The organism is Bradyrhizobium sp. USDA 4369 (assembly GCF_054056435.1).
The window spans coordinates 4144880-4201231 of record NZ_JBSRYH010000001.1 but is presented as its reverse complement, the minus strand read 5'-3'; the positions used below and the strand labels follow the sequence as shown (position 1 = coordinate 4201231).

Below are 56352 nucleotides of genomic sequence, written 5' to 3'. Positions count from 1 at the left end.
TCATTCTGTTCACTTTCGTGCTGTTGTCGTGGAACTCGCTGGCCCATGCGGTCCCCGATGCCTCGACCGGCGGAGGACAAGCTTCGGATTCGCAGGCCTCAAGCTCGAATGATCCGGCGCTGAGCCAGGAAGCCATCGACCGCGAGCTCGACCGGTTCCGCCGCACGGAGGTGTCGCTGCACCAGGCGCTGAGGATCGCCGAGAAAATTCATCCCGGCTCGAAAACCGCAGACATCAGCTTCGAAGGCGGCCTCGACGTGCCCGTCTACAAGGTCCGGACTCTGCAAAGCGGACAGATCTGGGAGTCCGACATCGACTGCTCCACCGCCAAGGTGCTGAACAGCGTGCTGTTCTCGACGGTCCAGGGGCTGAATGAAAGCGACCGCAACAGCCTGACCGCGCTCGATACGGTGTCGCTGAAGATGTCGGATGCGATCCGGATCGCCGAGCGATCCGCGGCAGGCAAGGCGATCAGCGGTGGCCTGATGACCAAGGACGGCAAGCTCGCCTTTGTCGTGGTGGTGGTCAGCGGCAAGGATCTGAAGCAGGTCACGCTCGAGCCTACGGCGACGCGGCGACGCTGATCGCGCGCCTCAATCCTTGCCTTGCAGAGCGAGGAAGATCTTGACCCGCTCGCGAATAAAGACGGGCATCTGCTTGCGAATGGTCTTCTCGTCCAATCCCATCAGCGCGCGCATGATCAACGGCGAAACGGTCAGATCGATGAAGATCTCCGCAGAGGCCTCCCAGGCCTTTGCCGGCAGGCGTTGCGCCCTGCTGCCGGGAGAGCGGAGCGTATCGGCCAGCAGCACGGCCACCGCATGCGCCGCACGCTTGCGCGTGACCTCGTGAACCTCGCAGCTGAGATCGGGAAAGCGATAGGCCTCTCCAATCGCGACGCGCAACAGGCCGAGCGTCTCCTTCAGCCCGCGGTTGACGATGGTCATCGCCAGCCCGATCAGCTTCTCCTGAACAGTTCCGGCGGGCGCCGTGTAGGAGCCGAAATTCATCAGTTCATTGACGGAGCGCTCGATGATGGCCGCAAACAAGGCCGGCTTGCCGGAGTATCGCGCATAGATGGTCGGTTTGGATGCCGGTGCCCGTTCGGCGATTTCATCGATGCTGGTGCCGTCGAATCCGCGCTCCAGAAAGACCTCGCGCGCGGCATCCAGGATCCGCGCTTCGATGTCGCCGGCCAATGCCTTCGGAGGCCGGCCCACCCGACCGCGCACGGCCCCCCGCGCTACGGCACTCCGCTTAACCTTGGCCTGCGTGCGGGCCATACTCCCGGACCTCGAGTCGACATGTGAACATGTCGATAACGCATTACACGGTCTGGGCGCCGCCGCGATAGAACGCGATTGTGGGAGCAGCTATGCGCACGCATAGTGGCGTACAACATCGGAAGCCCTTGAAGACGCTCACTTCATCGAAAAACCTCAGACGCCGAGTTCGCTGAGGTCGTCGAGCACTGCGAGCGCGCCGTCGAAGATATCGTCGTGAAAGTAAAGGCTCCGCGTGATGAGCACCGGCACGCCGGCGCGGGTCGCCGCCATCAGCCCATTGCCTGAATCCTCGATCGCGAGGCAGCTTGCACCAGGCAGATCAAGTTGTGACAGCACCTCGATATAGACGTCCGGCGCCGGCTTCTTCCGCGCGACGTCGTCGGCAGCAACGACCGCTGCGAACATCGTCTCCCAATCCTGACCCAATACGGGGGCCAGCAGCGAATCAATATTGACCCGCGTGGTGGTGGTCGCAATTGCCATCCGCTGCCCGCGACCGATTGCCGCGTCGAGCAGCCCCCTCACTCCGGGGCGCAATGGACAGCCCTTGTCGGCCATCAGCGCGGCAAAACGCTCCGTCTTGACCCGATGCAGCCGGGCAATGATGGCATCGCTCAGTGGCGGCCCCGTCCGTCGCATCTGGTCGAAGGCGCGAATACGTTCCTTGCCGCCAGCCACCCGCAACAATTCCTTGTAGACACGGCGTCCCCAGTGCCAATCGATGCCGGTCGCCACGAAGGCTTCATTGAAGGCCTCGCGATGCAGTTCCTCGGTTTCCGCCAACGTGCCGTCAACATCGAAGATCAGCGCACCGGCATCGGCGATCCGGCGCTTGAGGTCGTCGAGCGCGGCGTTTTTCACCAGCGCGAGACTCATGGCTGCGCCTCCGTCTTGCCCTGCCCGTTCGCGAACACGCGGCTCGCCAGCACGTCGCTGGCCTCGATCGACATCACTTCATCGGACGTCAGCACACGGTCGAGCCGCGACACCAGGCGGTTGGCCTGACGCAGGCGGACGCGATCCAGCGCATTACGGATGGAGCGCGCATTGGAGAACAGCGGCTGCGTGCGGCGCACGGCGATATATTTTTCGAATGCTGCACGCGCCTCCGGCGAGAAGCGGTAGTTCTGCCCTTCCAGCATCATCTCGGCAATCGTCAACAGCTCGCCCTCAGAATAGTCCGGGAAGTCGATATGATGGGCGATACGGGAGCGGAAGCCGGGATTGCTCTGAAAGAACTTCTCCATGCGATCGGCATAACCGGCGAGGATCACCACGAGGTCCTCACGCTGCGACTCCATGATCTGCAGCAGGATCTCGATCGATTCCTGTCCGTAGTCCCGTTCGTTCTCGGGCCGATAGAGATAATAGGCCTCGTCGATGAACAGCACGCCACCCATCGCCTTCTTCAGTACCTCCTTGGTCTTCGGTGCAGTATGGCCGATATATTGACCGACGAGATCGTCGCGGGTGACGCTGATCACGTGGCCGCGGCGGACGAAGCCGAGCCGGTGCAGGATGCCGGCCATGCGCAGCGCGACCGTGGTCTTGCCGGTGCCGGGATTGCCGGTGAATGACATGTGCAAGGTCGGAAAGGTCGTCGCCAGCCCCATCTTCCGCCGGATACGCTCCATCAGCAGCAGCGAGGCGATCTCGCGGATCCGCGTCTTGACCGGCGCGAGACCGACCAGCTCACGGTCGAGCTGTTCCAGGACGGGTGCGATCTCGACGCTTTCGAACTCGCGGCGCAAGTCGATGGTATCGACCGGGGTCGCCTGACTGGCGTCCGCCTGCGTGGCCTGCATCATGGATTCGTGCTCCGCTTGCCGAAGTTCGCACGCGCTGGCGGCAGCTCCTCCCGCGAACTCCGGCAAACAGGGGACGCCGTCAAATCGAATTCATCGTCACCGCAGAGCCGGCGCTGAAGTCTCGTTCTACCCGTGGGACTTCAGCGCCGCTGACGTTAGGAGTAGCGCTCGCCTTCCGGGCGCTCGGCCGCGTAGGACCGCGTCGAGTAACGCACATTGCGGCCGACAGTTTCCTGACGATCGAGCCGGAAGCCTGGCTCATGCTTCGGACGATTGACGATGAAGGACAGCCGGGTCGATTCCCAGCCATGGCTGGAATCGAATGCCGAAATTCGGATGTAGCGCTCGCCATAGATCTTCCGGCATTCGGTCAGCTCGTGCATGATGCCGGCCGCATCGCGCAGATCGAACATCGGCAGGCCCCACATCTCCCAATAGGTGTTTCGTGGGTGCGGATCGTCGGTGAACTCGATGTTCACGGCCCAGCCCTTGTCGAGGCAGTACTGGACCTGAGCCGTGATCTGATCGTCGGTCAGATCGGGCAGAAAAGAGAAGCAGCCTTGAGTCACGCGCATGTTGATATCTCCTGATGTGGCGCAGCCTGGCGAGCCGGTGTCCGGCCCGCAGCGCGGCGGCGTATCGAACCCGGGTTAAGCGGCGGGAGTGACGGTCGGCACGAAGTCCGGCGAGTCGGTGGATTCGTAGTTGAATGTCACGTCCTTCCAGATCTCCAGCGCTTCGCGCAGCGGTGTGCAGGTCTGCGCCGCCTTGGCCAGGATCTCCGGGCCCTCATGCACGTAGTCGCGGCCCTCGTTGCGGGCGAGGATCATCGCTTCGAGCGCGACGCGGTTGGCGGTGGCGCCGGCGGCGATGCCGCGCGGATGGCCGATGGTGCCGCCGCCGAACTGCAGCACGACATCCTCGCCGAGCAGATCGAGCAGCTGGTGCATCTGGCCGGCGTGAATGCCGCCGGACGCCACCGGCATCAGCTTGTTCAGGCTGGCCCAATGCTGGTCGAAGAACACGCCATGCTCCAGCCGCATCGGATTGAAGTCCTCGCGACAGATGTCGTAATAGCCGCGCGTGGTGTTCGGATCGCCTTCCAGCTTACCGACCACGGTGCCGGCATGAATGTGATCGACACCAGCGAGCCGCATCCACTTGGCGATGACCCGGAACGACACGCCGTGCGCGCGCTGCCGCGTGTAGGTCGAGTGACCGGCGCGATGCAGGTGCAGGATCATGTCGTTGCGGCGCGCCCATTTCGCCATCGACTGGATCGCGGTGTAGCCGATCACGAGGTCGATCATGATGATCGTCGAGCCGAGCTCCTTGGCGAACTCGGCACGCTCATACATGTCCTCCATGGTCGCCGCGGTGACGTTGAGATAGGTGCCCTTGATCTCGCCGGTCGCCGCCTGCGCCTTATTGACTGCCTCCATGCAATACAGGAAGCGCTCGCGCCAATGCATGAAGGGCTGCGAGTTGATGTTCTCGTCGTCCTTGGTGAAGTCGAGACCGCCCTTCAGCGCCTCGTAGACCACGCGGCCGTAGTTGCGGCCGGACAGGCCGAGCTTCGGCTTGACGGTGGCGCCGAGCAGCGGCCGGCCGAACTTGTCGAGCCGCTCACGCTCGACGACGATGCCGGTGGCCGGGCCCTGGAACGTCTTCACAAAGGCGACCGGAAGCCGCATGTCCTCGAGGCGCAGCGCCTTGAGCGGCTTGAAGCCGAACACGTTGCCGATGATCGAGGCGGTGAGGTTGGCGATCGAGCCCGGCTCGAACAGATCGAGATCATAGGCGATGTAGGCGAAGTAGCTGCCCGGCGAGCCCGGCACCGGCTCGACCCGGTAGCACTTGGCGCGATACTTCTCGGCCGCCGTGAGGCGGTCGGTCCAGACCACGGTCCAGGTCGCGGTCGAGGACTCACCGGCGACGGCCGCGCAGGCCTCGATCGGGTCGACACCGTCCTGCGGCGTGACGCGGAACAGCGCTATCACGTCGGTGTCCTTGGGCTGATAGGACGGTTCCCAATAGCCCATCTTCTTGTATTCCATGACGCCGGACTTGTAGCGATCCTTGCCGCGCACGGTGATGGATTGATCGTTCATGTGTTCCTCCTGATTCTCGTTGTGGTGTGGTCTCACGCGGCCTCAGTCATTCCCCCAATTCGCGGATCGAGCGCGCCGGAGCGATAGCGCTTGGCCATCTCCGATAGCGGCAGCACCTTGATCTTCGAGGCATTGCCGGCAGCGCCGAACTGCTCGAAGCGCTCGCGGCACAATTCGCGCATCGAATCCATCGCCGGCTTCAGGAATTTGCGCGGATCGAACTCGACCTTCGACGACGCGCCGACCTTGCGGAAGATCGCGGTCATCGCCAGCCGGCAATCGGTGTCGATATTAACCTTGCGCACGCCGTGACGGATGCCGCGCACGATCTCCTCGACCGGCACGCCCCAGGTCTGCGGCATCTCGCCGCCAAACTGGTTGAACATGTCCTGCAGCGCCTGCGGCACCGAGGACGAGCCGTGCATCACCAGATGCGTGTTCGGCAGCCGGCGGTGGATCTCCTCGATCACGTTCATGGCGAGGATCTCGCCATCCGGCTTGCGCGAGAATTTATAGGCACCATGCGAGGTCCCCATGGCGATCGCCAGCGCGTCGACCTTGGTGGCGCGGACGAAATCGACCGCCTGGTCGGGATCGGTCAGCAGCTGCTCGCGGCTGACCTTGCCCTCGAGGCCGTGGCCGTCCTCCTGCTCGCCGCCGCCATGCTCCAACGAGCCAAGCACACCGAGCTCGCCCTCGACGGAGGCACCGACCCAATGCGCCATCTCGACGACCCGCCGTGTGATGTCGACATTATACTCATAGTCCGCGGCGGTCTTGGCATCGGCCTTGAGCGAGCCGTCCATCATGACCGAGGTGAAGCCATATTTGATCGCGGTCGCGCAGGTGGCCTCGTCATTGCCGTGGTCCTGGTGCAGGCACAGCGGGATCTGCGGATACATCTCCTCCAGCGCGTCGATCATCTTCGACAGCATGATGTCGCCGGCATAAGAGCGCGCGCCGCGCGAGGCCTGGATGATCACCGGCGCGTCGACGGCAGCGGCCGCCTCCATGATCGCAAGCCCCTGCTCCATGTTGTTGATGTTGAAAGCCGGCACGCCGTAGCCGCGCTCGGCGGCATGGTCCAGCAATTGTCTGAGCGTGATCCGCGCCATGATTCGTCTCCGTCCCTGTTCGTGTGTTGTGTCGTGTGGCTCTCGGGCGGCCGCTCAGGACGCCCGCGCCCGGATGATGTTGCGCATGGCGGCATCGGCCACTGCCGCGGGCGTGATGCCGAACTCGCGGTACAGCACCTCGGCGGGCGCCGAGGCGCCAAAGCCCTGCATGCCCACGAACTCGCCGCTGTCGCCGAGCCAGCGCGCCCAGTCGCCCTCGATGGCAGCCTCGACGCCGATGCGCGGCGCGCTGCCCAGCACTTGAGCGCGATACTCCGCGGACTGGTTGCGGAACAGTTCGAAACAGGGCGCCGATACCACCGCGGCATGCACACCTTCGGCCGCCAGCAGCTTTGCCGCCTCCAGCGCGATCGCCACCTCCGAGCCGGTCGCGATCAAAGTGACGTCGCGGCCACCTTCGGGCTCGACCACCACATAGGCGCCAAGCGCCACCTTGTTGTGGTCGGACGCGTCGGTACGGAAGGCCGGCAGCGCCTGGCGCGACAGGCACAGCACGGAAGGTGAGGTCTCGGCGCGCAGCGCGCAGTCCCAGGCTTCCGCCGTCTCGACCGCATCGGCCGGACGGAACACCAGGAGATTGGGAATGGCGCGCAGGCTGGCGACATGTTCCACCGGCTGATGCGTCGGGCCGTCCTCACCGAGGCCGATGGAATCGTGGGTCATCACATGGATGACGCGGATGCCCATCAGCGCGGCGAGGCGGATCGCCGGCCGGCTGTAGTCGGCAAAGGCCAGGAAGGTGCCGCCATAGGGAATGAAGCCGCCGTGCAGCGCGATGCCGTTCATGGCCGCCGCCATCGCATGCTCACGAACACCGTAATGCACGTAGTTGCCGTCCATGGTCGCCGGCGTCACCGACTTGTGTGTCTTCGCCTTGGTCAGGTTGGAGTGGGTCAGATCCGCGGAGCCGCCGAGCAGATTGGGCAGCACCGTCGCAATCACATCGATGACGTTCTGCGAGGCCTGACGCGTGGCGATCTTCGGCCGCTCGGCCGTGAGCTGCGCGATGAACTGCGCCATGCGCTCGGTATAGGCCGCCGGCAGCTTCTTGTTCAGCGCATCGTGGCATGGCGAGCGGTCCGCAGTGCACAGCTTGCGCGCCCGCTCCTTCCAGGCCTGCCGAACGCTGTGGCCGCGCGCGCCGATCTCGCGCCAGCTCACCAGCACGTCAGCCGGAATCTCGAACGGCCGGTGCGGCCAGTGCAGTGCGGCGCGGGTCTTCTCGACCTCCTCCGGCCCGAGCGGCGCGCCATGCGCCTTCTCCGAACCCTGGCGTCCCGGCGAGCCGAAGCCGATCGTCGTGCGGCAGGCGATCATCGTGGGCCGGTCGCTCTGCTTGGCCGCTGCGATCGCAGCCGCAATCGCTTCGGGGTCATGGCCGTCGATGCGGGACGTCGCCCAGCCCGAGGCGGCGAAGCGGCCGAGCTGATCGTCCGAACAGGCCAGTCCGGTCGAGCCGTCGATCGAGATGCCATTGTCATCGAACAGCACGATCAGGCGGTTCAGCCGCAGATGCCCGGCGAGCGAGATCGCCTCATGGCTGATGCCCTCCATCAGGCAGCCATCGCCGGCGATGACGTAGGTGTAGTGATCGATCAACTCGTCGCCATAGCGCGCGTTCATCAGGCGCTCGGCCAGCGCCATGCCGACGGCCGTGGCGATGCCCTGCCCGAGCGGTCCCGTCGTGGTCTCGACGCCGGGCGTGTGACCATATTCCGGATGCCCGGGCGTCTTGGCGCCCCACTGCCGGAATCTCTTGATCTCGTCGATCGTGACCGCCTCGTAGCCCGTCAGGTGCAGCAGCGCATAGAGCAGCATCGAACCATGACCGGCCGACAGCACGAAGCGGTCGCGATCGGGCCAGGTCGGGTCGGCCGGATCGAACTTCATGAAGCGCGAGAACAGCACGGTGGCGACGTCGGCCATGCCCATTGGCATGCCCGGATGACCCGACTTCGCCTTCTCCACGGCATCGATCGCGAGAAAGCGGATGGCGTTCGCCATCTCGGCGTGAGCCGGATCAGCCTTTACGGCAGGCTTTTGCAGAGCAGTGGCGGTCATAGTGTGCGCCTCTTTCGGTCCATCAGTTGCATGATCATCGGTGTGAGAATGAGCTGCATGGCGAGATCGAGCTTCGAGCCATGGATCACGATCGAATTGGCGCGCGACATGAAGCTGCCCTGGATCATCGAGAGCAGATAGGGGAAGTCGATGCCGCGCGGGTTCTTGAGACGGATCACGACCATCGATTCGTCGGGCGTCGGGATCCAGCGCGCAATGAACGGATTGGACGTATCGACCGTCGGCACACGCTGGAAGTTGATGTCGGTCTCCGAGAATTGCGGGATGATGTAGTTCACATAGTCCGGCATGCGCCGCAGGATGGTGTCGGTCACGGCCTCGGTGGTGTAGCCGCGCGAAGCGCGGTCGCGATGCAGCTTCTGGATCCATTCCAGGTTGATCACCGGGACGACGCCGATCTTCAGATCGGCATGCTGCGCAATGTTGACCTTCTCGGTGACGACGGCGCCATGCAGGCCTTCGTAGAACAGAAGATCGGAATCATCCGGCAGCCGGCTCCACTCGGTGAAATTGCCCGGCCTCGTATCGTAAAGCCGCGCCTCCTCCTCGTCGTGCACATAGTGGCGGGTCATGCCGGTGCCGGTCTCGGAGTAATCGCGAAACGTCTTCTCGAGCTCCTCGAACAGATTGGTATCCGGGCTGAAATGGCTGAAATGCTTGTTGCCGCGTTCAGCCTCCTCGACCATCTTGCGGCGCATCTCTTCGCGGTTGTAGCGATGGAACGCATCGCCCTCGATATAGGCCGCCTTGACGTTCTCGCGGCGGAAGATGTTCTCGAAGGTCTTCTTGACCGAGGTGGTGCCGGCCCCCGACGAGCCGGTGATCGAGATGATGGGATGACGACGTGACATGAACTTTCTCCGGAAGTCTCGCTCGGTAGCCGCTCAGCGGAATAGGCCGCGCCGCGCGAACAAGGGCGCATCGCTGGTCTCGAACAGCGGCTCGACGCCCTCATGCAGCATGTCGACGTCACGAACGAGGCGGACATCGCCCATGATCAGCGGCGCCCGCTGATGCGGCGAGCGCGCCGACAATTCGAGAATCCGCGAGCGGCCACTCGACGCCGAGCCACCGGCCCATTCCATGATCAGCGCCATCGGATGGGCTTCGTAGACCAGCCGCAACCGGCCCTCGCGATAGCCGGGGCGGGAATCGGCCGGATAGAGGAAGACGCCGCCGCGCATCAGAATGCGATAGGCCTCCGCCACCAGCGAGGCGATCCAGCGCATGTTGAAATCGCGGCCGCGCGGGCCGGCTGCGCCCGACAGGCACTCGTCGACATAATTGCGCACCGTGCCGCTCCAATGCCGGCGGTTCGAGGCATTGATCGCAAACTCCGGCGTATCCTGCGGAATGCGCAGGCCGGACCTTGCCAGCACGAACTCGCGCAGTATCGGATGCAACACGTACAGGTCGACGCGATGGTCGATCGCTAGCACCAGGCAGGTCTGCGGTCCGTAGACGAAGAAGCCGGCGGCGCGCTGCGCCGTGCCGGGCTCGAAGAAGCTGGAGAGAACGTCGCGTCCTCTGGGCCGGATCGAGAAGATGGTGCCGACCGAAATGTTGTTCTGCAGGTTGGAGGAGCCGTCGAGCGGATCGATCGCCACGCAAAGTGGGGCAGCAGCATTGACCGTTTCCGGCCGGTCGACCTCTTCGGACAGGATACCTGCCACCGGCGCCTTTCGCAGCGCGTCACGCATCAGATTGTCGGCGACGATATCCAGCGCCTTCTGCACGTCGCCGTCGGCGTTCACCGTCGCAGCGCCCTCGTCGAACCCCGCAAGCGGCGCGATCGCGATCTGTCGGGCGAGCTCCCGCGCGGCATCGGCGAGAGCCACGATGACGGCGGCGCAGTCGGCGTCCGCGTTCTGCAACGCGAGATGAGCCTGCAATGTCGGGTTTTGTTCCATGGGCCACTCCCTTGCCATCAGCTCCTTTATTGGGAGGAGCTTGATGAAGCTGCACGAAGGCGTCGTGCGGCGCTGCTATGAACACTCGAATTGCACGATTAGGGAAATTTCAATATCTTTGGATCGGCCAAAGTTTTCCTTATGTCGAGAGTTCCATGAGCCGGCGCTTCTCCCGCGACCTCACCATTCGCCAGCTTCGCGCGCTCGTCGCGGTGCAAAACTCGGGGTCAGTGACCTCGGCGGCCGGCCGGTTGCATCTCACACAACCGGCGGTCACCCTGCAAATTCGCAACCTGCAGGAGCTCGCCGGCCTGCCGCTGATCCAGCGCACCGCCGATGGCATGATCCTGACCGAAGCCGGGCGCAGCGTGCTGGCCTTGGCCGAGCGCGTCGAGGCGGCGCTGCTGGATTGCGAGCAGGCGCTCGACATCCTGGCGGGCCGCAGCGGCGGCCGCGTCGCGATCGGCGCCGTCAGCACCGCGAAATATTTCGTGCCGTTCGCGATTGCGGAATTTTCGCGGCGTTTTCCCAAGATCGACGTCACCCTGCGGATTGGCAATCGCGACAGCCTCCGGGAGGCGTTGCGCGGCTATGATCTCGATATTGCCATCATGGGACGGCCGCCCGCGGACATTCCGGTCGACATGCGGCCGTTCGGCAAGCATCCGCACATCATCATCGCCCCGGCGGGCCATCGCCTTGCGCGTCGAAAGCGGATTTCCGCCGAGGACCTCACAGACGAGGTGTTCATCACGCGTGAGCCCGGCTCAGGCACGCGGCTGCTGATGGAGACCTTTTTTGAGAAGAAGGGGCTGCATCCGAAGACCAGCATGGAGATGGACAGCAACGAGACCATCAAGCAGGCCGTCATCGCCGGTCTCGGTATCGCCTTCATCTCGCAGCACACCGTGTCGCATGAGCTGAGCGAAGGGCGGCTGGTCACGTTGCGGGTCACCGGCCTGCCGATCATCCGGCAATGGCATGCGGTGCGGCGCGCCGACAAGCTTCTGCTGCCGCCGGCCCAGGCGATGCTGGATTTCTTCGGCAAGGAGGGCGCACGCTTCCTGCCGCGGTGAGAACCATGCCCGAAGTCGCTTCGGGCATGATGTCGCCTCACCAGTCGATCTCGAACCGGCATACGGAGGCCCCGGTCGCCTGGCAACTGATCTCACGGGCGCGCGCATGGGGGTGCACCAGTTCGGCGAACAGCGTCTCGAACGTCGCGGCGTAGAAATCGCAGACGGCATGGTCGGCGCGCTGCCCCCGGCATAGTGGGCAATGGCCGATGTCGTAGATGGTGGGCCGTCCGGGACGGGCGGTGAAACTGCCGGTGCCGGCAAAGGTCCAGGCATGTGCTGAGATGGCGCGCGACAGCGCGTGGCTGGCGAGCCGCGCCGGCAGCAGGCGAAGCAGGCGCTGGGCTCCCGGCGGAATGCGATAAGCGAGCAGATAGGCCGCCGTCAGCTGCCCCGCTTTGACGCTGACCGCGCGGGCCGAATCCTCGTCCAGCGCGGTGCGGAGCGCACGGTGAAGGCGGATCACCTCGGCTTCATCGACCATGCCGGCCGGCGGCGTCGTCAGATACGCCTCGAGCCCCGCCGTTGCGAACACGCTACGCGCGGCCTCATCGCCTCGCAGCAGCCGCAAGGCCTCCGCGGTCTGGATGATGGCATTGGGGCCGATACGCCCGGCCGGGTAAAGGCCGTAGGATTGGTGCTTGAAAGGGGCCGCGGGCTCGCCCCCGTCCGTCGAGAGGCCCGCCTCCGGCGGGCTCCTCAGAACGGCAGCTGATCTTGCGGCACGACCGGGTCGGCTCATGGCGGGACGCTCCGAGTGAAGCGCTCGCCGGACGATGCTTCGCATCGCCGGAAGAACCACACAGCCTGGGAGGGCGCCAGACGCGAAGACCGTGCCGCAGCAAGCGAGCCGCGATTGGGCACGGCGTCAGCACGCGACAGCCAAGTGTGCTGGGCGCGTGTCCCATCCATCTCAGTGCACCCTCGTCTCGGCCTCTTCGCTCATCTGCTCGGTGCCGCCGCCGCAGGCCATGACCTGCGCCTGCTGCGGTCCGGTCAGCTTGCGATTATGGCTGGTCTTCCATTCGACCTTGCCGGGCTCGGCCCGCTTGCGCGAGGTGTCGAAGCCGAAATCGACCTTGCCCTTGGATTGCGGGCCCCAATAATTGACGCGGCCGAGATCGTAGAATTTACGCTCGAAGCCGGACTTCAGGAACGCCTTGAGGCAGCCGAGCAGATAGCGGCGGCGCTCGCCGGAGCCGGCCCAGGGGTAGGAGAACAGCGCCTTGTGCATGTAGAAGCGGCGGTAGTTGTTCATGACGCCGTCGAGCAGCTCGCCGCGGTCCATCGCATCCGGCTTCATGATCGGCGTAACGAAATTGTACTTCTCGTAGTCGAAGATCTCGACCTTGTCGCCGAGGTCGCGGAACAGGTCGGAAAACGGCCACGGCGTGTACATCGCCCAGTTGGCGAGATCCGGCTTCCAGTCGCGCGCCATCTGGTAGGTCTCTTCCAGGGTCTCGCGGGTCTCGTTCTCGAGACCGACGATGAACTGCGCCTCGACGACGATGCCGGCGTCGCGCAACAGCTGGATCGCCTTCTTGTTCTGCGCGACCGTCGTCTCCTTGTTGAAGCGGTCGAGCTTCATCTGCGCGGCGGCTTCCGTACCCAGCGAGACGTGAATCAGGCCGGCCTTGCGGTACAGCGGCAGCAGCGCCTCGTCGCGCAGGATGTCGGTGACGCGGGTATTGATGCCCCAGAGAATCTTGAGGTCGCGACGGATCAGTTCCTCGCAGAAGGCGACGAACTTCTTCTTGTTGATGGTCGGCTCCTCATCGGCCAGGATAAAGAAGCCGACATCGTGCTCGCGCATCAGTGTCTCGATCTCGTCGACCACCTTCTTCGGGTCGCGGATGCGGTAGTCGCGCCAGAACTTCCATTGCGAACAGAAACTGCAGGTGAACGGACAGCCGCGCGCCATGTTCGGAATGGCGACGCGCTTGTTCATGGGGATGTAGATGTATTTGCTCCATTCGAGCACGCTCCAGTCGGGCGTGATCGCATCGAGGTTCTTGACCGTCGGCGCCGCCACCGTGGCCACGACTTCGGTGCCGTCGCGATAGGCTATGCCCTTGATGCTGCGGCGGTCGGTCGCCCAGCGGCCGTCCTCGCGGGCGCGCATCAGGTCGACGATGATCTCCTCGCCCTCGCCGCGCACGATGGCGTCGATCCACGGCGCTTCCGTCAGCACCTGCTGATACATGAAGGTGGCATGGATGCCGCCGAGCACCGTGAGTGCTTCCGGGTGCTCCTCCTTGGCGATCTCCAGGAGACGCTCGGCCTTGTAGATCGAGGGCGTGATCGCGGTGCAGCCGATCACATCAGGCTTCTCGCTGCGCAGGATGGCGCGGACCTGCTCCTCGGAAAGGTCATTGGTCATCGCGTCGATGAAGCGGAGATCGGTGAAGCCCGCGGCCTTCAGCGCGCCGGAGATGTAGGCCGCCCAGGCGGGCGGCCAGTTGCCGGCGATCTCGGCGCCGCCGGAATGATAATTCGGATGAAGCAACAAGATCCGCATGGCGCCCTCCCCGACCGTCAATATGTCTTAACAGCTTAACGTCAAGCTATATTGACAAATTGATCTGGCTCAAACGCCGCGCGAAACTGTCACCTCATGCGGCCTGCGCCAGCCCCATCTCGGCCCAGATCTCGGACAGCGCCGACACGAGATGCTCGATGTCGGCGTCACTGTGATAGGGCGAGGGCGTCATGCGCAGCCGCTCGGTGCCGCGCGGCACGGTCGGGTAGTTGATCGGCTGCACATAGATGCCGTAGCGATCGAGCAGGATGTCGCTGATCCGCTTGCACAGCACGGGATCCCTGACCATCACCGGAACGATGTGGCTGGGATTGTCGAGATGGCTGACGCCGGCCTCATCGAGCCGGCGGCGCAGCCGCGCAACGCGGTCCTGATGCCGGGCGCGCTCGACATTGCTGGCCTTGAGGTGGCGGATGCTGGTCAGCGCGCCTGCGGCCACCGCCGGCGGCAGCGAGCTGGAGAAGATGAAGCCGGAGGCGAAGCTGCGCACGAAGTCGCAGACCGTGTTGGATGCGGTGATGTAGCCGCCGATAACGCCAAACGCCTTCGCCAGCGTGCCCTCGATCACGGTCAGGCGGCCGGCGACGCCGTCGCGCTCCGAAATGCCGCCGCCGCGCGGGCCGTACAGGCCGACGGCATGGACCTCGTCGAGATAGGTCATCGCGTTGAATTCATCGGCGACGTCGCAGATATCCGAGATCGGCGAGATGTCGCCATCCATCGAGTACACGCTCTCGAACGCGATCAGCTTCGGCACCTTCGGATCGAGGTCGGAAAGCTTGTCGCGGAGATCGGCGACGTCGTTGTGGCGCCAGATCCTTGTCTCGCAGCGGCTGTGGCGGATGCCTTCGATCATCGAGGCGTGGTTGAGCTCGTCGGACAGGATCACGCAGCCGGGCATGCGCGCGGCTAGGGTCGACAGCGAGGTCCAGTTCGAGACATAGCCGGAGTTGAACAGCAGCGCCGCCTGCTTGCCATGGAGATCGGCGAGCTCGTCCTCGAGCAGGATGTGATAATGATTGGTGCCGCTGATGTTGCGCGTGCCGCCGGCGCCGGCGCCACAGCGGTCGAGCGCCTCGTGCATGACTTCCAGCACCTTCGGATGCTGGCCCATGCCGAGATAGTCGTTTGAACACCACACCGCGACGTCGCGCTCACCATGGGGGCCGCGGTAGGTCGCGATCGGGAAGGCTCCCGCCTTGCGTTCGAGGTCGGCAAATACGCGGTAACGCCCTTCCCGCCGCAGGCCGTCGAGCTGGCGGCGGAAATAGTCTTCGTAGTTCATGGTACTCCCCCCTGTGCTGTCGTGTTCGGATCGACCGGTGTCGTGATGGATGCGGCGGCCAGTCCGGTGACGGTCTGCGCCTGCGCCTCGGCGCGGGCCTGCCGATAGGCCTGGCGGAACTGCTCCTCCAGCCGTTGGCGGGCCAGAGCTGCGGCGGTCTTCTGCGCCGACACCGGGCGCTCCGCCTGTGGCGTCGGCACCACGGCAAGCACGGGCCGCCCCATCGGCGTCACGGCAACAGGCGCGGGAGCCGCAGCAACGGCAGCCATCGCCGGCATGACCGGCTCGACCGGCGCGCTCCAGCGCCAGAGATTGATGACCGGCATCGGCAGCGCCATGAAGCCGTGTTCGAGCAGGCCGAGCGCGATCAGCGACGCGAGCAGCGACAGCGCCACGCCGTCGAACGAGGATTTCGCGCCGAGCGCGGCGGCAGCGACCAGCACCGTCGCGGCGGCCGCAGCGGCGAGCGAGAACGGAAACAGCAGATTGATCGACTTCTTCGCAAAATAGCTGCGCATGAAGCGCACCTGCTGCGGCAGCAGCTCGTCGTTCAGCGTGCGGACGCCAAGGAACAAATTGATCTTGGCGCTCTGCCTTAGCACCAGCAGTGCGGCGAAGGTCCACCAGCTCAGGCGGTTCGGCGCGCCCGACGTCACCGCGAAGACGAGGCCCGCAGTCGCGATCAGCGCCAGCTCGTGATAGGCGATTGCCTGCAGCGCAAAGCCGATACGCGACGCCGGCGTGCAGTCACCAGGGCACGGCTCCGGCCGCGGCCCGGTGATCCAGCCGGCGAGCAGCGACATCTCCACCGTGCCCCACAGCAGAATCGCGCAGGTGAAGGCGCAATAGGCATTGGCATCCTCGGCGGCCTGGCTGGAGACCGCCACCCCCGACAGGGCCGCGACAAAGGCCGCGGCCGTGCCCCATTTGAACGTGGCCGGATGGCGCGCGGCGAGCCCGACCAGCGCCAGCACGGCGCCGGTCGAGAACCACCAGACGAACACGACATAGGGAATGGCAATCGCGGTCGCGCCCATGGCCGGCTCCTTGTCACCACGCGGGTTGCAGCCTGATCTCCCGTGGCAGCTCGTTGCTCTTGGCCGGCAGCATATACAGCCGGCCAAAGGTCAGCGCCGCCTTGATCGGCAGCACGGCGCGCTTGATCGCACCCATCACGCCGCCCTGCGCCTTCGCATCGGCAATCGCCTCCGACACCTTGCGCAGCTGGTTCAAGCCGGCCCAGAAGCGCGGATTGTCGATGTCGAGCATGACCGGGAAGACCTGGCGCGAGATCTCCGACGTGATGCGGAAGACGCGCATGTCGTACTCGTCCACGGGCATTCCGAGCGCTTCATAGAAGGCCGGCCGCATGTGGTCGCGCACATGCATGGTGGCGAACACCGCGAGCAGGAAGAACTTGATCCAGAGCTTGTTGAGCCCGCTGAGCAGCTTCGGATCGGCGCGCATCAGAAGCGCGAACGCCTCGCCGTGGCGGAACTCGTCGTTGCACCACCTCTCGAACCACTTGAAGATCGGGTGGAACTGGCGCTCGGGGTGGCGCTCCATCTGGCGATAGATCGTGATGTAGCGGGCATAGCCGATCTTCTCGGACAGATAGGTCGCGTAGAAGATGAACTTGGGCTTGAAGTAGGTGTACTTCTTCACTTTGGTGAGGAAGCCAAGGTCGACACCGATGCCGTGATCCTTGAGGATCTCGTTGATGAAGCCGGCATGCCGGGCCTCGTCGCGGCTCATATAGGAGAACAGCTCGCGGATATCGGGATTGGTGATCCGCTTCTTGATCTCGGCATAGAGCACGCAGCCGGAGAACTCGGCGGTCAGCGACGACACCAGGAAGTCCTTGAACTCCAGGCGAAGCGCCTCGGGCAGCTCGTTCAGATCCTTCTCGAATTCCGGCGTGCGCACGAAGTGCTTGCGGTTGTGGTCGGCGCGCAGCTCGGCCATGACCGCATCCCATTCGCGGCGCACCAGATCGACATTGAGCCGGTCCATGGCCGCGAAATCCGTGGTGTAGAAGCGTGGCGTGAGGATCGTGTCCTCCAGCGCCATCTTGGTGGAGATGTTGCCGGCTCCGCCTTCCATCGCGATCATCTGACCCTCCCGTCCGAAAAGCTGACGTCGTACAATTCCGTGAGCTCGAGATAGCCCGCGACATGCATCATTGCGCGCTTCCAGGGCCCAGCCCGCACCACCGTCGCAGTGCGGCGCAAATTGAGCTGCTCGCCGAACTTGACCGTGATCGGCTCGCCATGGATCAAGACCTCGTCGCCGGGACGGATGCCGACGTCATGGTCGAGCGTGACATGCGCATGCAGGGTTTCCGAGGTCTGCTCGACCTCGATGCTGCAGCCGATGTCGAAGCGGCGCGGCTCGCTGGCCCATAATCCTCTCATCGCTTCTCTCCCATCGTCATCAACTCCGCAAAGCGGCGCTTGTTGTCGACCCCGAACGGCGCGAGATCGACGCGCCGCCCGGTCGCCGGATCGTCCAGGCTCAGACGGCCGTCGGACCAGCGATTGATCGTGAACGCCGGCCCCGAGCCGATCGCGTGACGCTGGCGATCGAACGCCATGCTCCGCAACACCGTGCGCAGCAGGCCATCTCCGCCGGCCTCGACAACTCCGACGACCTTGCCGCTGTCAGGCGACACGACGGAGATGCCGCCATCGGGGCGATCCTCGAACCGCAGCGCCACCGTCTGCACGGCAGCGACGTGATCGTTGCGCACGGTGCCCATCCCCGTGAGGCGACCGACGCCGGCCGCGACCAAGGCAAAGGCAACCAGCGCGAAGGCCGCGCGGAGCGCGCCCTTCGGAATGATGATCTCGGCTTCGCCGTGATCCTCGACATGGCCCTCGGCTTGGCTCATGACGCCCTCCTCCTCGTTACGCCGCGCTGACGACCGCGCCCGCAGGCGCACCCTGCGGCTGGCCATCGCCTGCCGGCAGCGGCTGTGCCGCACCGACGCCATCCGACGCCGCGACCAAGGCCTTGGCGAGGATCTCGGCAACGTTGCGCGCGTCAGGCACACCGCGCAGCATCGGCTCGACCTCGTTCAACCGCCACGGCCGCGCATGGGGCCACAGCAGCAGATAAGACAGCCGCTGCTGGGCGGTGACGCCGAGCGGCAGGTCGCCGGAACCATCGGAATGAAGTTTCACATCGGCGCGGGCGACCTGCTTGAACGGCACGTTCAAGGTCATCGGCAGCACGGCGCCGAACTGCAGCAGCACGCGCCGGCTGGTGATGGTGTAGCGCGTGGTGCGGCTGTAGAGCACCGCGAGCCCGGTGAGCAGCAGCGTCGCCAGGGCCACCGGCGTCACCAGCGACGAGGCGCTGGCGACCGAGGCCGCGAGCGGCTGATGGTCGAGCACGCCCGCCACCACGCGCGCGCCGAACAGCGCCGCGAAATAAGCGAGCACCAGGCGCAGGTGGAAAACCCGCAGCAGCAGCGCCTTCACCGTCGGCTGTCCTTGCCAGAGCAGTCGCTCGCCTTGCGGCAGCAACAGCTGGTCTTGCTCCCCACGCGTGCTCACAGCAGCGGCTCCTGACGTGCAGCGGTCGCGTAGAGATGTCCGCCACCGTAATAGCCGACGATCTTGTCCTCCTCGAGCTTGGTCACCTGGTCGGGGTTGGCGAGGCCGGGCACGTTGGCGAATTGCGAGCCGAGGATGGCGTCGACCAGCACCGCCTTGCGCGACTTGTCGACCACCGCCATGGTCATCGGCAGCAGCACGTGGCGGCCGACGGTGCCCTCGACCTCCACTTCGAGATAGCGGATCAGCATCTCGGCGCGATCGACCCAGACTTCGCGGATCTTGCCGCCGAGCTGGCCGTCGCAGCCGAACACCGGCATGCCGCGCGGATCGGGATCCTCCGAGGCGATGAAGATACTGCCGTCGACGCGCAGCGGCACGATCGCCGGAATATTGTCCATGGTCAGCTCCGGCTCGTCCCTGCGGCGCGGCATAGGAGCCCGGGCCGACGCCGTCGAGCATCGGATTGCCGGTCGGCAGATAGGGCGTGCCCGGCCAGGAATACATCGGCGTCACCGGCGCATCGGCGCGGTCATTGTCCCGGTTCGGCAGGGTCGCGGTGCGCCCGCCATGCATGTGATAGGTCTTCGGCGACGGCGGCGTCGGGAAGCCGTGACCGCTCGAAGCGGTCTGCCGGCCGATCCGGCCCTCGAACTGCAGCGGATAGCCTTCGCGCTTATCCTCGGTGCGCAGATAGAAGATCAGAGCCGCGAAGAATATCCAAAACCCATAAAGCACCACCTGGGCGACATCGATGTAGCTGGTGAAAGACGTCTGCATGGTTTCCTCCCCGACTGGGCTAACCTGGAAATTCAGCTATTCCGAATTGCAACTGTTGTGGCGATGACGGCGCGTGGCGCCGCACCAGCGGTCCGATGACCGCGAGCGTGACGAACAGCAGGCCGATCTCGATGTGGTAGACGATGCTGTAGCCGGTCGCCGGCCCCGCCAGCGCCACGCCGAGGCGGCCATCCAGCGCGAGTTGCGACATCACATCGCGAATGGCGCCGCCGCCGGCGATCGCAACGCCGGCGGCCGTCGCCTGCACCGCGCCCCAAGCACCGAGCGCAAGTCCGCTCTCGCCGTTCTGCACCAGCGCCATGGCCGCCGTCAGCGTGCCCACCGCGAACAGACCACCGCCGAAGCCGATAGCCGTCGTGCCGATCCGGAACAGCAAGGGCGACGCCAGCGGCGCCGAGAAGATCACGCAGGAGAAGGCGAACAAGCCGACGAGTCCGCCCAGCGCCGCGATCCGATATGGATCGGCGCCCTTGCCGAGACGGCGCGCCGAAAGGCCGAAGCCGACCAACGTGCCCGCCGCGAACAAGGCGGTCAGCGCCGTGGTCTCACCGACCGTGAGATGCAGGATCTCGGCGCCGTAAGGCTCGAGCAGGATGTCCTGCATCGTGAAGCCGGCGGTGCCGAGCCCGACGGCAACCAGAACGCGCAGCGAACCGCCGGCCTCGCGGAAGTGACGCCAGGAATCGCCGAAACGCGGCCGCTCGCGGGTAGCCGAGGTACGTGAGGGATCACGCGCCTCCTGCTTCCACAACGCGATAACGTTCAGCACCATCTCGGTCACCGCGGCGCCCTGGATCACCTGGATCAGACGCATCTCGCTGAACTCGGCGAGCAGCCCGCCGAAGGTCAGCGCGCTCGCCATCATGCCGAACATCAGCATCACATAGAGGAAGGCGACGACGCGCGGCCGCGAGTGCTCGGGTGCGATGTCGGTGGCGAGCGACAGGCCGGCGGTCTGCGTCGTGTGCAGCCCGGCGCCGACCAGCAGGAAGGCGAGCGCGGCGCCGACGCGGCCGGCGATCACCTGGCCCGGCGCATCGCCCGACGACAGCAGCAGCAGCGCGAACGGCATGATGGCGAGACCGCCGAACTGCAGCAAGGTGCCCATCCAGATATAGGGCACGCGGCGCCAGCCAAGCACCGAGCGGTGATGGTCAGACTTGAAGCCGATCAGCACGCGCAACGGCGCGAACACCAGCGGCAGCGCCACCATGGTGGCGACCAGCCAGGAGGGCACGCCGAGCTCGACGATCATGACGCGGTTGAGCGTGCCGTTGAGCAGCACCACCGAAATGCCGATCGAGACCTGGAACAGCGACAGCCGCATCAGGCGCGACAACGGCAGCTCGGTCGAGGCGGCATCCGCAAACGGCAGATAGCGCGACGACAGCAGCGTCCACAGTTGCAGCAGCGATGGTGCGCGCGCGCTCATGACGGGCGAAGCTCCAGCGCTTGCGAGATGTAGAAGCCGTTGGCGATGCGGCAGTTGCGGGCGCAGCGCCAGTCGGCGAGATCAGGGTGATCGGCGATGAGGCGGTACAGCTTCTGTTCCGTAACGGGCTCGATCGCCGGCGCGCGATTGCCGCGCGGAAACACGCCGCCGACCGCATGCATGACGGCGAGCAGCGGCGTCCGCGGGGCGTAGGTCATCAAGATCGATTCGGAGGTGCGCGCGGCCAGACCAGCCACGATCCGCACGGCATCCTCGGCGCGATAGTGAATGAACGAATCCATCGCGACCACGAAATTGAAGCCGCCATGCCGGGGATCGAGCATGTCGCCGGCGACGAAGTGGATCGCGTTCCGGCTGATGTCGTCGGGCAGCCGGCGCTGCGCGATCTCGATCAGCGTCGGCGAGATGTCGACGGCAACGACCTCGGCGCCGCGGCGCGCCGCCTCGATCGAAAAGCTGCCGGTGCCGCAGCCGGCATCGAGCAGCCTCGCGCCACGCAGATCGAGCGGCAGCCAGGACAAGAGTGTCCGCCGCATCTCATCGCGGCCGGCGCGCACGGTGGCGCGGATGCGGCCGACCGGCGCATCGGAGGTCAACCGCGTCCAGGCGGCGACCGCGGTGCGGTCGAAATAGGTCTCCACTTCACTGCGGCGGGCGAGATATTCCGCTGTCGTCATGGATCAGCCCCACTCAATCGAAGCCAAGGAGGTCGAAGATGTCGCGGTCCTTGAGCGGCACCGCCTGCATCGGCTCCACGCCGGCAAGCAGCGACGCGGCGAGGCGCAGATATTCGTTCTGGGCGCGCTCGACGTCGGGCGAGGCCTCCATCTCGAACAGCGTGCACTTCTTCAGCCGGCTCTTCCGGATGACGTCGAGATCGGGGAAGTGCGCCACCGTCTTCAGGCCGGCGCGCTCGTTGAACTTGTCGATCTGGTCGGTGGCCGCGCTGCGATTGGCGATGACGCCCCCGAGCCGCACCGGATAGTTGCGCGACTTGGCCTGGATCGCGGCGACGATGCGGTTCATCGCGAAGATCGAGTCGAAATCATTGGCGGCCACGATCAGCGCGCGGTCGGCGTGCTGCAGAGGGGCAGCGAAGCCACCGCAGACGACGTCGCCGAGCACGTCGAAGATCACCACGTCGGTGTCTTCGAGCAGATGGTGCTCCTTGAGCAGCTTCACCGTCTGGCCGACGACATAGCCACCGCAGCCGGTGCCGGCCGGTGGCCCGCCCGCCTCCACGCACATCACGCCGTTATAGCCCTCATAGACGAAGTCCTCGGGGCGCAGTTCCTCGGCGTGGAAGTTGACCTGCTCGAGGATGTCGATGACCGTCGGCACCAGACGCTTGGTCAGCGTGAAGGTCGAATCGTGCTTGGGATCGCAGCCGATCTGCAGCACGCGCTTGCCGAGCTTGGACAGCGCGACAGAAAGATTGGATGACGTCGTGCTCTTGCCGATGCCGCCCTTGCCATACACCGAGAACACCTTGGCGGTGTCGATGACGACGTTCGGATCGAGCTGCACCTGCACGCTGCCGGCGCCATCGGGGCGTCGCGGCGCGGTCGTCAGCGGCGGTCTCAAGGTCACGTTCATGCGGCAACTCCTACGCCTTCGAGGCGATCTTCGAGCTCTTCACCGGCCTTGCGCAGCACGTCGAGCATGTCGGGATCCGGGGTCCAGTAATTGCGCTCATGCGCCTCGATCAGGCGGTTGGCGATCTTCGCCGACGCAGCCGGATTGAGCGAGGCGAGCCGCTCGCGCATCGCGGGGTCGAGCACGAAGGTCGTCGTGATCTGCTGATAGACCCAGGGCGCAACCTGGCCCGTGGTCGCCGACCAGCCAACCGTGTTGGTCACATGTGATTCGATCTGGCGCACGCCCTCATAGCCATGGGCGAGCAGCGCCTCGTACCATTTCGGATTGAGCGTGCGCGTACGCGTCTCCAGCGCGACCTGCTCCGACAGGGTCCGCACCGTGCCTTCGCCGCGGGTCTGGTCGCCGATATAGACCGGCGCCGCCTCGCCTTTGGCGCGGCGCACCGCGCGGCTGATGCCGCCGAGCGTGTCGAAATAATGATCGATGGTGGTGACGCCGAGCTCGACCGAATCGACGTTCTGATAGGCGGCATCGACGCCGGCGAGCACATGGCCGAGCAGCGCATCGCGCCGGACCGGACGACCGTCGGTGCCGTAGGCAAAGCCCTTGCGCCGCGTGTAGACGTCGGCGAGTTCGTCCTCGTCGGTCCAGGCGCCGCAATCGATCAGCTGGTTCACATTGGCACCATAGGCGCCCTCGGCATTGCCGAACACGCGCAGCGCCGCATCGGCGAGTTCGCCGCCGTGCGCGGCCTGGAAGGCGAGCGCGTGCTTGCGCACGTAGTTGGTCTCGGCCGGCTCGTCGGCGGAGGCGGCGAGCAGCGCGGCTTCGGCGAGCAGCTTGGTCTGCAGCGGCATCAGGTCGCGGAAGATGCCGGACAGCGTGATCACGACATCGATGCGCGGACGGCCGAGCCGCTCCAGCGGGATCAGCCTTGCGCCGCAGAGGCGGCCATAAGAGTCGTGACGCGGCTCCGCGCCCATCAGCCACAGCGCCTGCGCGATCGGGCCTCCCTCGGTCTTGAGATTGTCGGTGCCCCACAGCACCAGCGCGATCGTCTCGGGCAGCTTGTGGCCTTCGCCGGCGTGGCGCGCGAGCAGCCGCGCGACTTGGCGTTCCGCATCCTTGAGTGCGAAGGCGCTGGGGATACGGAACGGATCGAAGCCATGCAGGTTGCGGCCGGTCGGCAGCACGTCGGTGTTGCGCAAGAGATCGCCGCCGGGCACGGGACGGATGTAGCCGCCATCGAGCGCGTGCAGGATGCCCGGCGTCTCGCTGTCCGTCGCGAGCAGGCGGTCGAGCTCGCTGCGCTTCGCCTGCTCGGTGATGCCAGCGAGGTCGAGCAGTTCGGCACGCTGCTCCGGCGGCGGCGGCGCGCCAACGACATGCAGGCCATGCGGGATCAGCGAATATTCCAGCTCAAGCACGCTCGCGGAGAGCGCACCGATATTGGCGTCGCGCTCATCACCCCACAGCGGCTCGGCCGCGGCGAGATCGACCGCGGCCGCCTGCGCCTGGATCAGCGCGGCGTTATCCGCCCTGACCTGCCCGGTGGCATCCGGCGGCAGATTGCGCCAGGCATCCAGCGAGGACTTCAGATCGGCGAGCCCCTTGTAGAGGCCGGCGCGGGTGATCGAGGGCGTGAGATAGCTGATCAAGGTGGCGCCGCCGCGGCGCTTGGCGAGCGCGCCTTCGGACGGATTGTTCGACGCATAGATGTAGAAATTCGGCAGGTCGCCGATCAGGCGCTCCGGCCAGCACTCGGCGGACAGGCCGGCCTGTTTGCCCGGCATGAATTCGAGCGCGCCATGGGTGCCGAAATGCAGCACTGCGTGGGCGCGGAAATCCTCGCGCAGCCAGCGATAGAACGCCGCGAAAGCATGCGTCGGCGCGAAGCTGTGCTCGAACAAGAGCCGCATCGGATCGCCCTCGTAGCCGAAGGCGGGCTGCAGGCCGACGAACAGGTTGCCGAATTGCTCGCCGAGCACCAGCAGGCTGGCGCCATCGGTCTGGTGACGGCCGGGCGCCGGGCCCCATTGCTTCTCGATCTCGGCAAGGTGCCGCTCTCGCCGGACATGCTGATCGACCGGAATGCGCGCTGCGACGTTGGCCGCCGTGCCGAACCGCTCGGCATTGCCCTTCAGAACACGCGCGCGCAACTCGTCGACCGAGGCCGGCACGTCGATCGTGTAGCCCGCCGCGCGCAGCGAGGTCATCACGTTGTGCAGCGACTCGAACACCGAGAGATAGGCCGCGGTGCCGGCGCTCCCGCCATTCGGCGGGAAGTTGAACAAAACCGCCGCGATCTTGCGCTCCGACCGCACCGAGCGGCGCAGTTCGACCAGCCGGCCAACACGTGCGGCAAGCTGCGCGGCGCGCTCCGGCAGCGAGGCCATGTCGCGGCCGGCATCGGCCATCGCCGAGCGGCCGCCGAACACGGTCGGGCCGACCGCACCGTCGAGTTCGGGGATTGCGACCATCATGGTGGCTTCGACCGGCGTCAGGCCGCGCGCGTCGCCGTGCCACTGCTCGACGGTCTGGAACTCGAGCGGATGCGCCGCGATCAGCGGCACGTCGAGCCCGGCCATGACCTCCTCAGCGGCCCGCGCATCATTGTAGGCGGGGCCGCCGACCAGCGAGAAGCCGGTGAGCGACACCACGGCATCGACGGTGGCGACGCCGTCCTTCTGGAAATAGCGCTCGATTGCCGGGCGCGAATCGAGCCCGCAGGCGAACACCGGCACGACCGAAAGGCCGCGCGCCTCGAGCGCAGCGATCACGCCATCATAATGCGCGGTGTTGGCGGCAAGCAGATAAGAGCGCATCAGGATGATGCCGACGCGGCCGACCGGCTTCGGCAGGGCCGGAAGCTCATCGATCCGCTCGGCAATGCGCTGCGACAGCCGCGGATGGTAGAGCCCGACATCCGGATAGGTCACCGGCTCGGCGGCATTGAGCTTGCCGCGCAGCGAGGCGCGCGGGCCGTCGGCGTAACGGCCGACCAGGAAGCGCACCATGTTGGCGAAATTCTGCTCGGAGCCAGTGAGCCAATATTGCAGCGTCAGGAAATAGGCGCGTAGATCCTGCGCGGTGCCGGGGATGTAGCGCAACAGCCGCGGCATCCGCTGCAGCATCTTCATCTGGCCCTGGCCGCTGGAAGAGCCGGATCGGTTGCTGCCGCGCAGCCGCTTCAACAGACCGAGCACACCGGTGGCCGAGCCGGCCATCGTCAGCTTGCCGAGCCGAGTCAGGCGCACGACCTCGCCGGCCGAGAGGCAGCCGATCATCGCGTCGCAATGCTCGCGGCGGGCCTGCAGCGCCGACAGCACCGGCTGGATGTGGTCCTCCATGAACAGCATGGTGGCGACGACGATATCACCGGTCGCGATGTCGGCGAGGCAATGCGCCAGCGCAGTCGGATTGCAGCCCCACTCGTCGGCGGCATGCACCTTCAGATCGAGGCCCGGCAGCTCAGCCTGCAGCGTCGTGCGCGCACGCACGGCAGCCGAGGCGAGATGGCTGTCCATCGTCACGATCACCACCCGGATGGGTGTGTTGTCAGCGACCGAAATGCGCTTTGGCATCGTACAAGGTCTCGAGCGTGATCAGGTTGACGTTGCGCTCGCGCGCGTAGCGTTCGGTGTTGCGGCGCGCCTTGCCGCGCACGAAAAAGGGAATCTTGGTCAGCTCGTGCTCGGCGTCTGACGCCCAGGCGAGCTCGGTCGAGGTGACGGTCTCGACCACGCGCAACTGCGGCTGCTGCGGCGTCGCTGGCGCTGCACCGAGATGGGAGGGCGCGTGATCGGCGAACTCGTGATCCTCGCGGAACATGCCGAGCAGATGCTCCTCCAGGCCCATCATCAAGGGATGCACCCAGGTGTCGAACAGCACGTTGGCGCCTTCGAAGCCCATCTGCGGCGAATAGCGCGCCGGAAAATCCTGCACATGGCAGGGCGCCGAGATCACGGCGCAGGGAATGCCGAGTCGCTTGGCGATGTGGCGCTCCATCTGCGTGCCGAGCACCAGCTCCGGCCGCAACTCGCTGACGCGGGCCTCGACCTCCAGGTAATCATCGGTAATCAGCGGCTCGACGCCATAGGTCGCGGCGGCCTCGCGGATCTCGCGGGCGAATTCGCGGGCATAGGAGCCGAGACCGACGACCTCGAAGCCGAGCTCCTGGGTCGCGACGCGCGCCGCGGCGACCGCATGAGTCGCGTCGCCGAAGATGAAGACGCGCTTTCCGGTGAGATAGGTCGAGTCGACCGAGCGCGAATACCATGGCAGCCGGCTTTCGCTGCGCGCCAACACCGGAGATGCGTCGACACCGGCGAGCGCCGCAACCTCGGCAATGAAGTCACGCGTCGCGCCGACGCCGATCGGAATGGTACGCGTATAGGGCTGGCCGAACTGGCGATGGAGCCATTGCGCTGTCGTCAGCGCGATTTCGGGATACAGGACGATGTTGAAATCGGCCTGCGGAAGGCAAGCAAGATCGGCCGGCGTCGCGTTCCAGGGCGCGACGACGTTGATCTCGATGCCGAGCTCCACAACCTGCCTGGTCACTTCCGCGAGGTCGTCGCGGTGACGGAAGCCGAGCGCCGTCGGACCAAGCAGGTTGCAGACTGGACGAGCGCCTGCCTCCCTCTCACGGCGGGGGGAGCCATCAGCGGAAGACGCAGCCAACGCCCGTACAATCCGGTAGAACGTTTCCGAGGCGCCCCAATTCTCCTTGCGCTGATAGGCCGGCAGCTCGAGCGGGATCACCGGAATCGGAAGCCTCAAGGCCTGCGCGAGCCCGCCGGGATCGTCCTGGATCAGCTCGGCCGTGCAGGAGGCGCCGACCAGCAACGCCTGCGGCTGGAAGCGCTCGTAAGCGGCGCGCACTGCGCTCTGCAGCAGGTCCGCGGTGTCGCCGCCGAGATCGCGCGCCTGGAAGGTCGTGTAGGTGACCGGCGGGCGACGGTCGCGGCGCTCGATCATCGTGAACAGCAGATCGGCGTAAGTGTCGCCCTGCGGCGCATGCAGCACGTAGTGCACGTCGCGCATGGCCGTCGCGATGCGCATCGCGCCGATGTGCGGTGGGCCCTCATATGTCCAGACTGACAGCTGCATCTCACACCGCCAATCTGGTTTGGCGCAGCAGCGGCCGCGCGAACAGCTCGGCGAGATCGCCGGCCTGCTCGAAACCCTGGATCGGCGTGAAGATCAGCTCGATCGACCACTTCGTCGTGAGCCCCTCGGCCTCCAGCGGATTGGCGAGGCCGAGCCCGCAAACAACGAGATCGGGACGCGCGTCACGGCAGCGATCGAGCTGGCGCTCGACATCCTGACCTTCGCTGAGCTGCGTGCCATCAGGCAGCAGCGCCAGCTCGGAAGCAAGATGATCGCGATGCAGATAGGGCGTGCCGACCTCGACCAGCTCCATGCCGATCTCGCGCGACAGGAAGCGCGCCAGCGGGATCTCGATCTGCGAGTCCGGAAACAGGAAGACGCGCTTGCCGGCGAGCTGCGCGCGGTAGCGCGCCAGCGCCCGCTCCGCTCGCGCCTTGAGCGGCGCGATGGTCCGCTCGACATGGGCGTGCGAGACGCCAAAGGCGTCGGCCGCGGCCGCGAGCCACAACGCAGTGCCTTCGCCGCCGAGCGGGAACGGCGCCGCGATACGGCGGCAGCCGCGCTCCTCGAGCGCGCGCGCGGTGTCGCAGAGAAACGGCTGCGCCAGCAGCACGCGCGTCTGCGGGCCGATCGCCGGCAGCTCCGCCGAGCGCCGCGGCGGCAGGAATGCGACCTGGTCGATGCCGAGCGCGGCGAAGGTCCGCTTGAACTGGTCCTCGACGACATCCGCCAGCGCGCCGACCACGAGCAGCGACGGCCGCGCCGAGCGCTCCGCCGCCGGCAGCACCGGCACCAGCGATGCGAGACAGGCATCCTCGCCCTGGGTGAACGTCGTCTCGATGCCGCTGCCGGAGTAGTTGAGCACGCGCACGCCGGGCGAGAAGCGCTGCGACAGTCGCAGCGCCGCGCGCGACAGATCGAGCTTGATCACCTCCGACGGGCAGGAGCCGACCAGGAACAGCAGCTTGATCTCCGGCCGCCGCGCCAGGAGCTGCGCGACGATGCGGTCGAGTTCGTCATTGGCGTCGACCAGGCCGGCGAGATCGCGCTCCTCCATGATGGCGGTGGCAAAGCGCGGCTCGGCGAAGATCATCACGCCGGCGGCCGACTGGATCAGATGCGCGCAGGTGCGCGAGCCGACGACAAGGAAGAACGCGTCCTGAATTTTCCTGTGGAGCCAGACGATGCCGGTCAATCCGCAGAACACCTCGCGCTGGCCGCGCTCGCGCAGCACGCCGTCCGGCGAAGCGGCTGATGTCACGGCACAGGCCTGCGCATGGGCGTTCATGACGCGCGCTCCGCACCAGCCTGCGCCATCGCCTGCTCCTGCAGCCGCGCCGCGCGCAGCTTGAGCAGGAATTGCGCGGCGTTGATCGCGTAGGCAGCGTAGGCCGCGAGCACCAGCAGCATCTGCTGCTGTGCCGTGCCGATGTGACCGATGATCGCGGCGAGATAGGCCGTATGCAGCGCGATCACCAGCATCGAGAACACGTCCTCCCAGAAGAAGGCCGGTGCGAACAGATAGCGCCCGAAAACGACCCGTTCCCAGATCGAGCCGGTGATCATGATGGTGTAGAGCAGCACCGTCTTCAGGACGACCGAGGCGGTGGCGAGCCACAGGCCCTCGCCGGTCACGAGATAGCGCGCCACCAATCCGAGACTGATCAGGAAAACGAGAAACTGCAGCGGCGCCAGAACGCCCTGCACCAGGGTCCACGGCGTGGCGTCGCGCCTGCACTTTTCCTCAGCGGTGTAAAGCGGTTGCCGCTTTGCACGGGGCGCGGACCGAGATGTGAAGCAGAGTTGACTCCACAGCGACGGATCAGCGGCAGACGTGAATTGCGCGTCACACGATGTGTAAAGATGATTTGACAACACCAGTTCCCGGTGCTGCGATGACGACAACCACAGGGACGTTATTGGTGCACCGCACTCGGTTTGATCAACGCTACGTTGTGCAGTTCGCAGGTGGCGCATCGCAAATCCCCGAGTGCGAGCCCGATGAGGAAACGCTAGACCTGGGCAGGAAGAGTGTCAATCAAAATTGACGTCAAATAATATTGACGCAACGAGTGACGTGCGCTCATATGGAGGGGAGGCGCTTATGACCGAGCTCAATGAGACAGCCCGATTTCCACGAGCCCGCTTCCGGACGAAGCGGGGACAATCCGGCTTTCACCCGCCGGCGCCTCCGCGCATCAGCGTGCCCTTGCAGAGCACGCGCCATCCGCAACTCAACGACGCGATCGAAGCCGAGATCATTCCGCGGCTCGTGATGGCCCACGCCGCGGCCATCGAGCGCGTGCCCGCGATCATCACCGCTTCGGCGCAGGAAGCCGCCGATTTTGCCGAACTGGTGCTGGACGCGGACGATGATCGCGCGGTCGCCTGCATCCAGGCGCATCGCGACCATGGCGAGACGCTGGAGCGGATCTATCTCGATCTGCTGGTGCCGACCGCAAACCATCTGCGCCATCTCTGGGCCGACGACGAGCGCGATTTCGCCGATATCACGCTGGCGCTGTGGCGGCTGCAGCAGCTGCTGCGCCATTTCAGTCCGGCCTTCTGCGCCGAGTTCGCCGTGGCGCCGACCGGCCTGCGCGTGCTGTTGACGACAGCGCCCGGCGATCGGCGCGAAATGGGCCACATGATGTTCGGTCTGGTGCTGGCGAGCGAATTCTTCCGTCGCGACGGTTTCGAGACATGGATCGAGCCCGATACAACCGACCGCGGTTTTGTCGAGGCGCTTCGCACGCAATGGTTCAACGTCGTCGAGTTTTTCGCCACGAGCGACAAGAAGCTTGACGATCTCGCCTCAAACATAAGGATGGTCCGGCGCGAGTCCTCGAACCAGGACATCGGCGTGCTGGTCTGCGGTCCTGCGTTTATTGAACGGCCTGAACTCGTTCTCCTGGTCGGCGGCGACGGTGTCGTCTCCGATCTGAGCAGAGAGGCTTCGCAAGCCCGGCACGTCGTCAGTCTTCTGACCGAACGGCGATAGCTGAGGGTGCAGTGAAGATGAATGCTGGAACGAGACTTGCCGCGCGAGGGCTCCTTGATTGGGAGGACAACGGCGTTGGTGAGGGCGTTCAGAGCTCCAAAAGAGTCGCTTGGCGATCTCAATGCGGATGTCGCGGCCATGCTGGTGGCCGCAGCGTCCGACATTGCGCTCGCGCTCGACGCCGACGGCAACATTCAGGACCTGGCTTTTCAACAGGCCGGGCTACCGCTTGAATTGAGAAACACAGACGAGTGGATCGGCAGATCCTGGCAAGCAACAGTGTCCGAGGAAAGCCAGACCAAGCCAGAGCTGCTGCTCGCCGAAGCCTCCCAGCGCAAGGTATCGCGCTGGCGCGAGGTGCGTTATCCGGCCGCGCGCGGGCCTGACATTCCGATCCTGTTCGCGGTCGTGGCGATCAAGGGCGCGGCCCGCTTCATCGCCGTCGGTCGCGATGTCCGCGCCACCGCCGCGCTCCAGCAGAAGCTGATCGAGGCGCAAGTGGCGATCGAGCGCGACTACTCGCGCATGCGCAACGCCGAATCGCGCTATCGGATCCTGTTCCAGATCACCTCCGAGCCGGTGCTGATCATTGACGCGGTCAGCCATCGCATCGTCGAGGCCAATCCGGCGGCCGCCGCCCTGCTCGACCATGGCGCCGCCAATTTGATCGGCAAGCTGTTTCCCGACGCCCTGCTGATAGACGACAACGCACTGTCGCAATCGCTGGCGCTGGCGATTCGCTCGCAGGGCAAGATCGAGCGCGCCAAGATCACGCTCGACGGCGGCCGCGAATATCTGCTCGACGGCACCTTCTTCCGCCAGGATACGTCATCGCTGTTCCTGCTGCGGTTCTCGCCGCAGAGCACGCCGCCGGCCATCGCAAAGGCGTCCGACGTCAACACCCAGCTGGTGCAATTCGTCGAATCGGCGCCGGACGGCTTCGTCATCACCGACATGGACGGCAGGCTGCTGCACGCCAACGCCACCTTCCTGCAACTCGCCCAGATCGAGAACATGCATCAGATCCTGGGCGAGACCATCGACCGCTGGATCGGCAAGTCGGCCATCGATTTCTCGGTCATGCTGACCAATCTGCGCCAGCACGGCAGCGTGAAGCTGTTCTCCAGCGTCGTCCGCGGCGAGCATGGCTCGCCGGTCGATGTCGAAATTTCCGCCACCACAGTCGGCGCGCCCGGCCAGGCCCGGCTCGGTTTCACCATCCGCAATGTCGGCCCGCGGATCTCCAGCGACGGCGGCGACCACGGCTACATTCCGCGCTCGCGCGAGCAGCTCGCCGAGCTGATCGGCCGGGTGCCGCTGAAAGAGCTGGTGCGCGAGACCACCGACGTGATCGAGCGGATGTGCATCGAAACTGCACTCAAGCTGACCGGGGACAACCGCGCCACCGCCGCCGAGATGCTCGGGCTCAGCCGGCAGAGCCTCTACGTCAAGCTGCGGCGCTACGGCCTCGCCGAGCCGAGCGAAGAAGACAGCCAGTTGGAATAGTGGAAGAGCCGCCATGACCGAGATCGCGCCCGCCCCGCTTGCTCCCCGGATCCAGCCCACGGCCGTTCTCGAGCTGCTGAAGCCGATCACCTGGTTTCCGCCGATCTGGGCATTCGGCTGCGGCGTCGTCTCGTCGGGTGCAGCGCTGGCGCCGCGCTGGCCGATCGTGATCGCCGGCCTCGTGCTGGCCGGACCGATGGTCTGCGCCACCAGCCAGGCGGTCAATGATTGGTTCGACCGCCATGTCGATGCGCTCAACGAGCCGCACCGGCCGATCCCGTCGGGCCGCATTCCCGGGCGCTGGGGCCTCTATGTCGCGCTGATCTGGACCGTGCTGTCGCTCGGCGTCGCCACTTTGCTCGGCACCTGGGGCTTCGCTGCGGCGGCGCTCGGGCTTGCGCTGGCGTGGGCCTATAGCGCGCCCCCGATCCGACTGAAGCAGAACGGCTGGTGGGGCAATAGCGCCGTCGGCCTGTGTTACGAGGGCCTGCCCTGGATCACGGCCGCTGCGATCATGAGCGCAGAGGCGCCCTCCTGGCAGGTGCTCGCGATCGCGCTGCTGTATAGCGCCGGCGCCCATGGCATCATGACCCTGAACGACTTCAAGTCGATCGGCGGCGACCGCGTCAGCGGCGTCAACTCGCTGCCGGTGTTGCTCGGCGCCGAGCGCGCCGCGCGCCTCGCCTGCATCACCATGGCGCTGGCCCAAATGGCGGTGCTCGCGCTGCTCGTGGCCTGGAGCCGCCCGGTGCATGCCGCGATCGTCGCGGTGCTGATCGCGGCCCAGCTGGTGCTGATGCGGCGGCTGATGACCGACCCGCGCACGCTTGCGCCCTGGTACAACGGGACCGGCGTGCTGCTCTATGTTCTCGGCATGCTGGTGACGGCCTTTGCGCTGGCGGGGATGTCGGCATGATCGGTGCCGCGCCCGCCCCGCTCTCCTGGTTCGGCATCGTCAGGCTCGGCCTGGTGCAGACTGCGCTCGGCGCGGTCGTGGTGCTGACGACCTCGACCTTGAACCGCGTGATGGTCATCGAGCTGGCGCTGCCAGCGATGATCCCTGGCCTCTTGGTCGCGATCCATTATGCGATGCAGGTGCTCAGGCCCTGGCTCGGCCACGGCTCCGATGTCGGCGGGCGTCGCTTTGCCTGGATCGTCGGCGGCATGGCGGTGCTCGCGGCCGGCGGCCTGCTCGCGGCCGTTGCCACCGCGCTGATGGCGAGCCAGCTCGTGCTCGGCCTGGTCGTGGCCGTGATCGCCTTCATCATGATCGGCATCGGCGTCGGCGCCGCCGGCACCTCGCTCCTGGTGCTGCTCGCAAAACGCACCGCGCCGGAGCGGCGCAGTGCCGCCGCCTCGATCGCCTGGATCATGATGATCGCCGGCTTCATCGTCACCACGGCCGTGGCGGGCAAGGCGCTGGATCCGTTCTCCGGCGAGCGGCTGATGCTGGTCTCCGGCACCGTCTCGGCGATCGCGATGGTGCTGACTTTGCTCGGCGTCTGGGGCATCGAGCAGCCGGAGATCTCCACCGAGGCGTCCACCGCCAAGGCCGAGCGCGGCGGCTTCATGGAGGATTTCCGCGAGATCTGTCGCGAGCCGCAGGCGCGGCGCTTCGCGATCTTCATCTTCGTCTCGATGCTGGCCTACAGCGCCCAGGACCTGATCCTGGAGCCGTTCGCCGGCAGCGTCTTCGGCATGACGCCAGGCCAGACCACGCAGCTCTCGTCCGTGCAGCACATGGGCGCGCTGATCGGCATGATCCTGATGCCGGCCTTGGCGAGCCTGCGCGCAGACTGGCGGACGCGGCCGCAGCCCTGGATCATCGGCGGCTGCCTCGCCTCGGCACTGGCACTGCTGAGCCTCGTCGCCGCCGCGACCGTCGGCCCGTCCTGGCCGCTGCGCGCTTCGGTGCTGCTGCTCGGCATCACCAACGGCGTCTACGCCATCGCGGCGATCGGCGCGATGATGAACATGGTCAGCGAAGGCCGCGACAATCGCGAGGGTACGCGCATGGGGCTGTGGGGCGCCTCGCAGGCGATCTCGTTCGGCATCGGCGGCTTCGTCGGCACGGCCGCCGCGGACGCCGCGCGGCACTTCCTGCCCTCGACCGCCTCCGCCTATGCGACGGTATTCGCCGCCGAAGCGGCGCTGTTCGTGCTCTCCGCCTGGCTCGCGATCTGGATCAGGCGTCCGCGCACGCAGACATCGACGCTTCCGGCGCAGCCGGCCAACCAAGGAGCCTAGCGATGAACCCCTCGTCCTCCTCCGAGACGTTCGACGTGGTGGTCGTCGGCGGCGGCCCCGCCGGCGCGACCGCCGCCAATGATCTGGCTCGCCAGGGCCACCATGTGCTGCTGCTCGACAGAGCCGGCCGCATCAAGCCGTGCGGCGGCGCCATTCCGCCCCGGCTGATCGCCGAGTTCGAGATCCCCGATCATCTGCTGGTCGCCCGGATCTCGTCGGCCCGCATGGTATCGCCGAGCAACAGGGACGTCGACATGCCGATCGACGGCGGCTTCGTCGGCATGGTCGATCGCGAGCATTACGACGAATGGCTGCGTCGACGCGCCGCCGAGGGCGGTGCGGTCCGCCGCACCGGCACGTTCAGCAGACTAGCCCACGAGGCCGATGGTACGGCCGTGGTGCACTATGAGCGTCGCATGGACGACGGCAGCTTGCGCGAGGACAGCGTGCGTGCGCGCGCCGTGATCGGCGCCGATGGCGCGGTGTCGGCGGTGGCGCGGCAATGCATCCCGGAAGTCCGCGAGATCCGCTACGTGTTCGCCTATCACGAGATTATCCGCTCGCCGGATCGCAGCCATCCGGTGTTCGACGCGACCCGCTGCGACGTCGTCTATCGCGGGAAGCTGTCGCCGGATTTCTATAGCTGGGTGTTCCCGCACGGACCGACCACCAGCATCGGCACCGGCAGCGCCTGCAAGGGCTTTTCACTGCGCGGCTCGGTCGCCGAATTCCGGAAGGCGGCCGCGCTCGACGATCTGCAGACGATCCGCCGCGAAGGCGCGCCGATCCCGCTGAAGCCGCTGTCGCGCTGGGACAATGGCCGCGACGTCGTGCTCGCCGGCGATGCTGCCGGCGTGGTGGCGCCGGCCTCCGGCGAAGGCATCTATTATGCGATGGCCGGCGGTCGCGCGGCCGCGAATGCGGTGGCGCTGTTTCTGAAGACAGGGGACGCCGCAGCCCTCGCGACCGCCCGCAAGACTTTCATGCGCAAGCATGGTGCGGTGTTCTTCATCCTCGGCATGATGCAGCGTTACTGGTACACGAACGACGCCCGCCGCGAGCGCTTCGTCGCCATCTGCCGCGACCGCGACGTCCAGCAGCTGACCTGGGATGCCTACATGAACAAGGAGTTGGTTCGGGCCAAGCCGCTGTCGCATGTCCGGATCTTCTTCAAGAATATCGCCCACCTCACCGGGCTCGCGAAGGCGGCGTAGCAACTCGGGCAATGGATGAGCTGTTTCGCAGCCAGCATCTGGTCGATCTGATCCTCGCGGTCGTCGCCCTTGAGTTGATCGCCGTGACATGGATCTGGCGGCGGCGCCGTCGCGGCATCAGCCCGCGGGCCTTGCTGCCCAATCTGCTCGCCGGGGTCTTCCTGCTGCTCGCTGTGCGCTGCGCTCTGACCGAGGCGCCGTGGTTCTGGCTCGCAGGCTGCCTCGCCGCCTCCGGCATCGCCAACGCCGCCGATCTCCGGCAGCGGTGGCGGTGATAGTCTTCTGAGTGGATAGCCGTTTCAGGCGCTGTGCCGACGGCGGAACGCTCTCACGCGTGCCCGGCTGCCGACGGCCCCCGAAGCTGTCGCCCCCGCGAAAGCGGGGACCCATAGCCACAGGCCGAAATCTGTTGCGCAGACGCTTCAACGCGCAGCGCGCCTCGAGAAAGATCACGCGGTATGGGTCCCCGCTTTCGCGGGGACGACACATGTGTGTGGATGGCTCGCCGCTCAGGACCTGAGCGCCGTCCTGCCCTCGATCACTTCTTCTCGGAGAACGTCTTCAGATAGGCGATAACGTCCTTGCGCTGCTGCTCGTTGGCGAGCTTGAACACCATCTTGGTGGAGCCGGTGGCCTGGTCCGCCTTGCCCTTCTCGGTCAGATATTTCTTGAGAAAGGCGCTGGGGTCGGGGAGGTACTCGAAGATATTGTCCTCGGTCCAGACCAGGCCGGCTTCGCCAGCGTGCTTGTTGAGGTCCGAATAGGCAAAGCCTGGATACGTCCCGGTGGCGCGGCCGACGACGCCGGTCAGCACTGGGCCGACAGCGTTCTTCGCGTCGGGTCCGATGCGATGGCAGGTCATGCATTGTTTGAAGATCTGTTCGCCTTTCGCCGGGTCACCGCCGTCGAGCGCAAAGCCGGCGCCAGCAGATGTTACCGTAAGAGCCATCGCAACCACACCCGCTCTGAGCATTCCCGATCCTCCCAATAGTCCTGGTTGTTAGTGCATGTAATTGCCCCTTACAGCTAGCAGTGTCAGGATCGACTGTCATTCACAAGCGCGACAAAACTGGGCGCTTAAGTCGCACTTCGATCATGCAATAGGCGCAGGAATACCAACGAAAGTTGCATGCTCGTAAATAAGCCTTGACACTGAGGGCCCTGCGTGGGCTAACGACATATCCAAGACTCTCAATACGTTAGCGGGATGAGGCGCGGCGCCTTCAAAATGCGCGCCAACTGACGGCGACGCAATCCTAGCGAGCGTATCCAACGGGTGCCAAGACCATGGCCGAGTTTCACGGTCCACGACCCGACGTGACGTTGCTGCTCGACATGGACGGCGTGATCCGCGAGGCAACGCTGTCCCCATCCATGTCTGCAGAGAATGTCGACGCCTGGCTCGGCCGCCTCTGGTCGGAGATCGTCGATGATGCGAGCGAGAAGATCGAGCGCATCATGCACGACACCAAGCGCACCGGCATTTCCGCCTTTCGCCAGATCACCCAGCGGTTCCCCAGCGGCCTGGAGCTGCCGATGGAATTCACCACCGTGCTGCTCGGTGGCCGCGCCGGCATGCTGGCGATCGGCAAGAACCTGCAGGCGGTCGCAGAGCTGCAGGCCCGGCTGATCTCGGCGCAGCAGACCATCGAGCGGGACTATTGGCGCCTACGCGAGATCGAGACGCGCTACCGGCTGGTGATCGAGGATTCCAACGAGGCGGTACTGCTGACCAAGGTCTCGGATCTGCGTATCGTCGAGGCCAACCGAACGGCAGCCGCCGCCCTCGGCGTGTCGAACCGGCGCCGCGACAATCTGGTCGGCCGCGAGTTCCTGCACGAGATTCCGGACAAGGACCGCGAGCCTGTCGAGCTCATGCTGAGGCGGGTCCGCGACCAGGGTAAGGCGCCGGGCATCGTGATCCATCTCGGCGAGGACGCCGCGCCCTGGATGCTCCGAGGATCGCTGATGACCAGCGACAACGCACCGATGTTCCTGCTGCAGATGGCGCCGATCGGCAAGTCCATGCAGCGCGGCCCGGTGTCGGACGATCCGGAACGGCTGATCGACAACCTTCCGGACGCCGTCATCAGCATCGACGTCACCGGCGCCATCACGCGCGCCAACCGCGCATTCCTAGAGCTGGTCGAGGTCGGATCGAAAGATGCGCTCGTCGGCGAGAAGCTGAGCCGCTGGCTGACGCGCCCAGGCGCCGACCTGTCGGTTCTGATCTCCAATGTCGAGCGCCATGGAACCGTTCGGCTGCTGTCGACCACCATCCAGGGTGAGCTTGGCACCGAGACGGAGGTCGAGATTTCCGCCGCGGCGCACGGCCAGGACGGCCAGCGCCGGATCGGCCTCGTTCTGCGCAACATCTCGAGGCGGTTGTCGCCGACCGGGGAGCATGACAATCTGCGAGCAGCGCTCGCCGGCCTCAACGAATCGGTCGGCAAAACACCACTGCGCGATCTGGTGAGGAGCACGGTCGAGGTCGTCGAGCAGCACTACGTCCGCGCCGCGCTCGAGCTGGCCAATGGGAACCGGACCTCGGCCGCCGAAATTCTCGGCCTCAGCCGCCAGAGCCTTTACGCCAAGCTTGATCGGTATAATCTGAGCCAACTCGAAGAAAACGGCGAGGAAACCGAAAAGGGGAGCTAGTTGCCCGTTCCGCTGACGACGCCAGCCTTCGGCCACGCTACTCTTGCGAATTGCGAGCGCGAACAGATTCATCTCGCAGGCTCGATCCAGCCGCATGGCATCCTGCTGGCGGTGAAGGAGCCCGACAATGTCGTCATCCAGGCCAGCACCAATGCAGCGACCTTCCTCAACACCAAATCGGTGGTCGGACGTCCGCTGCGCGATCTCGGCGGCGACCTGGCGCTACAGATCCTGCCGCATCTGAACGGCCCGCTGCATCTGGCGCCGATGACCCTGCGTTGCGCGGTGGGGGCGCCGCCGCGCCGCGTCGACTGCACAATTCATCGCCCGTCGAATGGCGGACTGATCATCGAGCTGGAACCGGCGACGAAGACGACCAACATCGCCCCTGCGCTCGACGGCGCCTTCCACCGCATCACCTCGTCATCGTCGCTGCTCGGCCTCTGCGACGAGACTGCGACGATGTTCAGGGAGATCACCGGCTACGACCGGGTCATGGTGTACCGCTTCGACGACGAGGGCCATGGCGAGGTACTATCGGAGCGGCGACGGCCCGAGCTCGAAGCCTTTCTCGGCAACCGCTACCCGGCCTCGGACATTCCGCAGATCGCGCGGCGACTCTACGAGCGCAACCGCGTGCGCCTGCTCGTCGACGTCAACTACACGCCGGTGCCGCTGCAGCCGCGCATCTCGCCACTGAACGGGCGCGACCTCGACATGTCGCTGAGCTGCCTGCGCAGCATGTCTCCCATTCATCAGAAATATCTGCAGAACATGGGCGTCGGCGCCACGCTGGTGTGCTCGCTGATCGTCAGCGGCAGGCTCTGGGGCCTGATCGCCTGTCATCACTATGAGCCGCGCTTCGTGCCGTTCGATATCCGCGCGGCCTGCGAGGCGCTGGCCGAGACCTGCGCAATCCGGATCGCTGCGCTCGAAAGTTTCGCGCAGAGCCAGTCCGAGCTGGTCGTCCGCCGGCTCGAGCAGCGGCTGGTCGAGGCGGTCTCGCGGGACGGCGAATGGCAGGCGGCGTTGTTCGACGGCTCACAGTCGCTGCTGCAGCCGCTTGGCGCGACCGGCGCCGCGCTGCTGTTCGAAGGCCAGGTCACGACTGCCGGCGACGTTCCATCGACGCAGCGCATCCGCGATCTCGCCGCCTGGCTGGATCGCCGGCGCAAGACCACGGAGCCGGCGCCGCAAGCCCTGACGGTGACCGCCGCGCTGACGCTGGATGAGCCGTCCTTCATGGATCTCCGCTCGATCGCGAGCGGGCTGATCGCGGCCCCGCTCTCGGCGAGCGAGGGCGAGTACCTGCTCTGGTTCAGGCCCGAGCAGGTGAGGACGGTGACCTGGGGCGGCGATCCGCTCAAGGCGGTCATCATCGGCGACGATCCATCGGATCTGTCGCCGCGCCGCTCCTTCGCGCAATGGCACCAGCTGGTCGAAGGCAAGTCGGAACCATGGTCGCCGGCCGAGCTGGCCTCGGCCCGATTGATCAGCGAGACCGTGGCCGACGTTGCGCTGCAGCTTCGCTCGGTGCGCATGGTGATTGCGCAGGACCAGCTCGCCACGATCAGCGCCCAGGTGCTGCGGTCGGAGCAACCGGTGATCATCGCCGATGTCGAAGGTCGCATCCTGCTCATGAACGAGGCATTCGAGCAGCAGCTACGCGCCTCGCATCCGCACATTCCGCATCTGCGCGATCTCGGCAGCTACTTCACGGCACCGGCAGAATTCCGCGCCAATCTCGACGACCTCATGCGCAACAAGCGCAGTTGGCGTGGCGAGCTGACGCTGAGCGGCGGGGCCTCGCAGCGACCGCTGATGGTGCGCGCCGACCCGGTCATTGCGCCCTACGACCGCGTACTCGGCTTCGTGCTGATCTTCTCCGACCTGACGGAACGCAAGACGGCCGAGGCGGCCCGCGCGCGCTTCCAGGAGGAGATCGATGGCGCGCGGCGGCCGAGCCTTCGGCTCGATCAGCGCGCCAGCCTGATCTACAAGGAGCTGGCGGCCTCGACGGTGGAGAATGCGCAGCTCGCCGCGCTCGAAGTGACGCACGGCGCCGAAGCGGGCGGCATGCCGGAGATGTTGGAGAGCATCCGGAATTCCACCGCGCGGACGCTGGGCATCCTTGAGCATCTGGTGTGGTATCGCTCGCAGAGCGAGGAGTGAGAGCAAGTCCCGCGGCGTGTGGCGCTGATCTTCAGACGCCGAGCCCCGCCGCGGCCTGCAGCGCTTCCGACAGCGTGATGTTCAGCTTGAACGCCGTTGCCGCCTCTTCGACGACCGCGCCGTGATCGGCCATCGCAGCGCCGGCCAGCTCCAGCGCGTCGCGGTACGCGTCCTTGAAGCGCGGAACGTCTGCGATCTCGGGAAACTCGTAGAACGACAGCGCCTCCGGCGGCAGTGCGAGCGACCGCGCGAGGATCTTCTTGATGATCTGGCCGCCGCTGAGATCGCCGAGATAGCGCGTATAGGCGTGGGCCAGAAGCGGATGGCCCGAGCCCGATCCCGCCTCCTTGATGGCGCCGACATAGGCGATCGCTTCGGGCAACAGCGGCAGGCCGCTCGCATCGAGCGTGGCGAGATCGGCCCTGATGGCCGGACTGCGATGCAGCTCCGGCCGCACGATCCGGCTCAGCACAAGTGAGCCCTGGTGGCGGACAAGCTCGGCCTCCAACGTCTCGTAGACCGGCAGCAGATTGCGCAACAGCAAGGCATAAGCCTGCCGCGTGCCACGGCCGCGCAGCAGCTCGGCGACGACTCCGGTCCGCTCCGCCGTCACATGCAGCGCCTTGGTCCGTTCGCGCATCGCTTCCAAAAGGCTGGCCGGGCGCGTGCTGCACCCGGCCATCTCGATCTGCTCAACTCTATCCAACATGTCTCGACCTGCAGGACTTCAGCGCATCGGCGCCAGTCCGTGTTTCACGCCCCAGTCGAACCAGCTGTCGACCACTGTGCCCGAGAGTAGGATGCCGATGCCGCCGGTCAAGGGACAAAGCACAGCGAACCACCAAGCCCAGCGATGGATCGATTCGGCGGTCGCATTGAAGCCCATCGTCCAGCGCCAGAACAGCGCACCCCGCTCGAACGCCGTGCCGCGATCGACGATCTGCTCGAGCTCGCGCTCGCCGCCGTAGCGGCTGATCGCCAGCACCGTCGCGCCATGCATCGCGAACAGCAGCGCCGATCCGTACAGGAAGGCGATCGAGAGCATGTGGAACGGATTGTAGAACAGGTTGCCGTGGGTGATGGAGAAATTGTTGGTCCAGTCGAGGTGCGGGAAGATGCCGAACGGCACCGCCTCGCTCCAGCTCCCCATGAAGATCGGCCGGATGAAGCCGAGCACCAGATAGAGCCAGATCGCCGACGCAAACGCCCAGGAGACGTGCGTACCGAGGCCGAGCGCGCGGGCGCGGCGATAGGTGCGGGCCCACCACAACAGGATCGACGTCGTCAGGAAAAAGCCGGCCATCAGCCACCAGCCGCCCTCCTGCAGCGGCGGGAAGATCTGCAGGCCGTATTCCGGCGCCGGCGGCTGCAGCGCCAGCCACGGGAACTGGCGAATGAACTCGAGTGGGCTCCAGTTCACCGAGGCCAGCATGTTGAGACCGATGATCTCGATCGCGACGAAGCCGGTCATCAAAGAGGCCAGGCCGAGGAAGCCGAGATACACCGGGCCGACCTGGGCGTCACCGATCTTGCCGAACCAGTAGTTGAAGCTGCCCTTGCCGAGCCGCTCCCAGATTCCAGGCTCGATCGGGATACCCGGGTAGATCTTGCTGCGAACTTGGATCTGCGTGAAGATGTTCTGGTATTGGGCCATGACGACCTCTCCTTGAACTCATTGCGGCGGCGACCAGATCGGAACCCTGCGCCACCATTCCCACCAATCCGACCAGGCATTGCCTTCCGGCAGCAGCCAAGCGGGACCGGAGATGACGATGCAGACGGCGCTGAAGAACACGGCGGACAGCGCGAGGAACAGCCCGACGCGGTGGATGCCCAGGGTGCCGACGGAATAGCCGATGAGATCACGAAACATCGTGTTCTCATGCTCCGGCGACTTCATCTCCTCGCCACGGCCGGGGTTGCTGGCCGACAGGATCAGACCGCCGTGCAGCGCGAGCGCGAGACACGTCGTGAAGAAGAACGTGATCGCGATCATGTGCGCGGGATTGTAGTGGAAGTTTCCGAACTGATAGCCGGTGTTCGACACCCAATCGAGATGAGTGATGATGCCGTAGGGGAAGGCGTAGCTCCACGAGCCCATCAGCACCGGCCGGATCACCTCCAGCGTGAAATAGGCGAAGATCGCAAAGCCGAAGGCGAACGGCACGTGGTAGCCGATCGCGAGCTTGCGGCAGATCTCGACCTCGCGCAGCGCCCAGGAGACGAACGCGCCATGCGCGCACACCGTGATGAGCTGCCAGAAGCCGCCCTCGGTGAGTGGCGCGAATGACAGGCCATATTTGGCGTCGGGCGGATTGATGCTGATCTGCCAGAGATTCCACGTCGGTCCGAGCGCCGTGGCATAGAGGATCAGCGCCACACCGACGAACGTGAAGAAGATCGTCGTCACGCCGAAGAAGCCGACATAGAATGGTCCAACCCAGAAATCGAACAGGTCGCCGCCGATCAACGTGCCGCCGCGGACGCGGTATTTTCGTTCAAAGCTGAGCATTGCCATCGGTCCTGCCTCCGCTGCCCGTCGCTCGATATGCTACGTATCGTATCGTCTCGTCATGTCGTCAGGCCGCGCATTCATTGACGGCCATATTTGGGAAGCGGGCGAACGAGGTCTGTCGCCGACGCACGCCCGCTTCCCTTGGGTCACGCGAAGCTGTTAGGTGAGCTTCACCGGAGTCGCCGGATCGGAGATCGACGACGTCTTCGCAGCGCGCGGTCCCTCCAGCCAGTTGAACCGGTTCGTGCTGAGCAGGATGAAGTGAATCACCAATGCCAGTCCGAACAGGAAGATGCCGAGAGCCACGAGAACCCGGCGGGGATCGAACAACAACCACAAGCGCCACATAGTTTTCTCCTTTCGGTCAGGTCAGGTAGGAGAGCACGATATTGGCGTAGTGGGTCACCCCATCCAGCGCCGCTGCCTTGTAGCCGGTCGGCCCGGGCAGCCAAGGACGCCACATCCAGGCGAGAATGTGGGCGACGATCGCAATCGCCGTGAAGACCACAAAGCTCGTCATGAAGATGCTATGGAATTCCCTAGCCTCCGCTTCGGTCAGCCCCGACAGAGAGCCTCCCTTGTTTGGTACGTCCACCATAGTGGTACCTCCTGGTGTTGGCCTTTCGGCCGGATGCCGCTCACCGGAATGAGCGGCGTCGAAGCGCCATCCCGTCGCCGGGATGACATCCGTGCGGCGAGCCGCACGAATCCCTTGAAAGAGCGCACAGGGCTCAGCCGACAGCCTTCGCGCTCACAGCCCCATGAAGGACGAGGTCGCGCAGTTCGCAGCCTTGATCCTCGCTTCGCCCATGATGGCGCCGAGCGGCGCCGGCCGGTGGCCGGTGACGACGGAGCCGATCCGGCGCAGCACGCCCTCGACCATCAGCACCGCGAAGCACATTGCGTAGACCAGGAGATATTCGATCCGCTCGCGCGATCTCGGCGCGACGTCACGATCCATGCGCTCGTACAACGACATCGTCCCTCTCCCTTCGCTCCACCCCATCGCGCTCATGCGGCCTGGCCCGTTGCGAGCTGCAGCCGCACGCGCGCGAAAACGTCTTCCGTCACCTTGTCGAGTCCCGCCTGGCGCGCGCCGCGTTCGGCGGCATCGCGCAGCCGCTTGGCCGCGGAAATCCGCACCAGCACCGGCTGCGTTTCGATGATCTCATCGAGCGCGAGCCGGGCGCCGTCATCCCAAGGCAGTTCGCGCTCGAGCCGCGCCGGCGTCGCCGCGATCTGATCGAGTTGCGTGGCGAGCGGCAGGATGTTGAACAGCGCATCGAACAGCGCGTTGCAGACCTCCTGCACGACATAGGTCGCGCCGGCATAGCCCATGAACGGCGTGCCGGTGTGGCGGCGGATCACCGTGCCCGGGAACGAGGCCGGGATGTAGATCGCGCGGTTGCCCGCTTCCGCCGCATACATGCGCTCATTGTAGCTGCCGAACAGCACCAGCGGCGGCCGCTCGTGGATCTGCTTGCGGATCGCGTCATTGTCGGTCTTGGCGCCGGCGCAGCGCGCGACCGCGAAGTGACACGGCAGCCCGAGCTCGGTCTCCAGGAAATTGCGCAAGCCCCGCGCGTAGGTCTCGGAGGCGACGATGCCGAAGCTCGCGGTGCCGAAGAAATCCTGCGTAACCGAACGCCAGAGATCCCAGATCGGCTTGATCGTGGTGTGCTTCTCGCGCGCAATGAACGGCTCGGGATCGAGCCCGAGCATCTCGCCGAGCGTGCGCAAGAATTTCGTGGTCGAATGCAGCCCGATCGGCGCCTGCAGATAGGGCCGCTCCAAGGTCTCGCATAGCAGCCGGCCGAACTCGCGATACATGCAGATGTTGACGTCCGCATTGACCAGCTTCGGCACATCGGCGACATGGCTGCCGAGCGGAAACACCATGTTGATCTCCGCGCCGATGCCTTCGACGAGCCGGCGGATCTCGGCGAGATCCGAGGGCATGTTGAAGGTGCCGTAGATCGGCCCGATGATGTTGACGCGTGGCTTCTCGCCGTCGGCACGCGGCTTGCGCTCCGGGATCTTGCGCAAGCCATATTCACTCCACAACCAGCTCAGCGCGCGGTTGGCGCTCTGCCACTGGTCCTCGTCGATCGTGCGCGGCAGGAAGCGCTTGATATTGGAGCCTTCCGGCGTGACGCCGCCGCCGATCATCTCGGCGATCGAGCCGGTGACGACCACCGCCGGCAGGTCGGGATCGAGCGCGGCGCGGGCGCGCTTCATCGCCTGCTCGGTGCCCTTCTGTCCCAGTTCGTCTTCGCCGAGACCGGTGACGACGATCGGCAGTTCGTGCGGCGGCAGGCCGTCGGTGTAGTGCAGCACCGAGGTCACCGGCAGGTTCTCACAGCCGACCGGGCCGTCGATGATGACCTGCAGGCCCTTGATCGCGGTAAACGCGTAGACCGAGCCCCAATAGCCGCCGGCGCGATCGTGGTCGAGGATCAGCATCACACCATCTCCTCGGATTTGCGCTTCTTGGCCTGCGCCGCGACCGCCTTGCGGAACTTGTCGCGGAATTCAGGACGCGCGACAGGTGTGTCCTGCCACACGCCCGCAGTGTCGCCCTCGCCGACACCGTCGAAGAACGCACGCATCTCGTCGAACCGCGCCTTGCCGCCGATGGCGGCATTGACGACCTGCGCCAGCGAGCCGGCGCCGGAGACGCCGAACAGCGGCCGCGCTGAAATGAGGTTGGTGAAGTAGAGCGAGGGAATCGCCCGCGCCTTGGCCTTCTGCACGACCGGCGTGGTGCCGATCGCGAGATCAGGCTCGAACTCATCGACCGCCGCGAGATCCTGCTCCAGCGAGGCGCGGTACTGCACGCGCACGCCGCGGCTCTCGAGCCAGGCGCAGTCCGCCTCCGACCAGCGCGTGCGCGGACAGGCCGTGCCGACATAGCGCAGATCGGCGCCGCTCTCGACCAGGAGACGCCCGACAAGGAGCTCCGATCCTTCATAGCCCGACAGCGTGATGCGGCCACGGATCGGCGTTGCCGCAAGTGCCGCGCGGATTGCCGGCAGCACCGCGTTCTTCGCCGCGTCGATCTGCCCGCGTCCGGCGCCGCAAATCGTCCCGACGGCCTCGAGCCAATCCGCGGTGCCGTCGCAGCCGACCGGCGCCGAACCGATGATCGGACGGCCCGCCGCCTCGAATTCGCGGATCGAGGCCGTGTAGAACGGATGGATCGCCGCGACAGCCGCGCAATCCAGCGCGCCATAGAGCTCGCGCCATTCGCGCGTCGGCACCGTGGGCCCGGCGGCAAGGCCGAGCGGCGCCAGCATCATGCCGATGCCCACGGGATCGGCGGGAAACATCTCACCCAGCAGCGTGATCGTCGGCTTGTCGCCGCGCGGCGCCCGCGGCGCCTGCACCGGCCCCTGCCCGGCCTCGCGGCGCGCATAGTTCAGCATCGCGCCCGCCAGCACGTCCTTGGCCTCGGCATGGGTCGGCACGCCGAAGCCGGGGACGTCGATGCCGATCACACGGACGCCGTTGATCTCCTTCGGCAGGATTTGCAGCGGCACGCCGGACGCGGTGGGGACACAGAGATTGATGATGACGACGCAGTCGTAATTGGCGGGATCGGCGAGCTTGAAAACCGCCTCGCGGATGTCCTCGAACAGCTTTCCGGTGACCAGCGTCTCGGAATTGAACGGAACATAGCCGACGCTGCGCCGCGCACCATAGAAGTGCGAGGTGAAGGTCAGGCCATAGACGCAGCAGGCCGAGCCCGAGAGCACTGTGGCGGTGCGGCGCATGCGCAGGCCGACGCGCAGCGAGCCGAAGGCCGGGCACATGCTCTGCGGCTGGTCATGCGGCCCGGCCGGATAGTCCGCCGCATAGCGCGCCAAGATCTCGCTCTTGCCGGCAGCGTCGGCCGCCTTCTTGAGCTCGGCCTTGCCGGCGTGGCAGCCGAGCGCCTCGGGCTGCGCCGGCATGCCCGCCTCCGCGCCGCTCACGGCCTGATGGATCACCGCATCGCTCATTGCACTACATTCCGCTGCTCAGCAACGCACCCATCACACATTGTCGTAGATCACTTCGAGCGACGGCTTGGCCACCGCCGCGCTGCCGCACATGTCCTCGAGCGTCGCCTGCTCCAGCACGACGTCGCGGCCAGTCTCCGAGGCCTTGAACAGGCCGAGCAGGCCGTCATGGGTCAGGGGATGCGGATGCTGCGGCGGCGCCTCGGCGACGTTCTGGGCGAGATGCTCGAACAGCGGCGCCCAGGGCGTGCCGGGCCGGCCGATGATCTGATAGCTCGCGCTCTTGCGGCGGATGTCGTCATCGGCGGGGATCGAGGCCAGCACCGGGATGCCGGTCGCATCAGCAAAGGCCTGCGCCTCGCCGGTGCCGTCGTCCTTGTTGATGACGATCCCGGCGACGCCGACATTGCCGCCGAGCTTGCGGAAATATTCCACCGCCGAGCAGACATTGTTGGCGACGTACAGCGACTGCAAATCGTTGGAGCCGACGATGATCACCTTCTGGCACATGTCGCGCGCGATCGGCAGGCCGAAGCCGCCGCAGACGACGTCGCCCAGAAAATCGAGCAGCACGTAGTCGAACCCCCAGTCGTGGAAGCCGAGCTTCTCGATCAGCTCGAAGCCGTGGATGATGCCGCGGCCGCCGCAGCCGCGGCCGACTTCAGGGCCGCCGAGCTCCATCGCGAACACGCCGTCTCGCTTGAAGCAGACGTCGCCGATCTTCACGTCCTCGCCAGCGAGCTTCTTCTTCGACGAGGTCTCGAGAATGGTCGGGCAGGCGCGGCCGCCGAACAGCAGCGACGTGGTGTCGCTCTTCGGGTCACAGCCGATCAGCAGCACCTTCTTGCCCTGCTGCGCCATCATGTAGGACAGGTTCGCGAGCGTGAAGCTCTTGCCGATGCCGCCCTTGCCGTAGATCGCGATGATCTGCGTCGCCTTCTTCGGCGCAGCCGTCGTGGGCGCGTCGGGCTCGATTGCGGCTTCGGCCCGCAGGGCATCGGTCATCGTACTGATCTTGGTCGGGGCATTCATGCGGCAGCTCTCCAGTCCAAGATCATTTTGAGACATGACGAATCGTCGAACGCGGTCCGGTAGGCGCTCTCCGCCGACAGAGCGTCGGCGTGATGCGTGATCAGCCCGTCCAGCGACAGCCGGCCGGTGTCGATCAGATTGCGCACCGCGAGCAGGTCCTCGTGCTTCCATTCGGCGGCAACGCGGATCGCCGCCTCGCGCATGAAGGCCGGCGGATAGGAGAAGGTCAGCGGCGCGCTGTAGAAGCCGGCGAGGATGATCTCGCCCCGGGGGGCCAAGCGAGCAATGAGACTGTCGAGCAGGCCGGCATCGCCGCTGGCATCGAAGATCAAGCGATAGTCGCGCCTGCTATCAGCCGCGGGATCGATGACGCGATAGCCCATCGCGCCGGCGGCGCGCTCCGGATTGCTTTCCCACACCACCGGCGGGTCGCCACCCATCGCCACGATCAGCCGCGCCAGCAGGCGACCGAGCACACCATGACCGACAACGCATTCGGCCTGTCCGTCACCGCCGATCGCCAGCGCATGATAGGCAGTGGCCGCGAGCGCCAGCAGCACGCCGCGCTCGCCGACGGTCTCATCGATCGCGACCACGCGCTGCGGAGGAACGTTGAGGCGCGAGGCAGCGGCGCCGAACAGGCTCCTCACCTCGCCGAAGCAGCGCGCCGCGCCCGGCACGAAGACGCGCTCGCCCTTTCGAAAACCCGAATGAGGTGCAGCCTGCGCGACGCGGCCGACCGCCTCGTAGCCCGGCACGAGCGGATAGCCCATGCCCGGGAAGGTCGGCATGCGTCCTTCGTACAGCAGCCGTTCTGTCCCGGTGCTGATCGCGCTCCATTCGATGTCGACGGTGAGACAGTCCGGGGTATCCGCCAGCTGCAGCTGCTGCAGCGACAACTCCCTCGGCCTCCCCAGCACCACGGCGATCGCGTCCATAGCCCAACTCCCCGGCGACGCCCGCTTAGTTACGGGTGTCAGGTTAATCCGCTCACGAAAAGTGTCAATATAAATTTACATTCCGAGTGTCAGCTATTCGCGACAATCACGCCGGCGATCATGGGGATGCGTGTGCGAAGCACTCGCACCTGCGAAAAGCCCGCGATGTTCAGCAGTTCGCGCAGCCGCGCCGCGCTGCGCGGCCGCCCCTGCCCCATCGCGCGCAGATAGATCTCGAAATACGCGCTGACGCCGTCGCTACCGCCGGAGGCCTCACGCATCGGCTCGCCGAGCAGCAGCACGCCATGGTCGGGCAAGGCAGCGCGCGCTTTGGTGAGCAACCGCGCCACGGCATCGTCGTCGTGATCATGCACGACGCGAATCAGCGAGATCACGTCGGCGCCGGTGGGGAGCGGATCGTCGTAGAAGCTGCCCGCCGTGATCGTGACGCGAGTGGCAAGCCCGGCCGTGGCAAGGCGCTCCTGCGCGATCGCGGCGACTTCGGGCAGATCGAACAGCTTCAGCTGGAGTTGCGGCGCGGCCCGCGCGGCCGCGGCGAGGAAGCTGCCGTCGCCGCCCCCGACATCGAGCAGGCAGCGGTGGCGGCTCAACGGATAGGCTGCGAGGACGACGTCCGCGATCATCGGCTGCGACGCCGCCATCAGCGCCGTATAGGGCGCGACATCGTCGCGCGTCAGCGCCGCGCTGCCACGGTCGAGCGCATACGGCCAGTAATGCGCCAGCCGGCGCTCGCGATCCTGGCCGCGCAATAGCGCCACGGGATCGCCGAGATCGGCATATAGCGCGACGTGATGGCGAACCATCGCGGCGATGCCGGGATTGCCGAGCAGCGCCGCGCCGAGCGGCCCGAGCCCATAATGCGACTCGCCGCGCCGCTCCAGGAGCTGCAAGGCGCAGGCCGCCTCGCACAGGCTCATCATTGCGTCAGGTGACATCGCTGCACGCGACGCCAACGCCGCGACATTGCAAGGCCCTCCGCGCAATGTCTCGAACAGATCGAGCTGCACGCACGCCGCCAAGGTCTGCGAATAGACGAAGCCGGCGCAGAGATCGAACAGCTCCGCCGCCCGCTTGCGTGCAATCGGCCGCGTCAACGGAAACGCCGCCGCCCAGCGCTGGAACGAAGCACTCGCCAGCAACACATCGCGCCAGCCACGCCAGCGATCACGTAAGCGCGTGACAGCCGGCGTATCGTGGCGGAGAGCCGCGGGCATGGCCGTCAACGCTCCGCCAGCAAAGTTTGAGCTGACACGCATGAACAGCATGAGCCCACGCACCGACCCGCGCAACTGCCCACCCTCCCCTGGAGGGAGAGGGTCGCCGTGCGCGAAGCGCGCGGCGCGGTGGGGTGGACCCGGAAATCGCTCTCGACGGGTCGCGCCGTTCTGCGCCTCGCCAGCCTCGGCCTTTCGGGCATCGCCAGCACCGTACGCGCGGATGGTCTGTCACCCCACCCCGGCACGCATGTCGCTGCGCTCATGCGCGCCGACCCTCCCCCTCCAGGGGAGGGTGAACAGCGATCGCCCCTTGAGGACATGGCCATCGCAAGCGGCCGAAAGCTCACGCCGCCGACGCCGCCAGGCGGCGTGGCACCAGGCGCTTGGCCTCCTGCTCCATCAGCAGGCGCAGCTCATGCGCATGGGCGCAAGGCGGCATGGTGCGGATGCCGTCAGCGACGAGATCGTGCAGATAGCTGACCGCGCCGGTGAGGCCATAGCGCAGCACGGCATTGGGACGTCCGAGCGCGGCGTCCTGCCCGACCGGCTTGCCCGCCTCCTCCTCATCGCTGGCCGCGTCGCGGAGATCGTCTGCGACCTGGTAGGCCTCGCCGATCTTCTCGCCCAGGCTCCGCCAAGCCTCGGGATTCGCGTGCCCGGCGGCCGCAGCCCCCGACACGGTCGCCGCTGCGAACAGCGCCCCGGTCTTGGAGCGGTGATAATGCGACAGGTCGATCTCCGGCTCGCATTCCCAGGCCTGCCCGGCGGCGATGCCGTGCGGCACGCCCACGGCGTCGCCGATCGTCGCAATCAATTGCGCCAGCCGCAGCGGCGAGCAGCGCGACTTGGCGAGGGTCTGGAACGCCAGCACGATCAGCGCATCGCCCGCGAGCACCGCGAGCGGCTCGCCGAACGCCGCATGCACCGATGGGCGTCCACGCCGCAGCTTGGCATTGTCGAAGCACGGCAGGTCGTCATGGACCAGCGAGGCACAGTGCAACAGCTCGATCGCCGATCCCGCCGCATCGGTCGCCGCCGGCTCGTCGTCGCCGCAAGCCGCCGCCACCGCGTGACAGAGGCGCGGCCGCACCCGCGCGCCCTTGGGAAACACCGCGGCCTGCATCGCCGCCGATAACCGAGGTGGACATCCGGATCGGTCGGCCAGAGCGACCGCTGCGACGAGGGATTTCTCGATCCGGGCCATCACATCCATGTCCGCCTCCCCTGCCGCGAGGCCGTCCTGGCCCTCGCTTATGTAAATTACAACTTACACCAACACTGTAAATCATGATAGACATTTCCTGCGTCATGTCGAGCGGACAGGAGTGCGAGCAATGGCCGATCACCGCGTGATCGTGGTTGGCGCCGGCATCGCCGGCCTTGCAGCTGCGCTCACGCTCGCGGCGCGCGGCGCTGCGGTGACACTGCTGGAGCGAGCCCCTTCGCCTGGCGGCAAGATGCGACAGATCGCCATCGGCCCCGCACGCATCGATTCCGGTCCGACCGTGTTCACCATGCGCTGGGTGTTCGACGAATTGTTCGCCGAGATCGGCACCGCGCTCGACGACCATCTCACCTTGATGCCGCTCGCGATTCTCGCCCGTCACGCCTGGACCGACGGCAGCCGGCTCGATCTGTTCGCCGACGAGGAGCGATCGGCCGATGCCATCGGTCGGCTCGCCGGAGGCAGCGAGGCCGAGGGCTATCGCTCCTTCTGCCGCGATGCCCGCCGCATCTTCGAGGTGCTGCGCGATCCCTTCATCCGCACGCCGGCACCGAGCATGACGCATCTGCTGCGCAATGCCGGCTTCCGCGATCTCACCGCGATCCGCCCGTTCCAGACGCTCTGGAAGGCGCTCGGCGGCTATTTTCGCGATGTCAGGTTGCAGCAGCTGTTCGGCCGCTACGCGACCTATTGCGGCTCATCGCCGTTCCATGCGCCGGCGACCTTGATGCTGGTCGCCCATGTCGAGCAGGCCGGCGTCTGGCTGATCGACGGCGGCATGCACGAGCTCGCAGCCTGTCTCGCCGCACTGGCGAAACGCCATGGCGTGACCCTTCGCTATGACTGCGAGGTCGCCGGCATACTGACGCAGGGCGGCCGCGCCGCCGGCGTGCGCCTCGCCGATGGCGAGCAGATCACAGCCGACGCGGTGATCGCGACGGCCGATGTCGCCGCGCTGGCGCAGGGCCTGTTCGGTGCTGACGCGGCGCGGGCCCTTCCCGCGCAGCCTCGGTCCGCGCGCTCGCTGTCGGCCATGACCTGGAGCTGCATGGCACGCGCCGACGGCTTTCCGCTGCTGCGTCACAACGTGTTCTTCTCGCGCGACTACCGCGCCGAGTTCGATCAGCTGATCGACGCCCGCACGATGCCGCAGAAGCCGACCGTCTATGTCTGCGCGCAGGCGCGCGACGACCAGCCGCGCAATGCCGGCACCAGCGAGCCGCTGTTCGTCCTGATCAACGCGCCTGCCACCGGCGACCATCACCGCTTCGAGTCCTCGGAGATCAGCCAATGTGCCCGCCAGACCTTCGACCTGTTGCAGCGCTGCGGCCTCAGCGTCGCGACGACTCCGGAACTGACCCGCGTGACAACGCCGGCGGATTTCAACCGGATGTTTCCGGGCACGGGGGGCGCGCTGTACGGCCGCAGCTCGCATGGCTGGATGGCGTCGTTCCAGCGGCCGGGGGCGCAGACGAAGCTGCCGGGACTCTATGTAGCCGGGGGCAGCGCGCATCCGGGTCCGGGCGTGCCGATGGCGGCGCTGTCGGGCCGGATGGCAGCCGCGCGGGCGATTCTCGACCTCGCTTCGACCGCACCGTCCCGAAGGACGGCTATGCGTGGTGGTATGTCGACGCGCTGAGCGACGACGGACGCTTCGGCATCTCTCTCATCGCCTTCATCGGCAGCGTGTTCTCGCCGTATTATGCGTGGGCCCGGCGGCGCGGACCGGCTGATCCGGAAGATCATTGCGCGCTCAATGTCGCACTGTATGGCGAGCGCGCGCGGCGCTGGTCGATGACCGAGCGCGGCCGCGGCGCGATCGCGCGCGATGCCGAGAGCTTCAAGATCGGCCCGAGCCGGCTCGCCTGGACCGGCCGCGAGCTGACGATCGAGATCAACGAGGTCACGGTGCCCTGGCCGCTGCCGCTGCGCGGCAAGGTGCGCGTGGTGCCGACGGCGCTGAACGAGGTCGTGTTCACGCTCGATGCGGCCGGACGCCACCGCTGGCAGCCGATCGCGCCGTGCTGCCGTGTCTCGGTCGATTTCGATCATCCCGACCTGCACTGGCGCGGCGACGGCTATTTCGACATCAACCATGGCGATGCGCCGCTGGAGCGCGATTTCAAGAGCTGGCAATGGTCGCGCGCCGCGACGCGCACCGGCACTGTAATCTCCTACGACACAACGGCGCGGGCCGGCGCCGACAAGTCGATCGCGCTGCACGCCGATCCCGAAGCCAGGCTGGACCGGATCGCGCCGCTCGCAGTTGCGCCCTTGCGCCGGACGCTGTGGCGCATCGACCGCAACGCCCGCGCCGACGCCGAGGCGCCGGTCCGCGTCATCAGCACCTTGGAAGACGCGCCGTTCTATGCCCGCTCCCATCTCGCTGCCCGCATCGGCGGCGAGGACGTCGCCATCATGCATGAAAGCCTGTCACTCGACAGGTTCAAGCAGCCAATCGTGCAAGCGATGCTGCCGTTCCGCATGCCGCGGCGGAGCGGATGAGTTGGCGCCGGCCGTTCTGCGAAGCGCGCGCGCCGTTGCCCAGCTATGTTTTGTCGGTCTCCCGGTCCCGCGCCTCGCGCGCGGCGCGCTGGCGATCGAGGCGGCGGCCTTGCCACTCCAGCACGAGCCAGCCGAGCACACAGAGCGCAACGACGACGAATTCGAGCAGGCCGCCCATCTCGCTCATCTCGGCTCACTCATTTGTCTCAGGCGCGAGAGCTGGCTCGGGACATGGCGGAACTGACTTTGGACTTCGCACCCCCAACCGTGACGGTCCGGCCCTCGCATACCTATCATCTCACAGCCGACGACGGACTCACCTCACGACATCCGTCCTGAACGCGACAGCTGATCGCGCCGCTCCAACCGCTCGAACAGATCGATCAGCCACAGCGCGCGGTCTTGGACGGTCCGGCGCGGCGGCGCCAACGCGTGCGGTCGCAGCGCATCGGCGACGACGACGGCGTCGATCAGGATCCTGGCCTCCGGCCGCAACGGCGCCAGCGACGGCTCCTCCTGCAGCAGCGAGACGACGGCCGCCTTGCCCAGCAGTTGCAGCTTGCGCCGCATCGACACGACCGCCCGCCGGGACATCGAGTCGAACTCGGCGCTGGCGACCTCGCGGCCGATCTCGGCATAGATCAGCCGCGCGGCATGAATGCCGGGCCGGCAGCTCCATGGCAGCTCGGCGATGCCGGCCACCGCGCGGGCATAGAACACGTCGGCGACCGCAAGCAACCGTGCGGTGACGCGGCCGATGCGATCGTCGAAGAATGGCGCGGCGCGCCAGGTCTCGACATCGAGCCCTGCTTCGCACAGCCATTGCCGTGGCAGATACAGCCGGCCGGCGCGGGCATCCTCGCCGACATCGCGCGCGATGTTGGTGAGCTGCATCGCAATGCCGAGATCGCAGGCGCGGCCGATCGTCTCGGCGTCGCGCCGGTGCATCAGCAGCGACATCATCACGCCGACGGTACCGGCGACGCGCACGGCATAAGCAAGCACATCGCTCAAGGTCTCGTAGCGGCGGCCCTGGGCGTCCCAGGCGAGACCTTCGAGCAACGCCTCGGGCAGCGTGCGCGGAATCGCGAAGTGAGTGACGACACGCGCGAGCGCGCGGTCGACCGGATGGTCGTCCGGCACACCGTCATAGATCCGGTCGAGCCGCTCATGCAGCACCTCGACCGCATCGACACGGCGGCCCGGACCGTCGATCGCGTCATCCGCCTCGCGGCAGAACGCATAAAGCGCGATGGCGGGATCGCCGACCGATCGGGGCAACACCTTCGAGGCGGCGAAGAACGTCTTCGATCCGCCCCGCATCATCCGCCGACAGATCGCGATGTCCTCGTCCCAGCTCATCGTCGCTCCAGCTCATGTGGCGCGGGCACGAGATCATCGAGCACCCGCGCCGAGGATAATACGCCGGGCAGGCCGGCTCCCGGATGCGTCCCCGCACCGACGAGATAGAGACGCTCGACCTCTTCGCTCTTGTTGTGCGGCCGGAACCAGGCGCTCTGCAGCAGGACCGGCTCGAGCCCGAAGGCGGCGCCGCGATAGGACGACAGCCGGTGCTCGAAATCATCCGGGGTCAGCAGCCGCGACGTGACGATCTCCCCGGCGAGATCCGGCAGCAGCGTCTCGCTCAGCGCGGTCTCGATCCGCTTGCGGAATGGCTCCGCATTAGCCGCCCAGTCGATGCCGCTCTCCTGGTGGGGCACCGGCGACAGCACGTAGAAGGCGTCGCACCCCTCGGGCGCCAGCGACGGATCGGTCGCGGTGGGCCGGTGCAGGTAGAGGCTGAAATCATCAGCCAGCACCTTGCGGCGGAAGATGTCGTCGAGCAGGCCGCGATAGCGCGGGCCGAGCAGGATGGTGTGATGCTCGACATCGTCATAGCGGCGCTTCGTGCCGAAATACCAGACGAACAGGCTCATCGAATAGCGCGCGCGATCGATGCGCGCATCGGTCCAGCGCCGGCGCGGAATGCTGGGCAAAAGATGCTTATAGGTCCAGGCGGCGCAGCCATTGGACACGACGACATCGGCGGCGATCGTCTCGCCGGACTTGAGCCGTACGCCGGTCGCAGCGCCATCCCTGGTCGTGATCTCGGCAACAGGCGTGGAGCAGCGCACTTCACCGCCCTGCCCCTCGATCAGGTCGACGAGACCCGCGACCAGCGTGCAGGTGCCGCCCATCGCGAAATGCACGCCCCAGCGGCGCTCCAGATAGGCGATCAGGCAATAGATCGAAGTCGTCGTGAACGGATTGCCGCCGATCAGCAGTGGGTGAAAGCTCAGGATGACGCGCAGCCGCTCGTCGCGAACATAATGCGAGACGAGGCC

General features: G+C 66.2%; 52 protein-coding genes and 1 pseudogene (2 of these 53 only partly in view). 12 read left to right on the top strand and 41 right to left on the bottom strand.

Annotated elements, in window-relative coordinates:
* Nucleotides 1-584: the 3' portion of a PepSY domain-containing protein gene (locus tag ACVIJ6_RS18970; protein ID WP_456773927.1), read on the top strand. The gene continues 10 nt to the left of window position 1, outside the view; the window shows 584 of its 594 coding nt (coding positions 11-594); its start codon lies off the left edge, out of view; its stop codon occupies nt 582-584.
* Between the two features lie 9 nt (nt 585-593).
* Here the strand turns inward: ACVIJ6_RS18970 and ACVIJ6_RS18965 are convergent, their stop codons facing one another.
* The 9 genes from ACVIJ6_RS18965 to ACVIJ6_RS18925 form a co-directional block, all read right to left on the bottom strand.
* Entirely contained in the window at nt 594-1283 is a 690-nt protein-coding gene (locus tag ACVIJ6_RS18965; protein ID WP_456773926.1) for a TetR/AcrR family transcriptional regulator, read from the bottom strand.
* A gap of 156 nt (nt 1284-1439) precedes the next feature.
* Nucleotides 1440-2162 (bottom strand): HAD-IA family hydrolase, encoded by a 723-nt coding sequence (locus tag ACVIJ6_RS18960; RefSeq protein ID WP_456773925.1) that lies wholly within the window; start codon nt 2160-2162, stop codon nt 1440-1442.
* The gene (gene cbbX / locus ACVIJ6_RS18955) at nt 2159-3091 is read right to left on the bottom strand and encodes a CbbX protein (protein WP_456777026.1); all 933 of its coding nucleotides are present in this window, start codon (nt 3089-3091) and stop codon (nt 2159-2161) included. The genes ACVIJ6_RS18960 and cbbX overlap by 4 nt, the downstream gene beginning before the upstream one ends.
* A 158-nt stretch (nt 3092-3249) precedes the next feature.
* Nucleotides 3250-3669, bottom strand: a complete 420-nt coding sequence (locus ACVIJ6_RS18950; RefSeq protein ID WP_456773924.1) for a ribulose bisphosphate carboxylase small subunit — start codon at nt 3667-3669, stop codon at nt 3250-3252.
* Nucleotides 3670-3744: 75 nt separating this feature from the next.
* Nucleotides 3745-5205: a form I ribulose bisphosphate carboxylase large subunit gene (locus ACVIJ6_RS18945; RefSeq protein ID WP_456773923.1), complete on the bottom strand. Its 1461-nt coding sequence runs from the start codon at nt 5203-5205 to the stop codon at nt 3745-3747.
* 32 nt (nt 5206-5237) lie between these two features.
* Nucleotides 5238-6320, bottom strand: coding sequence for a class II fructose-bisphosphate aldolase (gene fba / locus ACVIJ6_RS18940; protein ID WP_456773922.1), 1083 nt, complete (start codon nt 6318-6320; stop codon nt 5238-5240).
* 54 nt (nt 6321-6374) lie between these two features.
* Nucleotides 6375-8402 carry a transketolase gene (tkt, locus tag ACVIJ6_RS18935; RefSeq protein ID WP_456773921.1) on the bottom strand — a complete coding sequence of 676 codons (2028 nt, stop codon included), beginning with the start codon at nt 8400-8402 and terminating at the stop codon, nt 6375-6377.
* The gene (locus ACVIJ6_RS18930; RefSeq protein ID WP_012046251.1) at nt 8399-9274 is read right to left on the bottom strand and encodes a phosphoribulokinase; all 876 of its coding nucleotides are present in this window, start codon (nt 9272-9274) and stop codon (nt 8399-8401) included. Before ACVIJ6_RS18930 ends, tkt begins: the two co-directional genes overlap by 4 nt.
* 33 nt (nt 9275-9307) lie before the next feature.
* On the bottom strand, nt 9308-10351 hold the full coding sequence (locus ACVIJ6_RS18925) for a class 1 fructose-bisphosphatase (RefSeq protein WP_456773920.1): 1044 nt from the start codon (nt 10349-10351) through the stop codon (nt 9308-9310).
* Between the two features lie 137 nt (nt 10352-10488).
* Between ACVIJ6_RS18925 and ACVIJ6_RS18920 the strand changes: the two genes are divergently transcribed.
* Nucleotides 10489-11409, top strand: a complete 921-nt coding sequence (locus ACVIJ6_RS18920; RefSeq protein ID WP_456773919.1) for a LysR family transcriptional regulator — start codon at nt 10489-10491, stop codon at nt 11407-11409.
* Nucleotides 11410-11446: 37 nt separating this feature from the next.
* Here ACVIJ6_RS18920 and bchJ read toward each other — a convergent pair whose 3' ends face one another.
* From bchJ to bchF, 16 genes and pseudogenes are all read right to left on the bottom strand, one after another.
* Nucleotides 11447-12151 carry a bacteriochlorophyll 4-vinyl reductase gene (gene bchJ, locus ACVIJ6_RS18915; protein ID WP_456773918.1) on the bottom strand — a complete coding sequence of 235 codons (705 nt, stop codon included), beginning with the start codon at nt 12149-12151 and terminating at the stop codon, nt 11447-11449.
* Nucleotides 12152-12322: 171 nt separating this feature from the next.
* Nucleotides 12323-13927 carry a magnesium-protoporphyrin IX monomethyl ester anaerobic oxidative cyclase gene (gene bchE / locus ACVIJ6_RS18910; RefSeq protein ID WP_456773917.1) on the bottom strand — a complete coding sequence of 535 codons (1605 nt, stop codon included), beginning with the start codon at nt 13925-13927 and terminating at the stop codon, nt 12323-12325.
* A gap of 94 nt (nt 13928-14021) precedes the next feature.
* The gene (gene hemA / locus ACVIJ6_RS18905; protein ID WP_456773916.1) at nt 14022-15233 is read right to left on the bottom strand and encodes a 5-aminolevulinate synthase; all 1212 of its coding nucleotides are present in this window, start codon (nt 15231-15233) and stop codon (nt 14022-14024) included.
* The gene (gene puhE, locus ACVIJ6_RS18900; RefSeq protein WP_456773915.1) at nt 15230-16270 is read right to left on the bottom strand and encodes a putative photosynthetic complex assembly protein PuhE; all 1041 of its coding nucleotides are present in this window, start codon (nt 16268-16270) and stop codon (nt 15230-15232) included. The genes hemA and puhE overlap by 4 nt, the downstream gene beginning before the upstream one ends.
* 13 nt (nt 16271-16283) lie before the next feature.
* Nucleotides 16284-17345 (bottom strand): magnesium-protoporphyrin IX monomethyl ester (oxidative) cyclase, encoded by a 1062-nt coding sequence (gene acsF, locus ACVIJ6_RS18895; RefSeq protein WP_456773914.1) that lies wholly within the window; start codon nt 17343-17345, stop codon nt 16284-16286.
* Entirely contained in the window at nt 17342-17647 is a 306-nt protein-coding gene (locus tag ACVIJ6_RS18890; protein ID WP_456773913.1) for a hypothetical protein, read from the bottom strand. Before ACVIJ6_RS18890 ends, acsF begins: the two co-directional genes overlap by 4 nt.
* Complete coding sequence (puhC, locus tag ACVIJ6_RS18885; protein ID WP_456773912.1) at nt 17644-18123, bottom strand: photosynthetic complex assembly protein PuhC; 480 nt, start codon at nt 18121-18123, stop codon at nt 17644-17646. The genes ACVIJ6_RS18890 and puhC overlap by 4 nt, the downstream gene beginning before the upstream one ends.
* A 16-nt stretch (nt 18124-18139) precedes the next feature.
* The gene (gene puhB / locus ACVIJ6_RS18880; protein ID WP_456773911.1) at nt 18140-18790 is read right to left on the bottom strand and encodes a photosynthetic complex putative assembly protein PuhB; all 651 of its coding nucleotides are present in this window, start codon (nt 18788-18790) and stop codon (nt 18140-18142) included.
* A pseudogene (gene puhA, locus ACVIJ6_RS18875) lies at nt 18787-19570 on the bottom strand (photosynthetic reaction center subunit H). Before puhA ends, puhB begins: the two are co-directional and overlap by 4 nt.
* Nucleotides 19571-19589: 19 nt before the next feature.
* Nucleotides 19590-21023, bottom strand: coding sequence for a BCD family MFS transporter (locus ACVIJ6_RS18870; protein WP_456773910.1), 1434 nt, complete (start codon nt 21021-21023; stop codon nt 19590-19592).
* Complete coding sequence (bchM, locus tag ACVIJ6_RS18865; protein ID WP_172237525.1) at nt 21020-21721, bottom strand: magnesium protoporphyrin IX methyltransferase; 702 nt, start codon at nt 21719-21721, stop codon at nt 21020-21022. Before bchM ends, ACVIJ6_RS18870 begins: the two co-directional genes overlap by 4 nt.
* Nucleotides 21722-21734: 13 nt before the next feature.
* The gene (gene bchL / locus ACVIJ6_RS18860; RefSeq protein WP_456773909.1) at nt 21735-22640 is read right to left on the bottom strand and encodes a ferredoxin:protochlorophyllide reductase (ATP-dependent) iron-sulfur ATP-binding protein; all 906 of its coding nucleotides are present in this window, start codon (nt 22638-22640) and stop codon (nt 21735-21737) included.
* Nucleotides 22637-26227: a magnesium chelatase subunit H gene (locus ACVIJ6_RS18855; protein ID WP_456773908.1), complete on the bottom strand. Its 3591-nt coding sequence runs from the start codon at nt 26225-26227 to the stop codon at nt 22637-22639. Before ACVIJ6_RS18855 ends, bchL begins: the two co-directional genes overlap by 4 nt.
* Nucleotides 26202-27755, bottom strand: coding sequence for a ferredoxin:protochlorophyllide reductase (ATP-dependent) subunit B (bchB, locus tag ACVIJ6_RS18850; RefSeq protein WP_456773907.1), 1554 nt, complete (start codon nt 27753-27755; stop codon nt 26202-26204). Before bchB ends, ACVIJ6_RS18855 begins: the two co-directional genes overlap by 26 nt.
* Nucleotide 27756: 1 nt before the next feature.
* Nucleotides 27757-29043, bottom strand: a complete 1287-nt coding sequence (locus tag ACVIJ6_RS18845) for a ferredoxin:protochlorophyllide reductase (ATP-dependent) subunit N (RefSeq protein WP_456773906.1) — start codon at nt 29041-29043, stop codon at nt 27757-27759.
* A complete protein-coding gene (gene bchF / locus ACVIJ6_RS18840) occupies nt 29040-29630 on the bottom strand; it encodes a 2-vinyl bacteriochlorophyllide hydratase (RefSeq protein ID WP_456773905.1) in 591 nt (196 codons plus the stop codon). The genes ACVIJ6_RS18845 and bchF overlap by 4 nt, the downstream gene beginning before the upstream one ends.
* Before the next feature lie 229 nt (nt 29631-29859).
* On the opposite strand from bchF, the gene ACVIJ6_RS18835 reads away from it, so the two are divergent.
* The 6 genes from ACVIJ6_RS18835 (at nt 29860) to ACVIJ6_RS18810 (ending at nt 35998) form a co-directional block, all read left to right on the top strand.
* A complete protein-coding gene (locus ACVIJ6_RS18835; RefSeq protein WP_456773904.1) occupies nt 29860-30756 on the top strand; it encodes a cobalamin B12-binding domain-containing protein in 897 nt (298 codons plus the stop codon).
* Nucleotides 30757-30894: 138 nt separating this feature from the next.
* Entirely contained in the window at nt 30895-32262 is a 1368-nt protein-coding gene (ppsR, locus tag ACVIJ6_RS18830; RefSeq protein ID WP_456773903.1) for a transcriptional regulator PpsR, read from the top strand.
* Between the two features lie 13 nt (nt 32263-32275).
* Complete coding sequence (chlG, locus tag ACVIJ6_RS18825) at nt 32276-33178, top strand: chlorophyll synthase ChlG (RefSeq protein ID WP_456773902.1); 903 nt, start codon at nt 32276-32278, stop codon at nt 33176-33178.
* Nucleotides 33175-34509 (top strand): BCD family MFS transporter, encoded by a 1335-nt coding sequence (locus ACVIJ6_RS18820; protein ID WP_456773901.1) that lies wholly within the window; start codon nt 33175-33177, stop codon nt 34507-34509. Before chlG ends, ACVIJ6_RS18820 begins: the two co-directional genes overlap by 4 nt.
* Nucleotides 34510-34511: 2 nt before the next feature.
* Nucleotides 34512-35723 (top strand): geranylgeranyl diphosphate reductase, encoded by a 1212-nt coding sequence (locus ACVIJ6_RS18815; protein WP_456773900.1) that lies wholly within the window; start codon nt 34512-34514, stop codon nt 35721-35723.
* A gap of 11 nt (nt 35724-35734) precedes the next feature.
* The gene (locus ACVIJ6_RS18810) at nt 35735-35998 is read left to right on the top strand and encodes a hypothetical protein (protein WP_456773899.1); all 264 of its coding nucleotides are present in this window, start codon (nt 35735-35737) and stop codon (nt 35996-35998) included.
* Nucleotides 35999-36261: 263 nt separating this feature from the next.
* Here ACVIJ6_RS18810 and ACVIJ6_RS18805 read toward each other — a convergent pair whose 3' ends face one another.
* Entirely contained in the window at nt 36262-36696 is a 435-nt protein-coding gene (locus ACVIJ6_RS18805) for a c-type cytochrome (protein ID WP_172237513.1), read from the bottom strand.
* Nucleotides 36697-37010: 314 nt separating this feature from the next.
* Here ACVIJ6_RS18805 and ppsR (ACVIJ6_RS18800) point away from each other — a divergent pair, with 314 nt between their 5' ends.
* Nucleotides 37011-38381 (top strand): transcriptional regulator PpsR, encoded by a 1371-nt coding sequence (gene ppsR / locus ACVIJ6_RS18800; protein ID WP_456773898.1) that lies wholly within the window; start codon nt 37011-37013, stop codon nt 38379-38381.
* The gene (locus tag ACVIJ6_RS18795; RefSeq protein WP_456773897.1) at nt 38382-40553 is read left to right on the top strand and encodes a GAF domain-containing protein; all 2172 of its coding nucleotides are present in this window, start codon (nt 38382-38384) and stop codon (nt 40551-40553) included.
* Nucleotides 40554-40584: 31 nt separating this feature from the next.
* On the opposite strand, the gene ACVIJ6_RS18790 is transcribed toward ACVIJ6_RS18795, so the two are convergent.
* The 12 genes from ACVIJ6_RS18790 to ACVIJ6_RS18735 all read right to left on the bottom strand — a co-directional run bounded on the left by ACVIJ6_RS18790 (nt 40585) and on the right by ACVIJ6_RS18735 (nt 51490).
* Nucleotides 40585-41262: a biliverdin-producing heme oxygenase gene (locus tag ACVIJ6_RS18790; RefSeq protein WP_456773896.1), complete on the bottom strand. Its 678-nt coding sequence runs from the start codon at nt 41260-41262 to the stop codon at nt 40585-40587.
* Nucleotides 41263-41280: 18 nt separating this feature from the next.
* Complete coding sequence (pufM, locus tag ACVIJ6_RS18785; RefSeq protein ID WP_456773895.1) at nt 41281-42207, bottom strand: photosynthetic reaction center subunit M; 927 nt, start codon at nt 42205-42207, stop codon at nt 41281-41283.
* Between the two features lie 18 nt (nt 42208-42225).
* Nucleotides 42226-43071, bottom strand: a complete 846-nt coding sequence (gene pufL / locus ACVIJ6_RS18780; protein WP_315810497.1) for a photosynthetic reaction center subunit L — start codon at nt 43069-43071, stop codon at nt 42226-42228.
* A 156-nt stretch (nt 43072-43227) separates the two neighbouring features.
* Complete coding sequence (gene pufA / locus ACVIJ6_RS18775) at nt 43228-43416, bottom strand: light-harvesting antenna LH1, alpha subunit (protein ID WP_012046283.1); 189 nt, start codon at nt 43414-43416, stop codon at nt 43228-43230.
* Nucleotides 43417-43432: 16 nt separating this feature from the next.
* Entirely contained in the window at nt 43433-43666 is a 234-nt protein-coding gene (gene pufB, locus ACVIJ6_RS18770) for a light-harvesting antenna LH1, beta subunit (protein WP_012046284.1), read from the bottom strand.
* A 153-nt stretch (nt 43667-43819) separates the two neighbouring features.
* Nucleotides 43820-44047, bottom strand: coding sequence for a hypothetical protein (locus ACVIJ6_RS18765; RefSeq protein WP_456773894.1), 228 nt, complete (start codon nt 44045-44047; stop codon nt 43820-43822).
* 32 nt (nt 44048-44079) lie between these two features.
* A complete protein-coding gene (bchZ, locus tag ACVIJ6_RS18760; protein WP_456773893.1) occupies nt 44080-45531 on the bottom strand; it encodes a chlorophyllide a reductase subunit Z in 1452 nt (483 codons plus the stop codon).
* Complete coding sequence (bchY, locus tag ACVIJ6_RS18755) at nt 45531-47069, bottom strand: chlorophyllide a reductase subunit Y (RefSeq protein ID WP_456773892.1); 1539 nt, start codon at nt 47067-47069, stop codon at nt 45531-45533. Before bchY ends, bchZ begins: the two co-directional genes overlap by 1 nt.
* A gap of 33 nt (nt 47070-47102) precedes the next feature.
* Nucleotides 47103-48101, bottom strand: a complete 999-nt coding sequence (locus ACVIJ6_RS18750; RefSeq protein ID WP_456773891.1) for a chlorophyllide a reductase iron protein subunit X — start codon at nt 48099-48101, stop codon at nt 47103-47105.
* Complete coding sequence (bchC, locus tag ACVIJ6_RS18745; protein ID WP_456773890.1) at nt 48098-49039, bottom strand: chlorophyll synthesis pathway protein BchC; 942 nt, start codon at nt 49037-49039, stop codon at nt 48098-48100. Before bchC ends, ACVIJ6_RS18750 begins: the two co-directional genes overlap by 4 nt.
* 89 nt (nt 49040-49128) lie before the next feature.
* Nucleotides 49129-50274, bottom strand: a complete 1146-nt coding sequence (locus ACVIJ6_RS18740; protein ID WP_456773889.1) for a methyltransferase — start codon at nt 50272-50274, stop codon at nt 49129-49131.
* Between the two features lie 346 nt (nt 50275-50620).
* Nucleotides 50621-51490, bottom strand: coding sequence for a polyprenyl synthetase family protein (locus ACVIJ6_RS18735; RefSeq protein ID WP_456773888.1), 870 nt, complete (start codon nt 51488-51490; stop codon nt 50621-50623).
* Between the two features lie 121 nt (nt 51491-51611).
* Here ACVIJ6_RS18735 and crtD point away from each other — a divergent pair, with 121 nt between their 5' ends.
* Together crtD and ACVIJ6_RS18725 are read left to right on the top strand one after the other, a co-directional pair.
* The gene (gene crtD, locus ACVIJ6_RS18730) at nt 51612-53141 is read left to right on the top strand and encodes a 1-hydroxycarotenoid 3,4-desaturase CrtD (protein WP_456773887.1); all 1530 of its coding nucleotides are present in this window, start codon (nt 51612-51614) and stop codon (nt 53139-53141) included.
* A gap of 47 nt (nt 53142-53188) precedes the next feature.
* Nucleotides 53189-54007, top strand: a complete 819-nt coding sequence (locus tag ACVIJ6_RS18725) for a hydratase (RefSeq protein WP_456773886.1) — start codon at nt 53189-53191, stop codon at nt 54005-54007.
* Between the two features lie 43 nt (nt 54008-54050).
* Here the strand turns inward: ACVIJ6_RS18725 and ACVIJ6_RS18720 are convergent, their stop codons facing one another.
* The 3 genes from ACVIJ6_RS18720 to ACVIJ6_RS18710 form a co-directional block, all read right to left on the bottom strand.
* Nucleotides 54051-54194: a hypothetical protein gene (locus tag ACVIJ6_RS18720; RefSeq protein WP_456773885.1), complete on the bottom strand. Its 144-nt coding sequence runs from the start codon at nt 54192-54194 to the stop codon at nt 54051-54053.
* 134 nt (nt 54195-54328) lie between these two features.
* A complete protein-coding gene (locus tag ACVIJ6_RS18715; protein ID WP_456773884.1) occupies nt 54329-55369 on the bottom strand; it encodes a phytoene/squalene synthase family protein in 1041 nt (346 codons plus the stop codon).
* Nucleotides 55366-56352 carry the 3' portion of a phytoene desaturase gene (locus ACVIJ6_RS18710; RefSeq protein WP_456773883.1) on the bottom strand. The gene runs 552 nt beyond the window's last position, so only the last 987 of its 1539 coding nucleotides appear in the window; the start codon falls outside the window, past its right edge; its stop codon occupies nt 55366-55368. Before ACVIJ6_RS18710 ends, ACVIJ6_RS18715 begins: the two co-directional genes overlap by 4 nt.

What these genes read in the sequence shown, in the direction of transcription:
- crtD (WP_456773887.1), top strand. Translation starts at nt 51,612, where the DNA reads ATGGCCGATCACCGCGTGATCGTGGTTGGCGCCGGCATCGCCGGCCTT.
- pufM (WP_456773895.1), bottom strand. Translation starts at nt 42,207, where the DNA reads ATGGCCCAATACCAGAACATCTTCACGCAGATCCAAGTTCGCAGCAAG.
- ACVIJ6_RS18805 (WP_172237513.1), bottom strand. Translation starts at nt 36,696, where the DNA reads ATGCTCAGAGCGGGTGTGGTTGCGATGGCTCTTACGGTAACATCTGCT.
- ACVIJ6_RS18960 (WP_456773925.1), bottom strand. Translation starts at nt 2,162, where the DNA reads ATGAGTCTCGCGCTGGTGAAAAACGCCGCGCTCGACGACCTCAAGCGC.
- ACVIJ6_RS18820 (WP_456773901.1), top strand. Translation starts at nt 33,175, where the DNA reads ATGATCGGTGCCGCGCCCGCCCCGCTCTCCTGGTTCGGCATCGTCAGG.
- ACVIJ6_RS18735 (WP_456773888.1), bottom strand. Translation starts at nt 51,490, where the DNA reads ATGGATGTGATGGCCCGGATCGAGAAATCCCTCGTCGCAGCGGTCGCT.
- ACVIJ6_RS18740 (WP_456773889.1), bottom strand. Translation starts at nt 50,274, where the DNA reads ATGCCCGCGGCTCTCCGCCACGATACGCCGGCTGTCACGCGCTTACGT.
- ACVIJ6_RS18930 (WP_012046251.1), bottom strand. Translation starts at nt 9,274, where the DNA reads ATGTCACGTCGTCATCCCATCATCTCGATCACCGGCTCGTCGGGGGCC.
- puhC (WP_456773912.1), bottom strand. Translation starts at nt 18,123, where the DNA reads ATGAGCCAAGCCGAGGGCCATGTCGAGGATCACGGCGAAGCCGAGATC.
- ACVIJ6_RS18715 (WP_456773884.1), bottom strand. Translation starts at nt 55,369, where the DNA reads ATGAGCTGGGACGAGGACATCGCGATCTGTCGGCGGATGATGCGGGGC.
- bchM (WP_172237525.1), bottom strand. Translation starts at nt 21,721, where the DNA reads ATGACGACAGCGGAATATCTCGCCCGCCGCAGTGAAGTGGAGACCTAT.
- ACVIJ6_RS18835 (WP_456773904.1), top strand. Translation starts at nt 29,860, where the DNA reads ATGACCGAGCTCAATGAGACAGCCCGATTTCCACGAGCCCGCTTCCGG.
- pufL (WP_315810497.1), bottom strand. Translation starts at nt 43,071, where the DNA reads ATGGCAATGCTCAGCTTTGAACGAAAATACCGCGTCCGCGGCGGCACG.
- ACVIJ6_RS18765 (WP_456773894.1), bottom strand. Translation starts at nt 44,047, where the DNA reads ATGTCGTTGTACGAGCGCATGGATCGTGACGTCGCGCCGAGATCGCGC.
- ACVIJ6_RS18750 (WP_456773891.1), bottom strand. Translation starts at nt 48,101, where the DNA reads ATGAATGCCCCGACCAAGATCAGTACGATGACCGATGCCCTGCGGGCC.
- bchY (WP_456773892.1), bottom strand. Translation starts at nt 47,069, where the DNA reads ATGAGCGATGCGGTGATCCATCAGGCCGTGAGCGGCGCGGAGGCGGGC.
- bchB (WP_456773907.1), bottom strand. Translation starts at nt 27,755, where the DNA reads ATGCAGCTGTCAGTCTGGACATATGAGGGCCCACCGCACATCGGCGCG.
- cbbX (WP_456777026.1), bottom strand. Translation starts at nt 3,091, where the DNA reads ATGCAGGCCACGCAGGCGGACGCCAGTCAGGCGACCCCGGTCGATACC.
- ACVIJ6_RS18790 (WP_456773896.1), bottom strand. Translation starts at nt 41,262, where the DNA reads ATGTTGGATAGAGTTGAGCAGATCGAGATGGCCGGGTGCAGCACGCGC.
- bchJ (WP_456773918.1), bottom strand. Translation starts at nt 12,151, where the DNA reads ATGAGCCGACCCGGTCGTGCCGCAAGATCAGCTGCCGTTCTGAGGAGC.
- acsF (WP_456773914.1), bottom strand. Translation starts at nt 17,345, where the DNA reads ATGATCGCGATGGAAGGCGGAGCCGGCAACATCTCCACCAAGATGGCG.
- ACVIJ6_RS18855 (WP_456773908.1), bottom strand. Translation starts at nt 26,227, where the DNA reads ATGCCAAAGCGCATTTCGGTCGCTGACAACACACCCATCCGGGTGGTG.
- bchL (WP_456773909.1), bottom strand. Translation starts at nt 22,640, where the DNA reads ATGAACGTGACCTTGAGACCGCCGCTGACGACCGCGCCGCGACGCCCC.
- ACVIJ6_RS18925 (WP_456773920.1), bottom strand. Translation starts at nt 10,351, where the DNA reads ATGGCAAGGGAGTGGCCCATGGAACAAAACCCGACATTGCAGGCTCAT.
- ppsR (WP_456773898.1), top strand. Translation starts at nt 37,011, where the DNA reads ATGGCCGAGTTTCACGGTCCACGACCCGACGTGACGTTGCTGCTCGAC.
- ACVIJ6_RS18890 (WP_456773913.1), bottom strand. Translation starts at nt 17,647, where the DNA reads ATGAGAGGATTATGGGCCAGCGAGCCGCGCCGCTTCGACATCGGCTGC.
- hemA (WP_456773916.1), bottom strand. Translation starts at nt 15,233, where the DNA reads ATGAACTACGAAGACTATTTCCGCCGCCAGCTCGACGGCCTGCGGCGG.
- ACVIJ6_RS18845 (WP_456773906.1), bottom strand. Translation starts at nt 29,043, where the DNA reads ATGAACGCCCATGCGCAGGCCTGTGCCGTGACATCAGCCGCTTCGCCG.
- pufA (WP_012046283.1), bottom strand. Translation starts at nt 43,416, where the DNA reads ATGTGGCGCTTGTGGTTGTTGTTCGATCCCCGCCGGGTTCTCGTGGCT.
- ACVIJ6_RS18920 (WP_456773919.1), top strand. Translation starts at nt 10,489, where the DNA reads ATGAGCCGGCGCTTCTCCCGCGACCTCACCATTCGCCAGCTTCGCGCG.
- chlG (WP_456773902.1), top strand. Translation starts at nt 32,276, where the DNA reads ATGACCGAGATCGCGCCCGCCCCGCTTGCTCCCCGGATCCAGCCCACG.
- pufB (WP_012046284.1), bottom strand. Translation starts at nt 43,666, where the DNA reads ATGGTGGACGTACCAAACAAGGGAGGCTCTCTGTCGGGGCTGACCGAA.
- ACVIJ6_RS18815 (WP_456773900.1), top strand. Translation starts at nt 34,512, where the DNA reads ATGAACCCCTCGTCCTCCTCCGAGACGTTCGACGTGGTGGTCGTCGGC.
- ACVIJ6_RS18870 (WP_456773910.1), bottom strand. Translation starts at nt 21,023, where the DNA reads ATGAGCGCGCGCGCACCATCGCTGCTGCAACTGTGGACGCTGCTGTCG.
- bchZ (WP_456773893.1), bottom strand. Translation starts at nt 45,531, where the DNA reads ATGCTGATCCTCGACCACGATCGCGCCGGCGGCTATTGGGGCTCGGTC.
- ACVIJ6_RS18945 (WP_456773923.1), bottom strand. Translation starts at nt 5,205, where the DNA reads ATGAACGATCAATCCATCACCGTGCGCGGCAAGGATCGCTACAAGTCC.
- tkt (WP_456773921.1), bottom strand. Translation starts at nt 8,402, where the DNA reads ATGACCGCCACTGCTCTGCAAAAGCCTGCCGTAAAGGCTGATCCGGCT.
- ACVIJ6_RS18965 (WP_456773926.1), bottom strand. Translation starts at nt 1,283, where the DNA reads ATGGCCCGCACGCAGGCCAAGGTTAAGCGGAGTGCCGTAGCGCGGGGG.
- ACVIJ6_RS18720 (WP_456773885.1), bottom strand. Translation starts at nt 54,194, where the DNA reads ATGAGCGAGATGGGCGGCCTGCTCGAATTCGTCGTCGTTGCGCTCTGT.
- bchE (WP_456773917.1), bottom strand. Translation starts at nt 13,927, where the DNA reads ATGCGGATCTTGTTGCTTCATCCGAATTATCATTCCGGCGGCGCCGAG.
- puhE (WP_456773915.1), bottom strand. Translation starts at nt 16,270, where the DNA reads ATGGGCGCGACCGCGATTGCCATTCCCTATGTCGTGTTCGTCTGGTGG.
- ppsR (WP_456773903.1), top strand. Translation starts at nt 30,895, where the DNA reads ATGCTGGTGGCCGCAGCGTCCGACATTGCGCTCGCGCTCGACGCCGAC.
- ACVIJ6_RS18950 (WP_456773924.1), bottom strand. Translation starts at nt 3,669, where the DNA reads ATGCGCGTGACTCAAGGCTGCTTCTCTTTTCTGCCCGATCTGACCGAC.
- bchC (WP_456773890.1), bottom strand. Translation starts at nt 49,039, where the DNA reads ATGGACGCGATCGCCGTGGTGCTGGGGAGGCCGAGGGAGTTGTCGCTG.
- fba (WP_456773922.1), bottom strand. Translation starts at nt 6,320, where the DNA reads ATGGCGCGGATCACGCTCAGACAATTGCTGGACCATGCCGCCGAGCGC.
- ACVIJ6_RS18810 (WP_456773899.1), top strand. Translation starts at nt 35,735, where the DNA reads ATGGATGAGCTGTTTCGCAGCCAGCATCTGGTCGATCTGATCCTCGCG.